A 57,671-nucleotide genomic window follows, 5' to 3' on the forward strand; every position below is an offset into this window, starting at 1 on the left:
AGACCACCATCCGCTTCAAGCCGCGCGATCAGTGGCGGCCGGGCATGACGCCCGACAAGCTGGTCGCCGAACTGGACGAGCGGGTGAAGGTCCCGGGCCTGACCAATGTCTGGGTGCCGCCGATCCGCAACCGCATCGACATGCTGGCCACCGGCATCAAGAGCCCGATCGGGGTCAAGGTCTCCGGCGCGAACCTCGCCGAACTGGACCGCATCGCCCGCGAGGTCGAGGGCGTGGCCAAGGGCGTGCCCGGCGTCAGCTCGGCCCTGGCCGAACGGCTGACCGGCGGGCGCTATGTCGATGTGACCATCGATCGGGCCGCCGCCGCCCGGTTCGGGCTCAACATCGACGACCTCCAGTCGATTGTCTCCGGGGCGATCGGCGGCGAGACCATCGGCCAGACGGTCGAGGGCCTGGCGCGCTATCCGATCAGCGTCCGCTATCCGCGCGAACTTCGCGACAGCCTTGAGGGCCTGCGGGCCCTGCCGGTGCTGACGCCGGGCGGCCAGCAGATCACCCTGGGCACGGTCGCCGACGTGCGCATCGCCGACGGGCCGCCGATGCTCAAGAGCGAGAACGGCCGCCCCACGACCTGGGTCTATGTCGATGTGCGGGGCCGCGATCTGGCCTCGGTCGTCGGCGACCTGCGCCAAGCCGTTGATCAGCGCGTGAAACTCTCGCCCGGCGTCAGCCTCTCCTATTCGGGCCAGTTCGAGTATCTGCAGCGGGCCGCCGACCGGCTGAAGATCGTCGTGCCGGCCACCCTGCTGATCATCTTCGTGCTGCTCTACGTGATCTTCCGCCGCTTCGACGAGGCCGGACTGATCATGGCCACCCTGCCCTTCGCCCTGACCGGCGGCATCTGGACGCTCTACCTGGCGGGCTTCCATCAATCTGTCGCCACCGGGGTCGGGTTCATCGCCCTGGCCGGGGTCTCGGCGGAGTTCGGGGTGGTGATGCTGATCTATCTCAAGCACGCCATGGAGGCCCTGGGGCCAGACCCGACATCCGCCCAGGTCGTGGCGGCGGTGCGCGAAGGCGCCCTGCTGCGCGTGCGGCCCAAAGCCATGACCGTGGCGGTGATCCTGGCGGGCCTGGCCCCCATCCTCTGGGGCCACGGGGCCGGCTCCGAAGTGATGAGCCGCATCGCAGCGCCGATGATCGGCGGCATGCTCACCGCACCCCTGCTGTCGATGTTCGTGATCCCGGCCGGCTACCTGCTGCTGCGCCGCCGACGGACCCGGACGTCCCTTTCTGCTTCCCCCTCAGCCTAAGGAGATTAGCTGATGAAGACCCTGTCCCTAACCCTCGCCGCCCTGCTGGCGACGACAAGCCTGGCCGCCTGCGGCCGCAAGACCGAGGCGCCCGCCGCGCCGGCCGGGCCGGCCCCAGCCGCTGCGCCCGCCCCGGCGGCGGGCGGCGACATGGCCGGCATGGACATGGCGCCCGCCGACAAGATGGCCAAGGGCGTCGGCGTCGTGACGGCGATCGACAAAGCCGCCGGCACGATCACCCTGGACCATGACGCCATTCCCGAGGCTGGCTGGCCGGCCATGACCATGGGCTTCAAGATCGCGCCGGCACTGCTGGACGGCGTGGCGATTGGCGACAAAGTCGCCTTCGACCTGAAGCTTCATGACGGATCGGGCGAGGTGACGGCGATCGCCAAGCAATAGGGCGGCGCGGCGAGACGCGATGGCGTCTCGCCGGTCTCGCAGTAGCCGAGACGCCCTCGCGTCGGCAGCGGCCAACAACTTGACCGAGGTGTCATATCGAACCCCGGACCATGAAGGCTGCGATCCGCGAGGCTTGTTGGGGAGCAGGCGACGCGAACCCGAGAACTCCGTGTCCGACACGTCACTTGCGGACTCTGGGACCGCGCCTGATACAAGACATTCGGACGGTCCCGGTGAAGCTGCGGCCGTCAACGGGCGGCCGCCGAGCGGATCTTCAGGAAAGTCTCGAAAAAGTTCGCGGCGCCGATCCGTTTTGATCCGGCGCGTCGTCTCCTGGACAGCGAGGTCATTTCGACGCTCGCCATGGAGACGTCAAAATGAACGCCACCACCCTTGATCCCAGCGCGACGACCCTGGTCAACGTGTTGACCTGCGATCCCGCCAACCAAGCGGCGCTTCTCGACCTTCTGCGCCAGAGCACCGACGAGGTGATCACGACCTTGGATGGCTGGCGTTCGACCAGTTTCGTAGCGGCCCAGGATGGCGCGCGCGTCACAATCATCTCGCAGTGGCGTGACGCCGCCGCGGTCGGGGCCATGCAGGGAGACGCGCGCATGCAGGCCTATTTCCCCCGCATCGCGGCGCTCGCCAGCTTCGACTCGGTCATGGGCGCCGTCGCCTATGCGCGTCAGGCCTGAGCCGGAGGCGGGCGCATGACCAATCTCGACCATTGCCGCGCGATCGTGACCGGCGGCAGCGCCGGACTGGGCCTGGAGATCGTCAGAGCGTTGGCGGCGCGGGGCGCCGATGTCACCGCGATCGCCCGCGATCCCGAAAGGCTCGGCGCGGCGCGCGACGTCGGCACCCGAGTCGTCGCTGGCGACGCGACGGACACGACGCTGATCCACCGCGTCGTGGCCGACATCGATCCGGACGTGCTGGTGCTCAACGCCGGCGCGCGCCTGCCAATGAAGACGATCGACAAGGAGGACTGGGAAGGCTTTTCAGCGATCTGGAACACTGACGTGAAAGCGACGCTCGCGGGCGTGCAAGCGGCGCTCAATACGCCGATGCGGCCGGGCTCGCGGGTCCTGATCATGTCGAGCGGCGCGGCGATGGTGATGAGCCATCCGGCGATCGAACCCCGCAACCTGCGCCTGTCAGGCGGCTATGTCGGGGCCAAGCGGATGGTCTGGTACATGGCGCACCAGGCGCAGGCCGCCTCGGACGATCACGCGCTGGGGATCCGGTTCCAGGTCCTGGTCCCCACCCAGGCGATCGCCGGGACCGAGCTTGGCCATGCCGTCGCCACTGTCCAGGCGCGTGAAGAGGGTCTCACCGTCGACGACTACATGGCCAAGCGCTATGGCCCGACTCTCCCCCCGGCGCAGATCGGTCGGCAGGTCGCCGAGCTGCTAAGCGACCCAAGCTACGAAACAGGCGTGGCTTACGGGTTTCGCGCGGATACAGATCCTTTTGTGCTCGACCTCTAGGAACCTCGCCCATGACCGATCAACCGCGCGATTTCGAAGCGATGCTGTCGGCGATGCGTCCGACGCTACATCGCTACTGCGCGCGCATGACCGGCTCGGTGGTCGACGGCGAGGACGTTGTCCAGGACGCCCTCCTCAAGGCGTTGATGGCGCGCGAAACGGTGGGGCCGCTTGACAATCCGGAAGGCTGGCTCTTCCGCATCGCCCACAACACCGCGCTCGACTTCCTGCGCCGCCGCCAGCGGACCGCCCCGATGGGAACGGAGGAGGACTTGGCCATGGTCGCCGCCCCGGACAAGCCCGATCCCGATATCGCCGCCACCAGCCTGCGCACCTTCCTTCGACTGCCCGCGCTCCAACGCAGCACGGTGATCCTGAAGGACGTCCTCGGCCACTCCCTGGAGGAACTATCGGCGATCACGGGCGCGACGCAAGCCGCCGCGAAATCGGCCCTGCAGCGCGGTCGCGCCCGCCTGCGCGAACTGGCCCGCGAACCCGAAGACGTCGATCTGCCGATGCTATCGGAGGCGATGCGCGCGCGGCTGCTGGCTTATGTGGACGGCTTCAGGATCGGCGATTTCGACGCCGTGCGCGCGATGCTCGCCGACGACGTGAGGCTCGACCTCGTCACCACGCCGTTCCAAAGGCGCGGCAAGGACGAGGTCGGCCAATACTACGGCGCCTACGAGGCGGCTGGCGCGAAATGGGCGTTCGCCCCCGCGACGATCGATGGCCGCGCCGCGATGCTGGTCTACGAACGTGCCGTCTCGCTCGTTACGCCAGCCTATGTCGTCGTGCTCGATTTCGAGGACGGCCAGGTGCGCGGCATCCAGGATTTCCTGTACGCGCGCTACGTCATGGAGGGCGCGACGGTTCACCTCGTTTGACTGATGCCTGAGAGCGCCGGCCTACCGGTGTTTCCGGGCCGAGCCATAAGCTGCCGTTGGGTTGGCTCCAGAAAGGCGACGTTCAGCACACGATCGCCGTGGCGTGCGGCCCCCGTCGCAGCGCCGCCGGGCATAACCGCGAGGGAGGTCCGGCGTCGTTGAGCGCGTGGCGGTTTGCACCTCTAATGCGGGATGACCAGTCAGCCGCTTCTCTTTGACGATGCCGCCCTACTCTGGGCACGCGCGCAGATGCATATCGCCGAATATCGCCGGGAAACCGCCCTCGAGGCATTTCGATGAGGTGCGCGACCTCGGGACCGGTGCCTGGCCCTACGCGACCCCGATCAGTTTCCTAATGCGGTCGAGCAGATGGCGGCTGCCATCGAGAGCCACCGTGTGGCCCACTAGGGCAGACCTATTGTCAGCTTCGCCATCGTGGAGACCGTTGACCTAGTATTTCCGAAACGGCGTGGGTTCCTTGGCTTTCACCGGGTCAAGGCGCCGGGCCTCGGCGCGGTCAAAGTGGTGCTGGCGTGCCTTGGCCGCATTGTCGAGCGAGCGCTCGATGCGCGACGTCAACGTGCCCCAGGACTCGTATGGCGGCGGGAAGCGCGCCTCGAGATCGAACTCGCGAATACAGAACTGGCCCAGTCGCAAGCTCTTCTCGGCCGCGTGCAGGATGACGTTGAAGACATTGACAGCAAGCTGGCCCTCCCGCTCCCACCAGTCGTCCACGAGCTTCTCGATCTCGTGGAGAGAGTCGTAGAAGCGGATCACAGCGATCGCCTTCTCACCCGGTAGGTCGCGCACCTGCGGCGCGTTCGGATAAAGGGTCGGCCGATAGGGCCGGAAGTCGGACTGCTGGTCTTTGGTCTCGACCCCGTTGATCGCGGCCTCGCAGATGAAATTCGCCGACGCGCGGTCGACGATGTACTGCACCCGCTCGATCGTGCGCTGCAGCTCCGGCGCCAACGTGTCGACCGCATCGGCCTGGCGCCTAGCCTTATCCTCCGCATCGGTGCGGCGCTTCTTCAGCTCGGTGATCCAGGAGCCCAGCAAGGCGCCGCCCGCGCCGAACAACGACCCGGCCAACGGCGTGATGTTCAGAGCCAGCGCTCCGCCCCCGCCCAGGAACAGGCCGATCGAGACGGCCATGTGCGGGTTTTCTTTGATGTAGCCGAAGACGCGCTTGGGCCTGAAACCCTTCGACTGCTTCTCTAGGTCAGCCATCCCGCCCTCTCGTTCCAAATGAATCTGGGGGGCCGGAGCGTTGCTGCAAGCGCCCTCACCGGACGTCCCCCTGCGCGGGCGTCACATCGTCACCCGCGGTCCCAACATCCAGGATGCGCCGCCAGGTGCGGTTGGCGACCTGGATCAGGTAGAGGTCGGTGACGTGCTTGGCGGTGCGCAGGTTGGCCAGGCTCGACTCGTCCGGATTGCCGACGGTCGTGAGGGACTTGAACAGGAGCTCGAGGTGCTCGCGCTCGGGCACCATCTCGGCGAAGGCTGCGTGCAGACAGGGATCGACGTCCGCCTGGGTCCCGTCCCACCCGCCGTGTGCGCGGAGCGCTCCGAACAGCGCGAAGGTGAAGGCCATCCGGGCCGTCTGGTCCATGTTGTAATAGACGTCCGACTTGGCGATGAACGCCAGACCGTGGAAGTAGTGGCTGAAGATCGGCTCCGCCTCAGCTCCGGACAGCGGCATGAAGGCCATCATGCAGGTCACCGCCCGGTCGATCATCTCGTCGGTAAGCGCGACCGCTCGGCCGGTCCCCCAGAAGCTCTCGCCGATGTCGATGTTCATCGAGGCCCCGTTCTCCAGGTCCTGGACGCCCTTGAACATCTCCTTCTCGAAGCCCGGCGGCTCGAACCAGAAGTAGCCGATCGTCGCGATGCTGAGGCAGGCCAGGACGATCTTCGACAAGCTGGCGAGGCGCCCGTGCAGGGCCGACACCGGCAGATTGTCCTGGAGGGTAATTTGCAGGGTGCAGCGGTCCTTCTTGCCCGCCCACAGCAACTGGACGGTGTCAAACCGCTCGTTCCAACGCGCCAGGGCCTTCGGCCGCAGGGAATGGGAGGGGGTGTAGATCGTGACATTGGCGCGCCAGCGCGGCTTCTCCTCACCTTTTTCCGCCGCCGGCCGCTTCAGCTCTGCCTCCGCCAGGGCGCGCATTTCCTCTTCGTTGCGCGCGATCCCCTCGCGGATCCATGCCACCCATTCTCGCGGTCGCTCACCGAGCTCCTGGTATTTGGCGATGGAGGCCGGGCTCAGGATCATGCGCGAGAGCTGCGGGTTCGACATGGCGTCGAGGAACCACCTTGTCAGCTCGTCAGCCTCGCCGGTCTCGGCACCGCGCGCCTGCTCGTAGTCGAGGCGAGCGCGAGCGAGCTGAAGCGCCTCGGCGGCGGCCTCGGGCGACACCACGTCGCTGGGCGGCGGCTTGGTGACCTCAGCCTCCGGATCGACATAGAGGGAGGCCAGCCGCATGGCGTGGGCGTGTTCGGCAAACTGGCGCGCCGCTTCGAAGTCGGCGGGATCGATGCGGGTCAGGGGCGACCAGATAGCCCACTGCAGCTTGCGCCGGTGATTATCGAGGGACTTCGCCACCCACGACCCTTCGAACCGGTCCGGATCAACCATCCCGCCGCCGAGCATACTGGCCTTGCCGACCTCCTCGAGGGCCAGCAGGCTCAGGTGGTAGACGATATGGGGGAAGTCCACGCCGCCCCCCAACCGGTCGGCCGCAGCGATGAACTTAGCAGCCTGCTCAAGGCAAAGACCGCGCGCTCTCTGTAGCTTCTCATCCATGGCCAGTGCTTCTTGAATGGGCGGTTCTATTCTAGCGCCACGCCACCATTCCTCACCAGCGCGCCGCGAAGCCTACGGCATGGTGTATTGGAAGTCGTCAACCGTGCCGACGACGTTCGATTTCCAAGGCTTGCCGTCGAAGTGGGTTTGGGCAGCATCGAAGTGCGCTTTGTCGGCAAACGCCATCCTGGATCAGGTCGTCAGCCGAAAGAGGATTCCCCATAGTTGGCGTCCCGAGCCGCAGCCTGGGCACCGCATGTGGTGCCCAGGCGTTGGAAGTCTACTTGATCAGCAGCATGCGCGCACGACGGCGCGCACGGGCCACCCGCTGACGGGCGGCCTCGGTCGACGCCGAATTGCCAAGCCCAACGGCCAACAGGCTGGCCATGTCCGGCGCGGAAAGATGGCGGCCCAGGAAGATTAGGTCCGACCGGGCTTCCATCTGCGTGGTGGCCGAGGGTGCTTCGCTATTCAAAGCAGCGACATTGCGGGCAATGAGGGCGCGGCTGTAGCGCGCCCGGCGCTCAGCACTGGCTTGCACGGTCGCGAACGGGGCAGGGTCCGACGGCATGCTGACAACGAGCCGGTTCAAGGCCGCTTCGAGGCCCCAGGACCGATCGCCAATGGCGGTGCGGGTGGAAAGTTGAGCTTGAGCGGACGCATAGGCGTCCCACGGATGCGGAAGTTCCGTCATGACTAGTCTCCCAGGTCTGTGCGGCGGATGTTCGCCGCGGGTGTGAGCGGCGCCGGCGGCCAGGTCCGGGATCTCCTTCAGGAACGCTGTGTCCTGATGAAGCGATCGGACCCGTAGGCCAGCGCCTTGCGCTCGGGTTGAAGTACGCCAGGAAATCCCTGGGCTGGCAAGGGCCAGACCGGGGCCGATTCCTACGCGGTCAGCTGCACGCGGTAAGTTTCGGACCACTCCCGCCGCAGTGTCTCTAGGATCTTGCGGGCGTCCTCATTCTGAGCCGTGACCTGGGCCTGGGCCCGGCCAAGCGACAGCAGCAGCAGCTCCAGCGCCACCAGCGGTCCGTCCTGGACCTCAGCCGCCGGAGCTTCGCCACCATCATCTTCGTCGCCGGCCTGCCCATTCCCGAGCTTACGCAGCGGTTCGTACAGATGCTCGAAGAACGGATGAGCCGTGTTGATGGTCAGCATGACCCGGCCGTAGCGGTGTTCGACGTGGTAAAAAGGCCAATATTCGTCGTGCTTGAACTCGATCAAGTATTTTGACGCCTTAACCCGCTCGAAGGCCTCGTCGTCCGTCTCGCCGTCCCGCTTCAGCGCGATAGCCAAAGTGCGCAGATTGGCTTCGACCTGGGCCTCTTCCTCCGGCGTCAGCTCCAAGGGCTTGGCCTGGTGCAGGTCAGCATCCGTGGCGCGGGCTTCAGCGGCGCTGGGCTGGGCGCCCTTGCGGGCGCTGGCCTGGGCACCCTGATAACGCTTGATTTCGTCGTTGATGGTCGTGATGTCGTCGCCGATCGCCTTCTTAATCGCCTCCTTCACATAGCCCTTCAGCCGTACGCCCTGCTTGTTAGCCGCGACGCCGAAGGCCTCGTCCAGCTCCCCCGGGAAGTCGATCTGGACACGGTACCAATGGGTGACGGTGTGGCGCGTGGTCAGGTCGGTCATCTGGCCGGCGAAGACCTCGCGGTCGTTACGCAGCATGGTGACGGTCAGGCTGTTGAACACCTGCAGGTCGTTGCGAAGGGTCTTGCGGCTCAGCGTCGACCATTGCTCGATCGGTAGGCGATAGAGGCGGATAACGATGTCATTGGTCTCCGTGCCATGTTCGCGTAGCGGGATCGCAATCTTTTTGGCGAACATCAGCCGGCTGGTCTTTTCCGGGATGTCGAGGAAGCGGGCGTGGCGAGCGCCGGCCATGGCGTAGGTCGGATCGAAGGCCTCGACCAAGCGGTTGTTGACGTAGAGCTTGAGGCCTTCGTTGATGGCGCGCCGATAGACCCGCGCCATCTCCTTCATCGCGTGCTCCACCAAGGTCCGCGCCGTGGCGTAGGTGAGGCGGTCACAGGCGGGCATGTAGATGATGGTGCCGTGCGTACCCAAGCGGTCATCAAGGTCTTCACCCCGTTCGACCATCAAGGATTGGTCGTTGGCGCTGGCCGGGAAGCTGAGCGGCTTGCTGAACAGGTCGGTGAGCTCGCTAGGCAACTCGGTCATGAGGGTTGGGTCCGGCAGCTCGACGGTGTTCGTCCGCTCTCGACCGATCGCGTCTACATCAAGGGTCATGCTGTAGTAGGTGCGGGGTTCCTGCCATGAATAGAGATCCATGATCGGGCTCATGCTCAGAGCGGCGGTCTTCATGCCCATGCCGAACCGGCCGATGCCGGCGCGATTGTTGAAGTTCATCGAACCGCCGAAAGAGGTCGCGACCTTCAGCACGTTGGGTGCCATTCCCTGACCGTTGTCGTAGACGGCGGCGTCGATCACCGTGTCGCCCTTCTTGCCGGTCTGGCGGAAGAAGATGCGAACCTCGGTCGCCTTGGCCTGGATGGCGTTGTCGACGTGCTCGCAGATCGCCGAAGTGGTGTTGTTGTATCCCACGTCGCGCAGCGACGAGATCAGAGTCTGAGCGAAGAACAACGGCACACTGGCACCGTCCTTCAGCACGCGGTTCATCACAGCCTTGCCGCCTTTCGGCGCGTCTGCGGACCAGGTCAGCGCAGGTTCGGGCGCAAGGGTGGCGTTTTCGGGGGTGGACATAGCTTAGGTCTCCTTGGGTCTGTGGCAGTCGTGCTCTGACGCCGCCGGGGGAGAAGGCTTGGCCTTCACTCTTAAGGAGACGGAAATTGCGTTTTGTGACTGGCAGCGTCTCCTGGTCGAGCGTGTTGATCAGGTAGCTTGGGGAAGTCGACGAGATCGGCGAGATCGGTTTCCACCCGTGCAGACTGCAACGAAGCTCGACCTTGAACAATCACGGACTTATTCGCCGGCATAGCCCCCGCGCCTTCTATTGGGCTTGGGGTCCCAGCAAGGCCATACGGCGCAGGAGGTCGATCCCCTGCTGGGCGATCTCGGTCTCCTCCTCGATCCTGGGCTCGTCGAGGTGATCCTTGACGATGGAAAGCCGGCGTTCCATCAGGCCCGCGGCGATCAACCGACCTTGGACGTACATTTCCACGACATTGTCCATCTGGTCGCCGACCGAGACATGCTGGCCATCGCGCTCTTCCCAGCGCCAGTCGAAACCATTGCGTTTGCGCCATTCACCGTCGTCACCATAGGTCTTGGTCAGGAGCATCAGGTAGCGGAGATCAGCCTCGGTCATGTCGTTCAGCATGCGGACGACCGCACGCTGATCTTCAGCGTCCCGACTCGAGCCCACCAAGCCCGCCGCGACCATCGTCGCCAATTGCTCGATACGCTCATCGCTGGTGGCGCGCGCCGCGCCACTGGCGCCGTCCTCGAGCAAAGCGACCTTCTCGACGTCGAGGCGCGACCTCAAGGCCTCCAACTCCGCGTTGGTGGCGCTGAGCTTCTCGCCGAGGCGAGCGAGGTAGCGCACCACTCGCTCCTCGCGCAGGTTGGGAATGATCATCCCGACCAGTTCGGTGACCAAGGCGCCGCCCACCGGAATATTGCCCAACGTGGCGCGCAGCCAGGTCGCGGCATGGTCGCTGATGTTGCTTTCCAGCGCTGCCGGCAGTTTGTCGCCATCGGCGGGTCCGCGCTTCACGGCGCGCCATCATCGGCGGCGGGCACGACGGTGGCCAACTCGCCCTGCACGTCGAGATCGTAGTAGGCCGCCAGGCGCGCCACCTCCTGGCCGAAGGAGGCGCGAAAGGCGCCGAGCGCGACGAAAGCGCCGGGCGACATACCGCCCCGACGTTCGTCCAGCGGATTGAACCCGGCATGTGGAAATTCGAGCGTGGTTTCGTCAAGATATCGACGACAGGCGGCGCGGACGTTGCGGATCGGTACGGTCGCGAAGTCCCGTTCCGAAAAAGTTTTCAGCGCTTCTGTACAGACGGCGCGGATCTTGTCGACCGAAGTGTCGACCTGGGAGCGGACCTCCAGCCATTGCGGATTGTAGAGCACCCGCTTGTCCTCCAGTTCGATGAAGAAGTGGCGGACGCGCTCGCGATCGGAGGTCCCTGGATCGGCCCATTGCAAGCCGAACGCCGGCGGCGAAAAGCCCGTGATCCGTCGGGCCATCTCGCCGCTCAGGTGCTTGGCCGCCTTGATTGGATTGCTCATCACCCCTCCTTCTCGAGCTTTCGCCCGATCCCATCGACCAGAGGCTGCAACCATCGAAGCTTCGCCTATATTGTGCAAGCCATGCCGCAATCCTCCGACACCCCACTCACCGCCGCCGCGTTGGGCCTAACCACTTTTCGGCTGTACTTCACCGGCTTCGCCATCGACGCGACGCCGGCCGAGCCCCTGGAAGATCGGGTCAAGCGCTTCTTCGAAGCCGAACCAAACAATGAGTCTCTCGACGGCGCGGCCTTCGACCAGATCAACGGCTCGGCGACCAAGGCCGACTATCTGATCGGTCAACGGCGCCTGATCGCCGAGCTGAAGACGATCAAAGGCGATCCGAAGGATCGGGTGGAGCAGCGGCTGCGAGAACGCTTTCGCCAGCCTGACGCCCCCTATGTCGTGGGCCGCTACGGGCTGGCGCCGATCCTGGAAAGCATGCCCGACCATGAGCCGCTGACCAAGATGATCAACGACCTGGAAAGCCGGGCCGTGCGCCGACACCTGCAGAAAGCCAACGAGCAGATCGGCGCGACAAAGACGCGCCTGGGCTTGCCGGAGGCGGCCGGACTGGTGGTTCTGATGAACGACAGCGAGCCGATGATCGACGCGGCCAATATGGGTTACGCGGTTAAATCCGCCTTCGAGACAGTGGAAGGCGGCTATCCGCACATCAACTATGTCTGGATCAGCGTCGAACGCCACAAGGTGGCGCTTTCCGAAAGACCGGGCTTTCCGCAGTTGCTGATCACGCGCACGGCGGAGCCGCCGCCGCATTTCCAACTGCTGGTGAACATGCTGGAGGCCTGGGCTGCGTTCAACGGTGCGCGATTCCTGGAGGCGACCGCCTTCCAGGGCGAGTGGGACCTTCTCAGCCCGATCTACGACGATGGCGTTCCCGAGCTGGAGATCTACTAAACGCGACCAAGGAGACGCCTGCCCTTGTTCGCCGCGCCGTCGCCCAAAGCGGCGGCACGGCGAAGCGCCAACTTGGGCCCGGGGCCCAAGCGTCGCGGACGTGACTCCATACCACATGAGAATCTCAGTCGCGGATTTTGGAGTCAGAATCTGGAACCGTTCGAGTCAGTCGCAGGGTTTGGAGTCAGCCTCCCCCGCGCCCCCTAAGGCTTTCGGGTTCTCAAGGTTTGGAGTCTCTGACACCGGTTGCTCCAACGTTCCGCTCTTTCGTGCTTTCTGGCTCCAAACCCTGCGAACGCCTGACTCCATTCGTTGCGACCACCCAGACACCGAAAATCGAGCCTGTAACGCCCAGCCGTTTGTGAGATGCTCCTGCCATGGCCAACCGCTCCCACAGGCTTAGCCCGTTTGAAAAATCGCCGGCGCACATCACGCGGCTGCGGATCCCGATGTTCGCTCAGGCAATCCGAACCGTCGGCGTCGTCATGTTTGGGCTCTGCGGCGGCTCGATGTTGATGACCCTGACCTACAGCTCGAAGCTGACGGCCTGCGCCGCAGTCGGTCTGGGACTGTTTCTGTTGGGCTACTGGCTAATCCCATTCTACGCCGAGCCAGAAAACGACCTCTGAGTTAGTAGACGTAGTCTCCAATTAGGAATATATTCCTCTGTGCGATCAGGCAGTGATTGCGGTCAGCGACACCCGTCGCGCGGTAGCCTGTACGGCATAACGACGTAGCCTTCATCGGGAAGTCGCACGTACAGCCGCGACAAATCTCGGGGTCGTACTTGGCCAGGACCTTGCGGACGCCGGCGATGTATGTGGGCTTCTCCAAGGCGCCCTCCCCTGCGCCTGGTCCTCTTGCAGGCCGGTGAGGCAAACAGCCCAGCAGTAGGGTGGTTTTGGGCCCGCTCTCATCGGGTGCGGGGCCCGGTCGGCCGGCGCTAGCGCCGCCAATTCCGCTGCATCGACACGTGTCATCGCCGCCAGGCGCGGAAGCAGCGTGGCGTGGCTCCGATCCAGCCCATGGCGCAAGGCGCTACATCGTCCGTCTATCTCTCCAGAGCGCCCTTGCCCGCGATGATCCTGCCGCGGAACTTCCCGATCCGCGTAAGCCGGGTCGCCGGTTGCTTGGCTTGGTTCAGAGCGAAAACGTAGCTTTTCTGGCGTCCCGGCGTCAGCGCGTGGAAGGCCTCGGCCAATTCCGGGTCTGCATCCAGCGCCTCGACCAGCTCGTCCGGCATGGCGATCTCGCGGTCGATCTTCGCAGGCTTGGTCCCCGCTTCGGCGTGGCCCATCAGCTGCTGCAAATAGGCCCGGATCACCGCCTGCCTCTCGCCGACCTGGTTGGTGGCGGTGAAGCGGATCATCCCCGGCGTCTGGCTGTTGGGACCTTGCGGCTCCAACACGCCTTCGCTGTCGACCAGCAGGCCTGGGTTCATGAAGCTGAGCCGGAAGTCGTCTCGAAACGCCCCGAAGAGCGCGATATTGCGCCCGGCGTGCATGTAGCACGGATGGGCCCATTTCACCGTTTCTTCCAATCCTGCGTCCAAACAGATCCGGCGCAGGTCATTCAACCCGTCGATCCACCGCCGGGTGGAGCAGTCGGCCGTCGCGAACCTGGCGCATCGACCGCAGCCCTTGGTGAAGAAGTCATCGGGGTTGGTGATCATCGCCATGGGTCGCCGTCGCCAGAGAGGATGATCGATCCTCTTATCGATCCCTACGGAGTCGGGGCAGCTTACCGTGCGACGGGGGACACACAAACGGGCCAAGATCGCCCTTTTTTGACTTTGACTCTTTGCGCTTCACCCGCTGATACCTGTGGCCGGCCAGGTTCAAACCGGCGGAGGAACGCAAAGGCGCGTCACGCCCGCCCGTAGTACGCCTCGACCAGCCGCCGATGCGGCGGCAGATGTTTCAGCGCTTCCCGCGCCGCCTCGGCCACCTTGGCGAAGCTCTGGCGGGCGAGCGCGTCCTCGCCGTAGCGCCCCTCGACCGGCGCGAAGTCGGCAGCCGCGTTCATGCCGTAGAGGATGTATTGATAGCTGGACGGCAGGAAGGTCTCCAGGTCGACCAGGAAGTCGAACCGCGACACTGGCCGATGCTTCCACTGGGCCAGCAGGTCGCTCAGAGCCTGCGGCCAGGTCGCCGGGTCGGCGTTGTCGCGCCAGTAGGGCTCGTCGCGCTTGGTCAGGCAGTAATGCAGCTTGAGGAACGAGACGATCCGTTCGAAGCGGCCGGCCATGGCGGCGTTGAAGGTGCGGGCGGCGGCGTCGCGGGCGGCTCGGTCGCGCAGCGGGAAGACCTCGGCGATCATCGTCGCGGCCACCTCGATCAGCATGATCCCGGTCGATTCCAGCGGCTCGAAGAACCCCGCCGACAGCCCCACGGCCACGCAGTTGCCGATCCACTGGCGCTCGCGATAGCCGGTCTGGAACTTCAGCAGCCGCGGCGCCAGGCCCTCGCCCGCCTTGCCGACATAGGCGCGCAGCACCTGTTCGGCCCGGTCCTCATCGGTATGGCGGCTGGAGAACACGTAGCCGACGCCCCGGCGGCTATCGAGGCCGATGTCCCAGGTCCAGCCAGCCTCGTGGGCGGTGGCCAGGGTGTAGGGATTGATCGGCGCGTCGGGCGTCTCGTAGGGGACCTGGACCGCCAGGGCGCGGTCGTTGAACAGCACGTCGTCGATCCGCTTGAACGGCGCCCCCAGGGCCTCGCCGATCAGCAGGGCGCGAAAGCCCGAGCAGTCGACGAACAGGTCGCCCTCGATCGTCCCCAGGTCGCCCGCCTGGATCGAGGCGATGTCGCCGCGCATGTCGCGGGTTACGCCGTCGACCCGGCCTTTCAGGTGCGTGACCCCCGCCTCGACCGCCACGTCGCGCAGGAAGTCGGCGAAGCGCGCGGCGTCGAAATGGTAGGCGTAGTTCATCGGCCCCTGGAAATCGGGGTCCTCCAGCCGCTTGGGCGCCAGGCCGTCGGCGATGATCGCCCCCTGCGTCGTCACCGCGTCGGCGAACGGCAGGGCGCCGCCAGCCTGGCGGTCCAGCAGCCAATAGGGCGACAGGTCGCGGCCGTTGGGGCGGAGCGGGAGGTTGAACGGGTGGAAGTATTCGCAAGACTTGCCGTTTGCCGAACGCCGTTCCCAGTCCACGAAGCGGACGCCCTGTTTGAAGGTCGCCGCGCTCTCGCGCAGGAACCGCGCTTCGCTGACCCCCAGCTCGGCCAGGGTCGAGCGGATGGTGGGGAACGTGCCCTCGCCGACGCCGATCGTGGCGATATCCGGCGCTTCAATCAGGGTGATGCGGGCGCCGTCAGGCCGGTCGGCGCCCAGGCGCTTGGCCAGGTAGGCGGCGGTCAGCCAGCCGGCCGTGCCGCCGCCGACGATGACGATCCGGTTTCCGGTCATGGCGCGGCTCCCATGGGACGATCCTGGCGGCTCGGCGCGGAAAAGAAAATCCCGGGTGACGACTGGGGGCGTCGTCACCCGGGAGAGCGCAATCTTGGGGGCAATACGCTCATGGAAGGGGTGGAGCGACGCGTCGGAGGGGACGCATCGCTCCTGAGGCGCGGTCCGGGCGAAGACCGCGCCTAGAGACGGGCCTAGAACTTGGTCTTCAGGCGAACGCCCCAGGTGCGGGGCGGTTGGTAGACCGCGGTCCAGACCGGATCGTAGTTCGGCACGCCGGCTGCGCCGGCTCCGGTCTTGATGTTCTTGTCCTCCAGATTCTGGACGAAGGCCTCGACCGACCAGGGGGCTTCCGCCGGCTCGTAGCGCAGGGTCACGTCCGTGCGGGTGTAGCTCTTCTGCTGGTCCGGGGCGCCCTGGTTGAAATAGGACAGCCAGCTCTTGCTCTCGAAGTGCGTGGCGATCCGCGGGATGACCCGGCCGTTGGCCAGTTCGAAGGTATGCTCATAGGCCGCCGTGCCCGAGAAGTGCGGCGCGTGCGGCAGTTCGTTGCCCTTCAGCTGCACCGCATGGGCCGCGTCGTTCGGGCCGATGCGGCCGTCGGCGGCCATCAGCTCTTCCATCTTGGTGTCCTGGGCGGTGGCCGAGATCTGCAGGCGGTCGTTGGCCGTCAGATTGGCGGTCAGCTCGGCCTCGATCCCGTAGGCCTGGGCGCCCTTGGCGTTGGTGGTCACCACCTGCGACTTGTCGACCGTGCCGTCCGGCTTGAAGATCGTGACGACCTGGTTGACCTGGTAACCCTTGAAGTCCTCGTAATAGGCCGCGAGGTTCAAGGTGGCCCGGCCGTCCAGGAAGCGGATCTTGGAGCCGACTTCGTAATTGGTCAGGGTTTCCGGATTGGCCAGCAGGCCGCCGTCCTCGATGTTGCCCGACTTGAAGCCGGTGCTGACGCTGCCATAGACCAGCACATCGTCAGTCAGGTCGGCGTCGGCGCGGCCCAGCCAGGTGAACTTGTCCCAGCTGCCCTTCACGTCGTTGTTGCTCATGCTGTAGCCCGGGCCCAGCAAGGCCAGCAGCTGCGCGGCGCTGGCGCTGCGATCGCGGCCGAAGATGCCGATATCGCAGCGCTCGGGATGGCCGCCGCCCACGCCCGCCTCGGCCGTCAGGCAGTCCGCATAGCCTTTGAACGTGACGTTCCGGCCGCCCTGGTCCTGCTTGGTGTCGTCGGTGTAGCGCACGCCGGCCGTCAGGCGGACGCGGTCGTTCATGTGCCACACGGCCTGGCCGAACGCGGCCTTGGACTCGACGGTGCGCTTGGCCTGGATGAAGCTGCCCGACCAGCTCATCGGGCCGTCGCGATAGCCGTCGCGCTGGTCGATGTCGAAGCGGATCGAGTTGTCTTCGTGGCTGTAGTAGCCGCCGACGATCCAGTCGATGACCTGCTCGCCCTGCGACTTCAGCTGGACTTCATGGCTCCAGGCGTCGTTGCGCGACCAGACCGTGTGGTTCTCGCCGAAGCCGCCCTTGGTCAGCGAGCCGTCGGGACGGGTCACGCCCAGGATGCCGCCGTCGGCGTCGCTGTCGGCGCTGCCGCCCACCCGCTGCCAGCCGGTGACGTAGGTCAGGCCGACCTTGTCGCTGATGGAATAGTCCATCGTGCTGCGCACGCCGTACGAGAAGCGGTCGCTCTGCGGGGCGGTGTCGATCAGGGCCGACCACTTCTTCTGGCCGGCGCGCGGGGTCTGGGCCAGGGCGATGATCGGGGCGCCAGTGTCCTGGTAGCCCTCGACATTGACGTTCCAGGTGAAGGCGTCGGTGGGCTTCCACAGGGCGCTGAGGCGGGCCGAGCGCTGGTCCTGAGCGTAGTACTTCTTGCCCTGGGTGACGAAGGCCGACGGGTTGATCCCCGGCGCTTCAGGCGGGCGCTGGAAGTCGGCGTAGCCGTCGTGGCGCTCGGTGATCGCCGCCAGCCGCAAAGCGAAGGTGTCCGAGATCGGCATGTTGACGGCGACGCGGGCGCCGAGGCGATTGTACGAGCCGGCCACGACCTCGGCGTTGCCGTAATAGTCGCCCAGCGTCGGCTTGGCGGTGCGGATGCTGACGGCGCCGACCGTGGCGTTGCGCCCGAACAGCGTGCCCTGCGGACCGCGCGCCACTTCGACGGCGTCCACATCGTACATCAGCACGGCCGCGCCCTGGGCGCGCGGCGAATAGATGCCGTCGACATAGATGGCGACCTCGGGGTCGGCCACTTCGGTGAAGGCGGTGTCGTTGCCGATGCCGCGCATGGTGATCAGGATCGCGCCCTGGTCGCCCTGCTGGTTGATCGCCATCGACGGCACGAACTTGGCCAGGTCGGTGACGTCCTTGACCTGCTGGCGGTCCAGCGCGGACTGACCAAAGGCGCTGATGGCGATCGGCGTGTCCTGCAGGTTGGTCTCGCGTTTGGTGGCGGTGACCGTGATCTCTTCAAGCTGGGTGGCGTCGGCCGCGGCCGGTGCGGTCTGGGCCTGCACGGCGGTGGCGGCGATCAGGGCCGTCACGACCGAGGAACCGGCCAATAGCGTTCTACGGAGCTTCATCTTTGTCCCTCTCCCTGCTCGCGATCTTTTTGGTCGCGACTTGCGTGTTGTGAATAGCTACAGTAGGACAACGTTGTCAATCAACGATCTATTTGCGACTTAGTTATACAATCCATATGAGTTTTCATGAATAGCTGAAAACAGTCACCGATTCACGAGATCTGACAAAGAACGTTGCGCGTATAGCCAAAGACATAAGCGGGAGGAGGAACAATGAAGCGACAGCAAATGCGGGGTCTGGTGACGGCCCTGATGCTGACGACGGCGCTCGCGGCGGCGGCCGCTCACGCCCAGGCCGCCGCCGTGAGCGCCGCGAAACCTTGGATGAACCCCCGGCTGAGCGCGGCGGGGGGGGGGGGGGGGCCCCCCCCCCCCCCGCCCCCCCCCCCCCCCCGCCGCGAAACCTTGGATGAACCCCCGGCTGAGCGCCGATCAACGCGCCGACCTGATCGTTGCGCAAATGACGCAGGACGAGAAATTGACCCTGGTGTTCGGCTATTTCGGCTCGAACCAGGAGAAGCCGAAGTTCACGCCGCACGCCGAGGCCCGCATGGGGTCGGCCGGCTACATCCCCGGCATCCCGCGCCTGGGCGTGCCGCCGCAATGGGAAACCGACGCCGGCGTCGGCGTGGCCACCCAGCGCGAGTCGAGCGATCCCTATCTGGAGCGGACCGCCCTGCCCTCCGGCATCGCCACGGCCGCGACCTGGAATCCGGAATTGGCCTTCCAGGGCGGGGCGATGATCGGCTCCGAAGCGCGTTCCTCGGGCTTCAACGTCCAGCTGGCCGGGGGCGTCAACCTGGCGCGAGACCCGCGCAACGGCCGCAATTTCGAATATGGCGGCGAGGATCCGCTGCTGGCCGGGACCATGGTCGGGGCCCAGATCCGCGGCATCCAGTCCAACCACATCATCTCGACCATCAAGCACTGGGCGCTGAACGGCCAGGAGACCGGCCGCATGACGGTCAGTTCCAACATCGCCGACGCCGCCGCCCGCCAGTCCGACTTCCTGGCCTTCGAGTTCGCCATCGAGCAGTCGGACCCAGGCTCGGTGATGTGCGCCTACAACCGCGTCAACAGCGTCTATGCGTGCGAGAGCGACGACCTGATGAACCAAGTCCTGAAGAAGGACTGGGCCTACAAAGGCTATGTGATGTCGGACTGGGGCGCGACCCACTCCACCGCCAAGGCCGCCAATGCGGGCCTGGACCAGGAGTCCGCCTACACCTTCGACAAGCAGCCGTTCTTCGGCGCGCCGCTGAAGGCCGCCCTGGCCGACGGCTCGGTGTCGCAGGCGCGGCTGGACGAGATGGCCCGGCGCATCACCCGCTCGATGTTCGCCCACGGCCTGTTCGACCATCCGGTGGTCAAGGGCCCGATCGACTTCGCCGCACACGCCAAGGTCACCCAGGCCGACGCGGAAGAGGCCATCGTCCTGCTGAAGAACGACGGCGGCCTGCTCCCCATCGCCAAGGCGGCGAAGAAGATCGTCGTCATCGGCTCGCACGCCGATGTCGGCGTGCTGTCGGGCGGCGGCTCCTCGCAGGTCTTCCCGATCGGCGGCATGGCGGTGAAGGGGCTGGGCCCCAAGGGCTTCCCCGGCCCGATCGTCTACCACCCCTCCTCGCCGCTGAAGGCGCTGCGGGCCCGCAATCCCGGCGCGACCTTCGCCTATGACGACGGAACCGATCCGGCCGCCGCCGCCAGGGCCGTCGCCGGGGCCGACCTGGTCATCGTCTTCGCCCACCAGTGGGCCGCGGAATCCCAGGACTATTCCCTGACCCTGGCCGACGACCAGGACGCCCTGATCGACGCCGTCGCCGCCGCCAATCCCAGAACCGCCGTGGTGCTGGAGACCGGCGGTCCTGTGCTGATGCCGTGGCTGTCCAAGGTCGGGGCCGTGGTCGAGGCCTGGTACGCGGGGACCAGCGGCGGCGCGGCGATCGCCCGGGTGCTGACCGGCGCGGTCAATCCGTCGGGGCGCCTGCCGATCACCTTCCCCGCCAGCGTCGACCAGCTGCCGCGCCCGACGATCGACTGCGATCCGGCCAAGCCGGAGGCCTTCTGCGACGTCGACTACGACATCGAGGGCGCGGCGGTCGGCTACAAGTGGTTCGACCAGAAGGGCCGCCAGCCGCTGTTCGCCTTCGGCCACGGCCTATCCTATTCGACCTTCCGCTATGGCGACCTGAAGACCCGCCTGGTCGGCGACAGGCTGACCGTCAGCTTCACCGTCAGCAACACCGGCAAGGTCGCCGGCAAGGCCGTACCCCAGGTCTATGTCGGACCGAAGAGCGGTTCCGGCTGGGAGGCGCCGCGTCGCCTGGCCGGCTTCAGCAAGGTCGACCTGGCCCCGGGCGCCAGCGCCAAGATCAGCGTCACCGTCGACCCGCGCCTGCTGGCGACCTTCGATTCCAAGGCCAAGGCCTGGACCATCGCCGCCGGCGCCTACGAGGTCTCCCTGGGCGCCTCGTCCCGCGACCTGGGAACCAAGGCCGACGTGACCCTGCCTGCCAGGACGCTGCCGGTGTCGTACGACGGGAGGTAAGCCGCCACGAGCGGTTCACGAAAGTCGCTCCGCCCGCCACACCCGGAAAGCGCACGCTTGAAGCCTACTTCGGCGCCGGCCCCGTCGAGGCCCGCACCATCAGCTCGAACGGCGCCAGGGTGCTGCCGGCCGCCAGTTTTTCGCCCGTCGCGCTGGCGGTGATCAGCATGTCGGCGGCGATCTCGGCCATCTTGGCCACCGGCTGGCGCACCGCGGTCAGGGACGGCACGCTGAGCCGCACCCCGATCGTGTCGTCGTAGCTGAGGATCGACAGGTCGCCCGGCACGGAGAGACCGCGCGCCTGGGCCACGCTGACCACGCCCAGCGCCATCTGGTCGTTGGACGCCATGATCGCGGTCGGCGGCTCGGCCAGGTCCAACAGGGCGTTCGCGCCCGCGATCCCGGCCTCGAAGGTGAAGTCGCCGTTGTAGATCCGCGCGTCCGGCACGGGATGGCCGGCCGCCGCCATGGTGGCCTGGAAGGTCTCGACCCGCAGGATCGACGACGAGAACCGGTAGTCGCCGGCGATCATGCCGATGCGCCTATGGCCCAGGCCCAGCAGGTGCTTGGTCGCCTGGCGGGCCGCGGCGCGGTCATCCATGTAGACTCGCGCCCCCTGCCCCCGCACCGGCGTGTTCAGGCGCACGAACGGGATATTGCGCTTCTTCAGTGCGCCCAGGACCACCGGGTTCTCGCAGTTGGGCGGGGTCAGGATCACGCCGTCGGGCTGCAGCGACGACAGCACCGCGGTGATCTGTTTCTCCAGCTGATCCGACTCGCGGTCGACCAGTTCGAACATCAGGTGGTAGCCCGACTGCTCGCAGCGCAGCATGGCGCCGTACAGCATCTGGTCGATCCACTCGTTGCCGCGTTCGCTGCGCCAGTTGTCCAGCGTCAGGCGACGGTCGTTGAAGGCCACCAGCAGGTAGGAGCGCGAGCCGGCCATGGTCCGCGCCGCCTTGCTGGGGCTGTAGCCAAGCTTCTCGACGGCCGCGAGCACGCGCGCCTTCAGGTCCGGCGTGACATTGGGCTCGTCGTTGAGCACCCGCGACACCGTCTTGACCGACACGCGCGCCTTTTCGGCGACATGGATGATCGTAGCCGGCCGCTTCGCCATTCAGAATCCGTTTCTCCCAAGGTTCGAACGACCGTAACCGGGACGAAACACCCTGTCTTGCGGCTGTTGAGCAGACAACGACCTCTTGTGCGTTCCGACCGGCCCGCTATGGTCAGACCTCTCTGTCATATTGTCCAGGTGACTCTCGGTTGATGCAAGCACCAGGCCTGGAGGAAGCGTGAGCCCCCACAAATTCCTGACCGCCGTGGCGGGCGGCTTGGCCTTGGTTTTGGCGGCCGCGCCGGGCGCGTTCGCCTGCGACACGCCCGTCAGCGTCTGCGCGACAGGCAAGGCGTCGAGCCTGGCGCTGATCCGCAAGGGTGCGCCCGCGGCGGTCTATGTCGATGCAGCCGCCGATCCGGCGGTGCGCCACGCGGCCGAGAGCCTGCGTGGCGACCTGGGACGCGTCAGCGGCAGTGAAGCGGCCAGGCTCTCGGATCTCGCTAAGGCCGATGGCCCGACGGTGATCATCGGCGTGCTGGGCGCCAGTCCGGTGATCGAGGGTCTGATCCGCGACGGCAAGCTGAAGGTCGAGGACCTGGCGGGCCAGTGGGAAGGCTTCCGGCAGGTCGTGGTCGAACGGCCCCTGCCCAACATTCCTCGCGCCCTGGTCATCGTCGGCGCCGACCGGCGCGGCGCGGTCTACGGGGCCTACGATCTTTCCGAGCGCATCGGCGTGTCGCCCTGGGCCTGGTGGGCCGACGTGCCGGTCGCACGCAAGACCGATCTTTTCCTGACCGCCGGCGCGAGGGCCGACCATCCCCGCGTCAAGTATCGCGGCTTCTTCATCAACGACGAGGATCCCGCCTTCAGCGGCTGGGCCAAGAAGAAGTTCGGCGGGATCAACGCGGATCTCTACGGCCACGTCTTCGAGCTGACACTGCGCTTGAAGGGCAATTATCTGTGGCCGGCCATGTGGGCGCCCAAGGCCTTCAATGACGACGATCCGCGCAACAAGGTCCTGGCCGACGAGATGGGCGTGGTCATGGGCAGCTCGCACCACGAGCCGATGACCCGGGCCCAGGACGAATGGCATCGCAACACCGACAAGGGCGTGACCGGTGGCCGTTGGGACTACGTAACCAACGGCGACAACCTGCGCGCCTTCTGGCGGGGCGGGATCGAGCGGATGATGTCGAAGGGTGATGGCACGCCCTACGAGAGCCTGGTGACGGTCGGCATGCGCGGCGACGGCGACGAGCCGATGGCCGAGGGCGCGGCCACCCAGTTGCTGGAAAAGGTAGTCGCCGACCAGCGCCAGATCATCGCCGAAGTCACCGGCAAGCCGCCCGAGAAGACCCCGCAGGTCTGGGCCCTCTACAAGGAGGTGCTGGACTATTACGACCACGGCATGCGCGTGCCCGACGACGTGACCCTGCTGTTCGCCGACGACAACTGGGGCCAGATCCGCCGCCTGCCCGTGGCGGGCAAGGACCCGCTCGACCGGGCCGGCGGCTACGGCGTCTACTACCACTTCGACTATGTCGGGGCGCCGCGGAACTACAAGTGGATCAACACCAACCAGATCGCCAAGACCTGGCAGCAGATGAACCTGGCCTACGAGCGCGGCGCGCGCAGCCTGTGGATCGTCAATGTCGGGGACATCAAGCCGCTGGAATATCCGCTCGACTTTTTCCTGCGCATGGCCTGGAACCCCGAGGCGATGACGCCCGAGGCGCTGGAGGCCTTCCCCCGACAATGGGCCGGCGAGACCTTCGGCTCCGAGCTGGGCCCGGAGATCGGCGCGGTCATGGCCGCCTACGGAACCCAGGCCTCGCGGCGCAAGCCCGAACTGATCGACCAGGACAGTTTCCCCATCGGCGCGGATACCGGCCCGGTGCTGGACGGCGGCCAGTTCGGCGACATCGTCGAGGATTGGCGGCGCTTGGTCGGCAAGGTCGAGGCGATCAAGACCCGCCTGCGCCCAGACCAGCGGGACGCCTATTTCCAGTTGGTCGAATATCCCGTCCTGGCGCTCTCCAACCTCTACGAGATGTACTACGCCACGGCCTGGAACCGACGGCTGGCCTCACGCAACGACGCCCGCGCCAACGCCTTCGCCGACCAGGTGGAGACGGCCTTCAAGCGGGACGCCGACCTGACCGCGCGATATCACGCCCTGAACGGCGGCAAGTGGGACGGCATGATGAACCAGGTCCACATGAGCTATGTGATCTGGAACGACCCCACCCAGCAGTCGATGCCCAGCATCACCCGCGTGGCGGCCGACACCCCGCCCGACAAGCTGTCGGCCAAGGTCAGGTTCGCGCGCATGACGGCCAGCGATCCGCGCTTGATCACCATCGAAGCCGCAAAGTTCGACCGCGCGGTCGGCGGCAAGGGCCTGGCCTGGACGGTGCTGTCGGATCTCGGCCAGGGCGACGCCGTGGTGGCCCTGCCGCAGGGGCGCCCCTCGACGGACGTCCGCGACGGCGTTCGGCTGGACTATGCCGTGTCGGTTCCACGCTCGGGTCCGATCAAGGTCCGGCTGCGCCTGGCTCCAACCTTGGATACCACCGGCGGCAAGGGCCTCCGCATCGGCGTCTCGCTCGACGACGGCCCGGTCCAGGTAGTGAGGGCCAATCTGGTCCCGACCGCGGGCTCGGCCTCGACGCCGGAACAGGCCGCCTGGGTGGCGGCCGTCAAGGACCATGCCCACATCGTCGAGGCCCTCTTCCCGGACGTCGCGGCGGGCGCGCACATGGTCAGGATCTGGCGCCTGGACGACAATGTCGTGCTGGAGAAACTGATCGTCGACATGCGCTGAACGCGCTCGCTCACACCCTGCCCTACCGATCGTGACGCCGGTGCAGATGGCAGCGTCGACGTCCGTTAAGCCGGGCCGGCTGGCGGGCAAAGATCGATCGGAGTCCGCTTCGGCTTGGTCACCCGCACGCAATCGGGGGCCAGCCCCTGCCACGTCGCCGCACTGAAATTGGCGATCAGGATGCGGCCGTCGGCATAGCGCGCCTCTTGCACCAGGCGATCGAGTGTAAGCCAGCGGAAACCCGTCAGGGCGATGGGCGCTTCTGCGCCGTGCGCCTGCCGGAAATCGTCTTGCGCCGCCTTCAGCCACGGCCCGACGCGCGCCAATTCGCGCCGGTCGAGGTTCCAGATCGTGGGCGTTCCATAGAGCAGCGAGCGCGCAAACCGTCGCCGCGCTTCGCTGGGAACCTTCATCAGGCCGAACTCCCAGCGATCGAGGGCGACGACCGAGTCATGGAACACCGCTTCGAACAGCGGCAGGCGGTCGGCGGCGCCGAAGAGGGCCCGCGCCTCGTCCGGCGTCGGCTGGAACGGCGCGAAATAGATGCCCTGCCGTTCAGGCGGCCAATAGCCGCCGAACCGCTTCTGGTCGGCGTGGATCGGCCAGATCGCCGAAGCGTGGGCCTGGGCCGTGCCGTGCGAATAATGGGCTACGCCGCTGCTCCAGGCCGTGACGTTCTCAGAGCCCAGGACAAGCTTGAACCTGTCGATGGCCAGCCCCAGGCGCGCCAGCCGGTTGGCGCGGTCGCGGGCGAAGGACATCGGGTGGTCGGGGCTGAAATCCTCCAGGAAGTCCCCGAACGCGTCGACGTCCACGAACACCTGGCTGGCGCCGTCGGCGATATGGCCGGCATAGCGCTCGGCCGGCACGAAGGATCCACGTCGGCGGACGATCGCCTCGCTCGACAACTCGCAGCCGCGATTGGCGAAGCCGACCACGACCTTGCCGGCCGCATCCTGGAAGCAGCCGGCCGGATAGAGATCGTCGCTCCAGATGGCCGACGGCATGTCGGCGGTGGCGGCGGGCTGGGCGTTGTCGAAGGCCTCATAGGGGCCGGCGAGGTAGCCGAGCGCCTTGGCCTTGGCGAGGTAGGCGGGCCCGACGAGGTGCTTCTGGGTTCGGGGGTCCTGGTCGTAGCTGAGCACCATACGATCGACGCCCAGAGCCTTCAGGTCGTCGAGAAAACCGAGGTCGCGGCCGTCGCCCCAGACATAGGCGTGCGGCGCGGCGAACAGCCGGGGCAGGTCCGGGGTCGCCTTGTCCGCGAAACTCTTGAACTGGCCCCGCGCCTTCAGGACCTGGCGATAGAACAGCGCCGGGGCCAAGGGTTCGGGCGGCCGCAGCGCCAGCAACAGGTCCAGCGTTTGGGCGCCGTCGTCGAAGTCGTGCTTCAACCGGACCTGCAGACCGTTCTCGTCACGCAGGCACAGCTGCGACAGCAGGCCGTCGCCCAGGGCGTAGGTGACCGCCCAGCTTCGATCCAGATGGCTCCAGGCCGGGAAGGACAGCAGGCTGGTGCCGCCCAGGCATCCCTCCTTGCGGTAGGCCGTGCGCCAGAACGCATCGTCGGCCTGGTAAGCCATGCCCTCTCCGTCGGGGACCAGCCAGGTCCCGCCGGTCGCCGCGGGCATGGACCAGGCCAGGCTGGAGCCCTTCGGGCCGGAAATCCGCAGACGCAGGGCCTCGCCTTCGACGGACACCGCGAACGCGCGGCCCTCGGCGTCGGTCCAGCGCCAGCCGCCCCCCTCCAGCGCGACCGTCACGGCCTCGGGCGGGTGCAGCGGCGGCGTCAGGGGCACGGTCGCCGCGCCGTCCGGCCGCGCCCTGATCTCCAGCGTGGCGGGATCGACAACATAGGCGACCGCCCCGGCGTGCAAGCTGATCGGCTCGGCCATCGCGGCCGAAGCCATCAGTCCAAAGAGCGCGGCCAATAGAGGCGATGTTCGGATCATGGGTGCTCCTTGGATGAATCGACGAACCGGATTCCCGGACGGACGGGCTAAGGCTGCCAATCCCGCACTCATCTCGCGGCCCTGAACCGTCTGCATGGCCGTCGTGGTGCTTTCCAGCGCACCCTCGGATTCTGGCGCGCCGGAGCGGCAGGCTCGGATTGGCCGTTCGGCGCCTGGGCCCTTGCGCGCCAGGGCGGAGCGCCACCGATTGCGCCCATCACCCACACGCACCGAAGACCCGACGGAGCCAGACGCCCCTGAAGCTCAATGAAGTCGCTCCTGCCGCCATTAGAAAAACGAGGCCCTGGCCGCCGCCGCGACCTGCGCCGAATCCGAAACCAACGTCGGCAACTTTGGCGAAACGCCCCGAGCCAACGAGCAGCTCTGGAAATCTATTCGCAGATCACAATCCCATAAATTGCATCAATTTTTGGGGCTGACCCAAAACCTACTAATATCGGAGCATCCGCGACGAGGCCTCGCTCCGCGGGGCCGCTGATCGAGTACGCGCAGGCCATCCGAGGCGCCGTCGGTGGTGCATCGATGCACGCCATTGCCGTTCACGCGCCGACACGCGACAATGGCGCACAGCGTCCGAGCGCTGAGGAGAACCTGTGATTGCACGTCCGGACAGTCGGCTGGGTCGGTGCGTGGCGGCGATGGCCGTCATGCTCATGGCGATGCTCGTCGTTCAGACGCCCATCGCCACGGTTGATCGGCTCCTGCACGACGCCGGCCGCGCTCACGCCGCCAACGCCTTCTTAGGCGCCGTCGTGGATTCTCCCGAGCATGAGCAAGACGGCGACCATGATCACACGTACATCGCGGCCGATCACGGCGAGTACGACGATACCCCGGCCGCACAGACCGTCGCCGATGAACCGTCGTCCGACCCGGCCGCCCCAGGCCTGAACCACCACCACCACCACGATGGGCCATCCGTCTTCGGTTTGACGGAAAGCTTAAGCTTGGCCGTCGCTTGGTCTTCGTCATCCCTGCCCTTCGGGTCGAACGATGATCTCCGCAAGGGGATCGACGCGTTCCAGCAAGACCGCCCGCCCAAAGCCCACCTCGCCCACGTCGCCTGATCCGCGCGGCCGAGCGCCGCGCTCCCGCACGTTCGAGGATTTTCCATGCCTGCCCTTTCCCAAGGCCGCGCCCTGCGGCCATGGCTGCTCGCCACGGCGCTCGCCCTGGCGACGCCCATCCTGGCGTCGTCCGTCCTGGCGTACGCCGACCCGCTGACCTTGCCCGAGGCGCTGAGCCGCGCGGCCGCGTCCGATCCCGCTCGCCCCGCCCTGGCCTCGCGCTTGACCGCCGCCGAGGCCGGCGCGCGCCAGGCCGCCGTACGCCCCAACCCCGTGGTCGGCGTCGAGGTCGAGGACCTCGCCGGCACGGGCTCCTACTCCCTGGTCGATCGCGCCCAGGCCACGCTCTACTACGAGCAAAGCCAGGAGCGCGGCGGCAAGCGCGCCGCCCGCACGGCCCTGGCCCGCAGCGACATTTCCCTCACGCGCCTGCGCGACGACGTGCGGATGCTGGATCTTTTCCACGAGGTGGAACTGGCCTGGATCGACGCCGTGGCCGCCGAGGCCGAGGCGCAGCTGGCCGCCGACCGCCTGGCGATCGCCGAGCGCGCGCAAGGCGAGGTCAATCGCCGGGTGAAGGCCGCCCGCGACCCGCTGTTCGCCGGGGCCCGCGCCGACGCCCAGGTCGCCGAGGCCAGGATCGCCCTGGCCGAGGCTCGGGCCAAGGCCGCCGACGCCCGCCGGGCGGTCGCCGCCTTCTGGGGCGGCGGCGAGGTCGAGATCGATCCGGCCGTGCTGGAGGACCTTTCGGCCGCCGACCAGGTCGCCGGGTCCGCTTCCGAGACCGACCTGGCCCTGCTCGACGCCCAGCGCGGCGTGGCAGCCGCCAAGGTCCGGGTCGAGGAGAGCAAGGCCGTGCAGGACCCGACCTGGCGGGCCGGCCTGCGCTACCTGAACGAGGGCGGCGACGTCGCCGCCATCATCGGCGGGTCCATACCCCTGGGCCGCTACGACACCAACAAGGGCGCCATCGAGCAGGCCCGCGCGGCCCGAACCGCCGCCGACCTCGACCTGATGGGGGCCAAGGCGGTGTTCGAGCGCAAGATCGCCGTCCTGCAAGCCATGCTTGCCCAGAAGGCCAGTGAGGCGCGCCGGATCCAGGCCGAGGTCGTGCCGGCCAACGCCCGGACAGTCGACCTCGTCCGTGAGGGCTTCAATCGCGGCGGCTTCTCCTACCTCGACGTCATTGAGGCCCAGAAGGCCCTGACCGACGCCCGCGCCCGACGCCTCGTCCTCCTTAAATCCTTCCAGATCGACCGCGCCCAGCTCGACCGCCTGACCGGCGTCCATGCGCGCCTGATCCCCGCTTCGGAGACCGCCCGATGACCCGCCTGCAAACACGCTTCGGCGCTCCCTTGGCCTTGGCGTTGGTCGGCGCGCTGACTCTGTCGGCCTGCGGCGAGCGGTCCAAGCCCGCCGAGACCGAAGGCCATGCCGCCCCATCCGCCGGAAAAGAGGCCGGCGACTACGAGCGCGGGCCCCATCGCGGCCGCATGCTCCGCGACGGTGACTTCGCCTTGGAAGTCACGATCTTCGAGGACGGCGTCGAACCGGAATTCCACGTCTACGCCTATCGCAAGGACAAGCCGATCCCGCCCAAGGACCTCCAGCTGTCGATCGAGCTCTCGCGCTTGGACGGCGAGGTGAACCGTTTCGCCTTCGCGCCGGTGGAGGACTATCTGCGCGGCGGCGGCGTGGTGCATGAGCCGCACTCGTTCGACGTCAAGGTCTCCGCGACCCATCAGGACCAGGTCCACCGCTGGGCCTACGCCACCTATGAGGGCCGCACCGGCTTCTCGGCGGCGGCGGCCCAGGCCGGCGGCGTCAGGACCGAGATCGCCGGCGCCGCGCCGATCGCCGAACGGGTCGACATGGCCGGCCGGGTCGAGATCACCCCGGAGGGCAAGGGCGAGGTCCGCGCCTGGTATCCCGGCCGGATCACGAGCCTGCGCGGCGAGCTCGGGAACGCGGTGCGCAAGGGTCAGGTCCTGGCCCGCGTCGAGTCCAGCGAGAGCCTGCAGACCTATTCGATTCCCGCCCCGATCAGCGGCGTTATCGTCGAGAAGAACCTCAATGTCGGCGACGTGGCTGGCGAGCGGGCGATCTTTGTCATCGCCGATCCGACCAAGCTGCACGCCGAGTTCCTGGTCTACCCGCGCGACGCCGAGAAGGTCCGCGTTGGCCAGCCCGTCGAAGTGCGCAGCCTGTCGGGAGCCGCCGAACTGATGGCCAAGGTCGAGGCGGTGCTGCCCACGGCCGACCTGGTCAGCCAGACCCTGGTGGCCCACGTCCACCTGCCCGAGGGCGCGGCCAGCGCCTTCCGGCCCGGCATGGGCGTCGAAGGCGCGTTCCAGGTCGGCGTCCGGACCGCGCCGCTGGCGGTGCGGACCAAGGCCATCCAGCGCTTCCGCGACTTCCAGGTCGTGTTCGTCAAGGTCCGCGACACCTACGAGTTCCGAATGCTGGAACTGGGCCGACAGACCCCCGAATGGACCGAGGTGCTTTCGGGCCTGAAGCCTGGCTCCGAATACGTCACCGACGGCGCCTTTCTCATTCGCGCGGACATCGAGAAGTCCGGCGCGAGCCACGACCACTAAGGGGGCGACCATGCTCGAACGCATCATCGCCGCCTCGATCCGGCTTCGCTGGATCGTGCTGGCCCTCGTCGCCGTCTGCATCGTCGTGGGGGCCTGGAGCTTCCAGCGCCTGCCGATCGACGCCACGCCCGACATCACCAATGTCCAGGTGCAGATCAACACCGAGGCCCCGGGCTTTTCGCCGCTGGAGGCCGAGCAGCGGATCACATTCCCGGTCGAGACGGCGATCGCCGGCCTGCCGGGCCTGCAATATACCCGCTCCGTCTCGCGCTATGGCCTCAGCCAGGTCACGGTGGTGTTCAAGGACGAGACCGACATCTACTTCGCCCGCCAGCTGGTCGGCGAGCGGCTGCAGACGGTGCGCGGACAGCTTCCGCCCGACCTGACGCCGGAGATGGGACCGATCTCGACCGGGTTGGGCGAGATCTTCATGTACACGGTCGAGGCCAAGCCCGGCGCGCGGCGGCCCGACGGCAAGGCCTGGACGCCGGAGGACCTGCGCACCCTGCAAGACTGGGTGATCCGTCCGCAGCTGCGCAACACGCCGGGCGTCACCGAGGTCAACACCATCGGCGGCTTCGAGCGGCAGTATCACGTGACGCCGCTGCCGGAGCGGCTGTCGGCCTACGGCCTGACCATGGCCGATGTCGCCGGCGCGCTGGGGCGCAACAACGCCAATGTCGGGGCCGGCTACGTCGAACGCTATGGCGAGCAGTACCTGATCCGCGTGCCCGGCCAAGCAACGGGCATCCAGGATCTACAGGCTGTCGTCGTCGCCAGCCGTAATGGCGCGCCGATCCGGGTGGCCGACGTCGCCGATGTCGGCCTGGGCCAGGAACTTCGGACTGGCGCGGCGACCGAGAACGGCCAGGAAGTGGTGCTGGGCACCGTCTTCATGCTGGTCGGCGAGAACAGCCGCACGGTCTCGCGCGCCGCCGCCGAGCGCTTGACGCTGGCCGCCGAGGCCCTGCCGGCCGGGGTGACGGCCGAGCCGATCTATGACCGGACCCACCTCGTCGACCGGGCCATCGCCACGGTCGAGAAGAACCTGGTCGAGGGCGCGATCCTGGTGATCGTCGTCCTCTTCCTGCTGCTGGGCAACATCCGCGCGGCCCTGATCACGGCGGCGGTCATCCCTCTGTCGATGCTGTTGACCATCACCGGCATGGTCCAGACCAAGGTCTCGGGCAATCTGATGAGCCTGGGGGCGCTGGACTTCGGCCTGATCGTCGACGGGGCGGTGATCATCGTCGAGAACTGCCTGCGCCGGCTGGGCGAGGCCCAGCACCGCGAAGGCCGGCTCTTGTCCCGCGACGAACGGTTCGACCTGGTCGCCGGCGCCGCCGGCGAGGTCATCCGGCCTTCGCTGTTCGGGGTGCTGATCATCACCCTGGTCTATGTGCCGATCTTCGCCCTCACCGGGGTGGAGGGAAAGATGTTCCACCCGATGGCGATCACCGTGGTGATCGCCCTGACCGCGGCGCTGGTGCTGTCGCTGACCTTCGTCCCCGCCGCCATGGCCCTGTTCGTCACCGGCAACGTCGAGGAGAAGGAAAGCCCGATCATGCGGCGCGCGCGCCGTCTCTATGAGCCGGCGCTGGAGATCGCGCTGCGCCTGCGCGTGGTCTTCGTGGCTGGCGCGGTCGTCCTGGTGGCGATCGCCGCCTTCGCCGCCTCGCGGATGGGCTCCGAGTTCGCGCCGAGCCTGGACGAAGGCGACATCGCCATGCACGCCCTGCGCATCCCTGGGACAAGTCTCTCCCAGGCCATCGCCATGCAGACGGCGCTCGAGGCCAGGATCAAGACCCTGCCTGAAGTCGACCGGGTGATGGCCAAGATCGGCACCGCCGAGGTCGCCACCGACCCGATGCCGCCATCGGTGGCCGACACCTTCATCATGCTGAAAGACCGCAAGGACTGGCCAGATCCCCGAAAGCCGCGCGGCCAGTTGGTGAGCGAGCTGCAGGCCGTCGTCGCCAAGGTTCCGGGCAACAACTACGAGTTCACCCAGCCGATCCAGATGCGATTCAACGAGCTGCTCTCGGGCGTGCGGGCAGATGTTGCGGTCAAGGTGTTCGGCGACGATCTCGACCAGCTCTTGGAGATCGGCAAGCAGATCGGGACCGTGGTCGAGGGGATCGACGGCGCCCAGGACGTCGGGGTCGAGCAGGTCACCGGCCTGCCTGTTCTGCAGATCACCCCCGATCGTGCGGCGCTCGCCCGCCTGGGCCTGAATGTCGACGACGTCCAGTCGGTCGTCGCCACCGCCATCGGCGGCACGGTGACCGGCCAGGTGTTCGAAGGCGACCGGCGCTTCGACGTCGTCGTGCGCCTGCCTGAAGCGGTCCGCGGCAAGGTCGACGACATCGGCCGGCTGCGCATTCCGCTGCCGGGGACAATCGATCAACCGCGCGGGTTCGTGCCCCTGCAAGATGTCGCAAAGATCGAAAAGGTGATCGGCCCCAACCAGATCAGCCGCGAGGACGGCAAGCGGCGCGTCGTCGTCACCGCCAACGTTCGCGACCGCGACCTGGGCTCGTTCATCACCGAGGTGCAACAGAAGGTCGGAGCCGAGATCGAACTGCCGAGCGGCTACTGGATCACCTATGGCGGCACGTTCGAGCAGTTGATCTCTGCGGCCAAGCGCCTGCAGCTGGTGGTTCCGGCGGCTTTGCTGCTGATCTTTGGCCTGCTCTACGCGCTGTTCCGATCGGTCAAGGACGCGGCGATCGTCTTCTCTGGGGTGCCTTTGGCCCTGACCGGCGGAGTGGCGGCGTTGCTCCTGCGCGGCCTGCCGCTGTCGATTTCGGCCGGCGTCGGCTTCATCGCGCTCTCGGGCGTGGCGGTGCTGAACGGGGTGGTGATGGTCAGCTTCATCCGCTCGCTCCGGCAGGAGGGCGCGGACCTCGACGATGCGATCCGCGAAGGCGCCCTGACTCGTCTGCGGCCGGTGCTGATGACGGCTTTGGTGGCGAGCCTCGGCTTCGTGCCCATGGCCTTCAACGTCGGGGCGGGCGCGGAGGTGCAGCGTCCGCTCGCCACGGTGGTGATCGGCGGGATCATCTCCTCGACCCTGCTGACCCTGCTGGTCCTGCCAGCCCTCTACAAACTTGCAAGCCAGTCACAACGGCTTGGACAGGCGGGATCAGTTCGCGAGGGGCATGGCGCACGAGCAAGGCGATGACGGCCAAGAGGACCACGACGCGCCAGGGCGCCCCCGTTTCGAGGTCATGCGTTAGGGAGCGCCCTCGACCGCGCTCGCCTGCCCGTCGTCATGCCCCATCTCCAGATTTCACCTTCTGGTACACACCAGGTGAAAGTGAAGTTGGGCGAAACTTTTGTGAACGCTTGAAACCCGTCACCGCCTTGGTTGCCCGCGGTCTGATCCAGTCGCTTGACCGCGCCCCCGCGCCTTCCCATCCTTCGTCCGACGGGATTCGACCGTCGCCTAGGTGGCTCCATGCAGCAGCCCTGCGCGCTTACGCGCAAGGAGGCCGAGGCTCTGCGGGTGAAGTCGGGCCTGTCCGGCCTAACGTGGTGCGCACCAGCGACGACGCCCAGGGCAAGGTGGTCGAGTTCGGTCGGGAGTACTGGCGTCACGACGCTTTGAAGATCAGACATCCGCGTCCGCTGACGCGCCCTGCCCGCTCCCGCGCGCCGGTCGCGCCACCGAACCGCTACACAGTTGGTCAAGACCAAATCTTCATTAAGGGGTGCATTCCATGACGTCAGGTCCGCGGCGCTGGCTGGAGCGGTCCAATCCGCTGGTCTTCACCACCTTCGCAGGCCTGGCCGGCTTCTGCGCCTACTTCTCGATGTATGCTTTCCGAAAGCCCTTCGCCGCGGCCACGTTCGGCGCGGTCGATGGGTGGGCGTTCGCGGTTGACTACAAGATCGCCCTGGTGCTGGCCCAGGTGGCCGGTTACGCGGTGTCCAAGCTGATCGGCGTCAAGCTCATCTCCGAGATCGCACCGGCCCGGCGGGGGATGGCGATCCTGGCGCTGATCGGCCTGTCCTGGCTGGCCCTGGTGCTGTTCGCGATCATCCCCGCGCCCTGGAACGTCCTGGCCCTGTTCCTCAACGGCCTGCCCCTGGGCCTGATCTGGGGCCTGGTCTTCGGCTACATGGAAGGCCGGCGCACGTCCGAGGTTCTGGGCGCCATCCTCTGCGCCAGCTTCATCCTGTCCTCGGGGGTGGTGAAGTCGGTGGGCAAGTGGCTGATGATCGCCGAACACGTCAGCCCATTCTGGATGCCGGCTGCGACCGGCGCCCTGTTCATGCCCCTGCTCGCCGTCTCGGTCTGGGCCTTGACCCAGCTGCCGCCGCCCAGCGCCGCCGACGAGGCCGAGCGCGTGCGCCGCCGGCCGATGGACAAGGCGCAGCGCATGGCGTTCCTGGCCGTCTATGCGCCGGGCGTCGTCCTTTTGATCCTGGCCTATGTGCTGCTGACCGCCTTCCGCGACTTCCGCGACAATTTCGCCGCCGAGATCTGGAACGCCCTGGGCTTCGGCGAGGCCTCGGGCGTCTTCACCGCCAGCGAACTGCCCGTCGCCGTCCTGTCGCTGGGCGTCATGGCCGCGGTCATCCTCGTGCGCGACAATCTCAAGGCCCTGCTGGTCATGCATGGGGTCATCGTCGCCGGCTTCGTCCTGCTGGGCGTCTCCACCCTGGCGTTCCAGGCCCACCTGCTGTCGCCGCTGACCTGGATGATCCTGACCGGCGCGGGGCTCTACATGGCCTACACGCCCTTCAACGCCATGTTGTTCGATCGGATGATCGCCTTCAGCGGCCAAATCGGGACGGCCGGCTTCCTGATCTATCTGGCTGACGCCTCGGGCTATCTCGGCAGCGTCGCCCTGCTGGTCTGGCGCAACTTCGCCATGGTCGACCTGAATTGGCTGCGGTTCTTCATCGCCAGCGCCTACGCCACCAGCCTGGTCGGCGCTGTCTGCACCCTGCTGGCGGGCCTCTACTTCCTGCAAGGCGGCCAACGCACGGTTCAGCCCGCCCCTGCGACGGAAATTATCTAGATCTGGCAGACGTCGTTGGACGTCTTTCAGCCGCGACTGGAGTCGGCGACAGGCGCTATAGCGCCTCGACTTTGATCCTGGGACCATCGATCCAGATCTTCAGCTCGGTGCGGCAGGTCAGGCATCGGCCCCTTCCCGGCATCGATCTTGATGTCCGGCGTTGAAGGCGCGGGTTATCACCCCTCCTGCAATCACCTTGGCCTTGAGGTGGAGCTAAGCCGACGGGTCCTGAGCTAGGGCGGCGCTTATTGTCCTACCAGTAGAGTCTTTGGGTCTCGCTGGATTTCGGCAGCGTTTTCCATGGCCTCGACATCGGAAACGGAGCGTCCAGGCCCCAATAGCCAAGCTTATTCAAACAGATGAATGAATTCAATGTGCGACTGCATTTGACCATTTTTCAGCTTCTGATATGCCACCGGTGTTCGAAATCATTATGTCACATCGAGCAGGAATTTTCCTTTTGTCTGAGGATTCATCTTGCCAATTTCGGACAATCGGGTAGGTCCATGGAAATATGACAACGCTGCCATCTGGCGGCGGGTTGCAGCGGGTTCAGTCGACGCCTCCAGAGCGTCCGGGCCCAGGGCGAGCAAACCGGGAGGGACAAATGCTTCGCAGGCAGAGCATTCTTCGGGCCATGTTGTTTCAAGGCGCGTCGGCGGTCGCCGTGTGCGCGGTGGCGGCGAGCGGTCAGGCCTGGGCGCAAGAAGCGCCGCCCAAAAAAGATGATTCCGGCGCTGTGGCGGAGGTTGTCGTCACCGCCCGCCGGGCGGCAATCGAGTCGGCTCAGATGCGCAAGAAGAAGGCCGAAGTCATCGTCGACTCCGTTGTCGCCGACGACGCCGGCAAGCTGCCCGACAACAGCATCACCGAGGTCCTGCAGCGCGTCTCCGGGGTGGCGATCGTGCGGTTTGCGGCTCTCGGCAACCCGGACAGCTTCTCCGCCGAGGGCTCGGGCATCCAGGTCAGAGGGCTTTCAGGCGTGGCGGGGCGGCTCAATGGCCGTGAAATCTTCAGCGCCAACGGCGGCCGCGGCCTGTCCTGGGGCGACGTCACGCCGGAACTGATGGCGGCGGTGGACGTCTACAAGAGCTCGTCGGCCGATCAGATCGAAGGCGGCACGGGCGGATCGATCGATCTGCGCACCAAGATGCCGTTCGATTATCACAAGCCGGCCTTGCAGGCGACCGCGACGGCCAGCTATGGCGACCTCGTCAAGGACACCACCTACGGCGGATCGGTGCTGGCGACCAGCCAGTGGGACACTGCGATCGGCAAGATCGGGGTGCTGGTGGATCTGGCGCGAAACAAGTATTCGTCCAACGCTGACTTCTTCCGCATGGAGCCGTACTACCGCACGCGTATAGGCACGCAGGATCGCTATATCCCCGGGGGCTACGACTACGGCGACCAGAGCTTTAACCGCACCCGGACCGGCGGCTATCTGGGCGTGCAATGGCAACCGACCGACAGCCTTCGCCTGTTCCAGACGGTTTTCGTCTCCGAGTACAAGGAAGACAGCACCGCCAGCGGTCTTTTCGTGGTCTCGAAGGACCTAGCGGTCGACCCGGCCGGCGATAGCCAGTTCGACGCCAGCGGCGGTCTGGTCCGCACGAGCGCTCTTTTCCTCCGCAATAATGCGACCTTCGGCCCATCGAGCGACGTCATCAATGCCGGCGGCAACACCGGCTTCGGCAGCGGAACCAGCAAGACGCGCGACTTCACGACGGGTTTCGAGTGGAAGCCGGAGGGACCGCTGTCGCTGCAGGGCGCGTTCCAGATCGTCGATTCGTCCGCTACGCGCTTCAGCTACGACGTGTTTCCCAATGTGCCGTTCCCGGGCACGTTCGGCTTGGACCTTACCGGCGACCTGCCGCAGGTGACGGTCCCGGCCTCGGCCGCCGCCGTATTCGCCGATCCCGCATCCTACAAGTGGAGCGCGACCATGGATCACAACGAGCGTAATCACGGCCATCTCTACGCAGGCAATCTCGATGCCGAGTACAAATTCTCGGACGATGCGTTTTTCCGTTCACTCAAGGTGGGCGTGCGTTATGCCGATCGCACCGAGCGCGACCTTAATTCGGGCTATAACTGGACGGCGCTGGGCGGCGATCCGCAACTGACCTTCGCCAATGCGCGCCCCGGCGACGTCGAGACGCGCACCTTCGATAACTTCTTCCGCGGCAAGGCCAATCTGCCGGGCAACACCCTGATGCCGAGCCGGGCGATGGCCGCCCGGTACGATGTCGTGGGCGACCACGCGCCTCCGCCGGCCGGCTTCAATCCGGCCCTCGGGCAGCCCACACCGACGGGCTATGGAAATCCCGTACAGCCCATAGCCTACAGCCCCTTCGATTTTTCCAGAAACCAGACCGTCACGACCGCCGCCTATGCGATGGTGCGGTTCGCGAGCGACTCCAGCATTCTCAAATGGCCGGTCAGCGGCAACGCCGGTCTGCGCGTGGTGCGCGTCAAGAACGAGAGTTCCGGGTTCTTTCAGCAGAACGGCTCGACCTTCGTTCGCGACGGCGTGGTCACCGAGATCGCCCAACTCGGCGCGGAACGCGCCGATGGACTGTCCGTCACGCGGGTGCTGCCGGCGATCAATCTGGAATTTTCGCCCACCGACGATTACCGACTTCGCCTGGCCTACAATGTAACGATGGACAATCCGGGTTTCACCGCCCTGCGCGCCAGCGGCAACACCAGCGTGCGCCTGATCGGCAACAGCTTCGACGGATTCACCACCGACGCCGGCAATCCGAAATTGAAGCCGGCGCTGTCGAACAATCTGGACGCATCTCTGGAATGGTATCCCAGTCGCGCCAATTCCGTGCATCTGGCCGCCTTCCACAAGACGATCGAGAATCTGCTGGTCTACGGAAACGCCAGCCAGCCGGTGCCGGTGACCTATGTGCGACCGACCGCGCGCACGGTCATCGAGAGCGCCCAGAACAACAACGTCTTCAACTCGGAGGGCGACGCCAAGATCGACGGCCTCGAAATCGGCGGCCGGATGTTCTTCGACTTCCTGCCCGCGCCCTTCGACGGATTGGGCGCAGAAGCCAACTATACCTACATCCACAGCAAGAACCCAGGCGATCAGTACTTCGACATCAACGGCGTGAAGCATACGAACGTGCCGATCACCGGACTGTCGAAGGACAACCTCAACCTTATCGGCATGTACGAGAAGGGCCGGATCTCGGCGCGCGTCGCCTATTCCTGGCGAAGCCAATATCTGATGTCGACCAACTCCAACGGCACCAACGGCGACTACACCTACTATTCGGCGCCGGGCGTGGGGACTTTCACCGACATCGCCCTGCCGATCTACGCCGACGCCTACGGATCGCTCGACGCCGGAGTGACCTTCAAGATCAACGAGCATACGTCGTTCTCGCTCGAAGGCAGCAACCTCTCCAACAAGACCGTCAGGACCTTGATGGGCGGCTATCCCGACGATCGCAAATACGTCCGTAGCTGGTTCGTCGCCGACCGTCGTGTCAACGCCAGCCTGCGACTGTCGTTCTAGCCTTCTCCTCTCACGCCCTTCGGCCTTTCCCCTGGCCGAAGGGCGACTTTTCTTTTCGGAGGAGGCTCTTGGGCAAGCGGATATTGATCGTCGGCGGCGGAACGGCCGGTTGGCTCACGGCGGGCTACCTGGCTCGAACCCTGGGCGCGCGCTCTCCCGGCGGCATTGAGATCACCTTGGTGGAGTCCGCCGAGATCGGTATCCTTGGCGTCGGAGAAGGCACCTTTCCGACCATTCGAAAGACCCTACGCCGCATCGGCGTCGATGAGGCCATCCTGGTTCGGGAGGCCAGCGCGACCTTCAAGCAAGGCGCGCGGTTCGCCCACTGGCGTTTCGAGCCTGGCCGCGGCCAGCCCGATCACTACCTGCATTCGTTCCAGATGACGCAAGAGCCGTCAGGCCTGGATCTCCTGCCCTACTGGCTGCTGGGCGCGGCGGGCGACAGCGAATGGAGCCAGGTCAACACCCCGCAGAAGATCGCTGCCGACGCCGGTCGGGCGCCGAAACTGATCAGCCACCCCGACTATGTGGCGCCGCTCAACTACGCCTATCATTTCGACGCCGCTAAGCTGGCCGGCGTGCTGCGCGACGCCGCCACGGGCCTTGGCGTAAGGCATGTCGTCGATACGATCGACGAGGTGCTCTTGGCCGAGGATGGCGCCATCGCCGGCGTGCGCGGCCGCGCTTTCGGGCTGATGAAGGCGGATCTCTATGTCGACGGCACGGGTTTCCGGGCCCAGTTGATCGGCCAGGCGCTGAAGTCGCCCTACAAGTCCTGCCGCCCGGCCCTGTTCTGCGACAGCGCCTTGGCGATGCAAGTCCCTTATGAGCGACCAGACGCGCCGATCGCCAGCTATACGATCTCGACCGCCCAGGAAGCGGGCTGGACCTGGGATATCGGCCTGGACAGCCGCCGCGGCGTCGGTCACGTGTTCTCGTCCGATCACACCGACCTCGATGCGGCCGAGCGGGTCCTGCGCGACTATGTCGGCAAGGCCGGAGACGGGCTGGACGTCCGCCACATCAAGTTCGAGGCCGGCTACCGCGAGATCAACTGGGTCAAGAACTGCGTCGCCATCGGTCTTTCCAGCGGCTTCTTCGAGCCGCTCGAGGCCACAGGCATCGTCTTCGCAGAGGTGGCGGCGGTCATGCTGGCGACGCTGTTTCCCTGGGGCGGCGAGATGGAGACCGCGGCCCGGCAGTACAACGACCTGATGCGCCGCCGCTATGAACGCGCCCTGGACTTCATCAAGCTGCACTATTGCATCTCGGAACGTCGCGACACCGCCTTCTGGCGCGACAATGTCGCAGCCTCGACCATTCCCGACAGCCTGCATGACCTGTTGGACCGCTGGCGCTTTCGGCCGCCGGACCCGATCGACATCGACCCGAACGTCGACATCTTCACCGAGGCCAGCTGGCAGTACGTCCTCTACGGCATGGGCTATCGGACCGATCTGAGCCCCAAGGCCGGAGCCTATCGCTACTACGACGAAGCGCGCGCGGCGTTTGCCGACATACGCAGACAGGCCGACTACGCGTGCCGGAACCTTCCGACCCACCGCGAACTGGTCGAACTGGCGCGGCGGCGCGGCTTCGGCGATGGCTGAGGAGGGCCCGACGAGATCCGGGACGATCGGCGGACCATACCCTCGATCCTCGATCGCCGCCCTCCTCCTTGCGACAGGCTCAGGATGAGGGCAACGTCTGGGGGTGAGCGCAGACCGACATCGACAAGCTAGGCAAGCAAGATTATCTCTCATGGCGATGCGACGCCTGCTCGCCTTCCTGGCCGTCCTGGCCCTGCTGATCAGCCCGGTGACCGCCGCGGCTGCGCAGGTCGAGTGCGCCAAGGCCGGACCCGAGGCGATGGCCATGCCGACGGCTCAGTCCGCTGACGGCGCCAAGGCCAGCCACGATCCTTGCTGCGACGAGAACCAGAAGTCGCCGCACGACGGCAAGGCCTGCGCCCAGATCTGCGCCGCCCTGTGCGCGACGATCGCGGCGCTTCCCAGTTCGGATGTCCTGCTTCCGGCCATCCAGCCCATGCGCCTGACGGCCGCGCCCGCCGATCCGCTGCGTCCGCACGCGCCGGCGCGCGACGAGCGACCACCCAAACTGATCGCCTGATCCTGGCCCGCGTCTAGCGCGGGCCCCTCCCGGGCGTGTCGCCAGGGTCGCGCAACCGCGCGCCCGTCTGTCGTCACGCCCGAATGAGCGCCGCCCCGCCAGGCCAAGACGGCTAACGCGCTCCAGCCGCTCAGTTCCACATCCCCTCGTGATCGGATCTCCGATGCGCATCGCCATCATCCTGGCCGCGGCGTTGTTCGCCGGCGCCGCCCAGGCCGCGCCCCTGACCTATGGCCAGGCGCTCGACACCGCCGCCGCCAACGCCCCGGCGCTGCGCGCCGCCGCCCTGCAGGTCGAAGCCGCCAAGGCCGCGGCCAAGGCGGCCGGCGCCCTGCCGGACCCCAAGCTCGCCCTTGGCCTGGACAACTTCCCCGTCTCCGGCCCCGCGGCCGGCCGGTTCGGGACCGACGAGATGACCATGGGCCGGGTCGGCTACAGCCAGGATATGCCCAGCGCCGCCAAGCGCCAGGCGCGGATCGGCCGGGCCCAGGCCGACATCGTCGCCGCCGGCGCCGACGGCGCCGTCGAGGCCCGCCAGGTCCGCCTCGCCGCCGCCCTGGCCTGGATCGAGCTGCTCTACGCCCAGCGTAAGCTCGCCGCCCTCGATCGCGTGATCGCCCAGCTTGAGCCGCTGTGGACGGCCGCGCCGTCCGGCGTCGCCTCCGGACGCTTGCGGCCCGCCCAGGCGCTCGAAGCCGCCCAGATGCGCGCCGCCCTGGAGGATCGCCGCAGCGAGGCGGTTTCGGAACTCGGACGGGCCCGCGCTGCGGTCACCCGCTGGACCGGCGACCCGCAGCCCGAGGCCGTCGGCCAGGCGCCCGACCTCGATCTGGATCCCGCGACCTTGAGGGCCGCGATCGACCGCAATCCCACCCTGCTGGCCCGCGACGCCGCCGCCCGCCAGGCCCAGGCCGACGTCGCCTTGGCCAAGGCTGACAAGCGCCCCGATTGGAGCTGGGAGGTGGCTTATCAGCGCCGCGATCCGATGTTCGGCGACATGGTCTCGGCCGGGGTCAGCGTCAGCCTGCCGCTGTGGGGCAAGAGCCGCCAGGACCCGATGATCGCCGCGCGCGCCGCCAGCGCCAGCCGGGCCGACGCCCAGCGCGAGGACGCCCGCCGCGCCCTGGCCGCCCAGCTCGAAGCCGATCTGGCCGATCACGTCATGCACCACGAACAATGGCTGCGGGCCCGCGACACCCTGCTGCCGCTGGCCAAGCAGCGCGCCGACCTGGAGACCGCCGGCTATGGAGCCGGCACGGCCGCCCTGGCCGACGTGCTGGCCGCCTTCGCCGGCCTGTCCGACGCCCAGATCACCGCCCTCGACCGCGAGGCCGCCGTCGCCATCGACGCCGCCCGCCTCTCCCTGACCTATGGAAGCGACGACCAATGAGCGCCTCTCCCCCGATGAAGCTTCTCCTCGCCGGCGCCGCGATGCTGGTCGTCGTCGCCGCGGGCGGCGGCTATGGCCTAGCCCGGCTGACCGCCAGGCCGGCGGTGTCCGCCGCGCCCGCCGACGACCGCAAGGTCCTCTACTGGTACGACCCGATGGTCCCGGCCCAGCGCTTCGACAAGCCGGGCAAGTCGCCGTTCATGGACATGCAGCTGGTCCCCAAATACGCCGGGGAAACAGACGCGGTCAGCGCTTCGGCCGGGGTGCGCATCGATCCGGCCGTCGCCCAGAACCTCGGGATGCGGACCGTGGAGGCCCGCCAGGGCGTCCTGGCCGGCGGCCTGACCGGCGGCCTGACCGCCGCCGGCGTCGTCGAGTTCAACCAGCGCGACGTGGCCGTGGTCCAGGCGCGTTCCGGCGGCTTCGTGCAGAAGGTCTATGGCCGCGCGCCGGGCGACATCATCGGGGCCGGCGCCCCCCTGGTCGACCTGCTGGTCCCCGAATGGGGCGGCGCCCAGGCCGAATATCTGGCGGTCAAAAGAACAGGCGATGCCCCCCTGGTCGCCGCCGCCCGCCAGCGCCTGCGGCTGCTGGGCATGCCCGAAGACGTTATCGCCGCCGTCGACCGCGACGGCCGGGTCCGCACCACCATCACAGTCGGCGCGCCCCTGGGCGGGGTGATCACCAAGCTCGACGTCCGGGGCGGCATGACCGTAGGCATGGGCCAGGGCCTGGCCGAGATCAACGGCCTGTCGCGCGTCTGGATCACGGCGGCCGTGCCCGAGGCCCAGGCCGGGCAGCTCCGACAGGGCCAGCCGGTCGGCGTCGCCCTGGCCGCCTATCCCGGCCAGACGCTACGCGGCGCGGTGCAGGCGATCCTGCCCCAGGCCCAGGGCGACAGCCGCACCCTGCAGGCCCGCATCGAACTGGCCAATCCCGGCGGCAAGCTGCGCCCGGGCATGTTCGCCACCGTCAGTTTCGACAGCGACGCGCGGCCGGCCCTGCTGCTGCCCTCCGAAGCGGTGATCCGCACCGGGCCCCGCGTGATCGTCATGCTGGCGGGCGATGGCGGCCGCTACCAGGCCGTCGAGGTCAAGGTCGGCCGCGAGGCCGGCGGCCAGAGCGAGATCCTGGCGGGCCTGGACGCCGGCCAGAAGGTCGTCGCCTCCGGCCAGTTCCTGATCGACTCCGAAGCCAGCCTCGCGGGCCTGAACGTTCGTCCGCTGGCCGCGCCGGCGCGGCGGATCGCCAAGACCGGAGCGGGCCGATGATCGCCGCCCTGATCCGCGGGGCGGTCGCCAATCGCTTCTTCGTGCTGCTCGGGGCCCTGGCCCTGGTCGTCGCCGGCGGCCTGGCCGTGCGCAACACGTCGATCGACGCCCTCCCCGACCTATCCGACACCCAGGTGATCATCCGCACCAGCTATCCGGGCCAGGCCCCGCAACTGGTCGAGAACCAGGTCACCTATCCGCTGGCCACCACCATGCTGTCGGTGCCCGGGGCCAAGACCGTGCGCGGCTACTCGTTCTTCGGCGACAGCTTCGTCTATGTGATCTTCGACGATAAGACCGACCTCTACTGGGCCCGCTCGCGGGTGCTGGAATATCTCAACCAGGTGCAGGCCCGTTTGCCCGAGAGCGCCAGGCCCGCGCTCGGCCCGGACGCCACCGGGGTCGGCTGGGTCTATGAGTACGCCCTGGTCGACAGGACCGGCGGCCATGACCTCAGCCAGCTGCGATCCCTGCAGGACTGGTTCCTGCGCTACGAGCTCAAGACCTTGCCCGGCGTAGCCGAGGTCTCGGCGATCGGCGGCATGGTGCGCCAGTACCAGGTCGTGCTCGATCCGGTGAAGCTGGCCAGCTACGGCGTCACCCACCAGCAGGTCGTCACGGCGCTGAAGGGCGCCAACGCCGAGACCGGCGGCTCGGTGCTCGAACTGGGCGAGGCCGAATACATGGTCCGCGCCACCGGCTATCTGAAGACGCTTGCGGACTTCCAGGCCGTGCCGCTGAAGACGGCCACGGGCGGAATTCCAGTGCGGCTGGGCGACGTGGCGACGATTCAGATCGGCCCGGAGATGCGGCGCGGCATCGCCGAGCTGAACGGCCAGGGCGAGGTGGCCGGCGGGGTGGTGATCCTGCGCTCGGGCGAGAACGCCCGCACCACCATCGCCGCAGTGAAGACCAAGCTGGCCGAACTCCAAAAGAGCCTGCCGCCCGGGGTCGAGGTGGTGACCACCTATGACCGCTCAGCCCTGATCGACCGCGCCGTCCATAACCTGACCGGCAAGCTCATAGAGGAGTTCCTGGTCGTCGCCCTGGTCTGCGCCCTGTTCCTGGGCCACCTGCGCTCGGCCCTGGTGGCGATCATCTCGCTGCCGCTGGGGGTTCTGGCCGCCTTCCTGGTGATGCAGAGCCAGGGCGTCGACGCCAACATCATGTCGCTGGGCGGCATCGCCATCGCCGTCGGGGCGATGGTCGACGCGGCCGTGGTGATGATCGAGAACGCCCACAAGAAACTCGAGCGCTGGGCCCACGATCACCCGGACGAAACCCTGGACGGCGAGACACGCTGGCGGGTGATCACCGAGGCCGCCGCCGAGGTCGGGCCGGCGCTGTTCTTCAGCCTGCTGATCATCGCCCTGTCGTTCATCCCGGTCTTCACGCTTCAGGCCCAGGAGGGACGTCTGTTCCGGCCGCTGGCCTTCACCAAGACCTACGCCATGGCGGCGGCCGCCCTCCTGTCGGTGACGCTGATCCCGGTGCTGATGGGTTACCTGATCCGCGGGCGTATCCCCAACGAGGCTTCCAATCCGATCAATCGCGTCCTGACCGCCGCTTACCGGCCAGGCCTGGACTGGGTGATGCGCAAGCCCAGGACCACCCTGGCCGTCGCGGCCCTGGCCTTCGCCACCACGGCCTGGCCGCTCGCCCACCTGGGCGGGGAGTTCATGCCCAACATGGACGAGGGCGATCTGCTCTACATGCCCTCGGCCCTGCCGGGACTGTCGGCGGCCAAGGCCGGGCAGCTGCTCCAGCAGACCGACCGGATGATCAAGACCGTGCCGGAGGTCGACAGCGTGTTCGGCAAGGCCGGCCGCGCCGAGAGCGCCACCGATCCGGCGCCACTGGAGATGTTCGAGACCACCATCCGTTTCAAGCCGCGCGACCAGTGGCGGCCCGGCATGACGCCCGACAAGCTGGTCGCCGAGCTGGACGCGCGGGTGAAGGTTCCGGGCCTGACCAATGTCTGGGTCCCGCCGATCCGCAACCGCATCGACATGCTGGCCACGGGCATCAAGAGCCCGATCGGGGTGAAGGTCTCCGGCGCCAAGCTGGCCGAACTGGACCGCATCGCCCGCGAGGTCGAGGGCGTGGCCAAGGGCGTGCCCGGTGTCAGCTCGGCCCTGGCCGAACGGCTGACCGGCGGGCGCTATGTCGATGTGGCCATCGACCGGGCCGCCGCCGCGCGGTTCGGCCTCAACATCGACGACGTCCAGTCGATCGTCTCCGGCGCGATCGGCGGCGAGACCATCGGCCAGACCGTCGAGGGCCTGGCCCGTTATCCGATCAGCGTCCGCTATCCGCGCGAGCTGCGCGACAGCCTGGAAGGCCTGCGGGCCCTGCCGGTGCTGACGCCGGGCGGCCAGCAGATCACCCTAGGCACGGTCGCCGACGTCCGCATCGCCGACGGCCCGCCGATGCTCAAGAGCGAAAACGGCCGCCCCACGACCTGGGTCTATGTCGATGTCCGGGGCCGCGACCTGGCCTCCGTCGTCGGCGACCTGCGCCACGCGGTGGATCGGAAGGTCCGGCTCTCGCCCGGCGTCAGCCTCTCCTATTCGGGGCAGTTCGAATATCTGCAACGCGCCGCCGACCGCCTGAAGATCGTCGTGCCGGCCACCCTGCTGATCATCTTCGTCCTGCTGTACGTGATCTTCCGCCGTTTCGACGAGGCCGGGCTGATCATGGCCACCCTGCCCTTCGCCCTGACCGGCGGCGTCTGGACCCTCTATCTGGCGGGCTTCCATCAGTCGGTGGCCACCGGGGTGGGCTTCATCGCCCTGGCCGGGGTCTCGGCCGAATTCGGGGTGGTGATGCTTATCTATCTCAAGCAGGCCATGGAGACCCTGCCGCCCGATCCCAGCCCTGATCAGGTCCAGGCCGCCGTGCGCGAAGGCGCCCTGCTGCGAGTGCGGCCCAAGGCCATGACCGTGGCGGTGATCCTGGCGGGCCTGGCGCCGATCCTCTGGGGCCATGGCGCCGGCTCGGAGGTGATGAGCCGCATCGCCGCCCCGATGATCGGCGGCATGCTCACCGCCCCCCTGCTGTCGATGTTCGTCGTCCCGGCCGGCTACCTGCTGCTGCGCCGCCGAGGGACCCGAACGTCTCTTCCGACCTCCCCCTCGGCCTAAGCTCATCGCCGGCGACGATGTCGGTGTGCAGATCCATGGCCAGCAGGCCCAGCAGGGTCAGCTGGGCGGTGTTGCGCTGCTGCTCGGCGGCCAGCAGGGCGACCTGCTGGTTGGCGATGTCGGCCTGGGTCTGGACGATCTCGGCGGCGGCCATGCGGCCGGCGTCGATCAGGGCCTGGTCGATCCCCAGCTGGGTCTGCGAGCGCTCCAGCGACTGGCGGGCGATGATCAACTGCGCCTGGGCCTGCGACAGGGCGCGATAGGCCACGATGATGCTGGCCACGGTGTTGGACACGGTCGCCCGCAGCTGCAGGCGGTTAATCTGGTCCTGCAGCACGGCCAGGGTCACCGGCGCCGCGTTGACGGCCAGGTCTGCTGCGCCAAGTGCTGGCGGAGTACTTCGCCTATTTCCTGCCCGACTTTCATCCGTGGCGTCACGACAACCGCGCCCTGGTGCGCGCGGTCGAGCAGAGCCTGGCGGCCGGCCATGGAGAAAGGGTTCCGGCATGATCGCCGCCGCTCTGCTGGTCGGCGCGGCGGGCCTGGCCTCGACGGCGAGCGTCAGCGCGTCCGACCTTGCCGGGCTGTGGCGTACGCCGGTGGATGGCGGCTCGATCGTCCGGCTGACGCCCTGCGACGCGGATGGGATCTGCGGGCGCATCGTCACCTCGCCCCACATCCGCGCCGCGCCGGATCAGAGGGACGTCCGCAACCGCGATCTGGCCCAGCCGGGGCCGGACGCTGCGCGATCTGATGATCCTGAAGGTGCGGGCGATCGGTCCTCGCCGCTGGGGGGACGGCTGGTCTACAATCCCGAGGATGGCGGCGCCTATCGCGGCATGATCGAGCTCAGGCCCGACGGGACGCTGCAGCTGACCGGCTGTGTCGTGCGGCCGCTGTGCAAGACCCAGACCTGGCGGCGCGCCGCGACCGACTAAAGCCGGTCGCGCGATACGAGACTCACGCGATAAGGTGCTGCCGAAAAAAGCCCGTCAGCTTGGCGAACGGGATGAGGTCCACGCGGTCATAGAGATCGACGTGGCCGGCGCCCGCCACCCAGACCAGTTCCTTCGGCTCAGCGGCGCGGCGGTAGGCCTCGGCGCTGAATTCCTTGGAGTGGGCCTGGTCGCCGCTGATAAACAGCATCGGGCGCGGCGAGATCGTCTCGATATCGTTGAACGGATAGAAGTTCATGAACTTGACATTGCTGGTCAGGGTCGGATGGGTCGTGGTTTCGGGCGAGCCGCCGACAGGCGTGAACTCGCCGCGCGGCGTACGGTAGAAGTCGTAGAACTCGCGCTGGATAGAATCGGTGTCCGCCGTCAGCCGGTGGGTCGTGCCGCCGGTGTATTCGGTTTTGCCGCCCTCGAACTCGGCGTACCGCTGCTGGGCCGCCGCGGCGATGATCTGCTTGCGCTGCTCGACCGACAGCGCGTGGTTGAGCGCATCGCGATTGGCCGCGCCCATGTCGTACATGCTGACCGTCGCGATGGCCTTCATGCGGGGGTCGATCTTGGCCGCGCTGACCACAAAGCTGCCGCTGCCGCAAACCCCGATCGCGCCGATGCGTTCGCGGTCGACGAACGGGCGCGTGCCCAGGAAGTCGACGGCGGCGCTGAAGGCTTCGGCGTAGAAGTCCGGCGACACCGCATTGCGAGGCATGCCCTGGCTCTCGCCCCAGAACGGCAGGTCCAGGGACATCGCCACAAATCCCTGCTCGGCCATCTTCGTGGCGTAGAGGTTGGCGCTCTGCTCCTTCACCGCGCCCATCGGATGTCCGACGATGATCGCCGGATGCCGCACGGACCGATCGAGATCCCGGGGCGCAAAAAGGTTGCCGGCGATGATCGTCTGGTACTGGCTCTTGAAGGTCACCTTCTCCGAGATGACTCTGTCGCTCTTGTAAAAATTGTCGGCGCCGTTGGACATGTCTTGAGCCTTTGCAAAAGAGGGGTTGAGGAGGGGCGTCACGCTGAGCGCTGCGGCTGCGCCGCCCGCCCTGAGCAGATTGCGGCGGTCGACGGCGGTTGCCCCGGTCGGGTCTTGAAGGTCGTCTTGAGGACGCATGGGGTCTCCCTAGGATCAGGATTTGGGCGCGGAGGCCGGGGCGCTGACGGCGGCGAAACCGGCGGAGGCGCCGAGCAGGATGGCGCTGACGAGGAAGGTGGCGCGATGGCCGCCCATGTCGAACAGCAGCCCGCCGGCCGCGGCTCCGACGGTGATCGCCGTCTGGATGACGGCCACCATCAGCCCGCCGCCCGCGTCGGCGTCGCCGGGCAAGGCGCGCGCCAACCAGGTCCACCAGGCGACCGGCAGGGCGGTCGCGACGAAGCTCCAGCCGATCAGCAGAAGGGTGGTCGAGGCGGCGTTGGAGCCGGTCAGAACCAGGCCCACGGCCATGGCGGCCATCAGGACAGGGGCGAGGCAGAGCACCCGTCTCAGCCTTCGATCGAGAAGACGTCCGATCAGGGCGGCGCCCGCAAGACCGGCCACGCCCATCAGCAGCAGCACCAGCGAGAGCGGCGAGGCGGCGAGGTTCGTCACCCGCTCCAGGAAGGGGCGCAGATAGGTGAACAGCGCGAACTGGCCGGCGAACAGCAGGGCCAGCGCCATCATCCCGGCCTTCGCGCGCGGCCGCCGCAGAACGCCCAGCACGCCGGAGCTCTTGCCAGGGTCGGCTCGCATGGCCGGGAGGGCCAGCCACTGCCAGGCGAAGGTCGCCAAGGCGAGCGGCACGACCAGGAAGAAGGCGCCCCGCCAGCCGATGAACTGGCCAAGGAAACTGCCCAGCGGGGCCGCGACCATGGTCGCGACGGCGTTGCCGGCATTGAGGACCGCCAGCGCTCGGGGGACCTGATCGTCCGGGACCAGCCGCATGACCGTAGCGGCCGAGAGCGACCAGAAGCCGCCGATGACGATTCCCACTAGGGCGCGCCCCGCCATGAACATCGGGGCGCTGGGCGCGAACGCCACCAGCAGGCCCGACATCGCCATGAGACCGGTCAGGGCGAGCAGGACCAGGCGGCGGTCGATCCTCGAAACGCGGCCGATCGACAGACTCGTCAAGACGGCGAACAGGCCCGAGACGGCGATGGCCTGGCCGGCCATGCCCTCGGTCAGGCGAAGGTCCGCCGCGATCGGCGTCAGCAGGCTGACCGGCATGAATTCCGAGGCGATCAGGGTCGCCACGCAGAGCGTCAAGGCGAAGACGGCGCTCCAGCCGCCGCGGGCGACGGCGGCGGGCGGAACCGCGCGGGCGGCGTCTTCGAAGTCGATGTTGCTGACCATGGGCGTTTTCATGGCCGGCAAGATAGGCGCGGACCCTTGGTGCGATTAGCCGCCGCATCCTAATCGCGACGTTGAGCCCCGCTCATCACAGGCCAGCCGTCAGAGACCGAGCGGACGCATCTCGCGGATCAGGTTGATGAGCAGGCGCAGCCCCGTCGGCAGCTGGCGACGGCTTGGGTAGTAGATGTGGAAGCCTGGGCCCAGGGACGACCAATCGTTCAGCACCAGGCGAAGTTCGCCGCGGGCGACGGCCGGCTGCACGCAGGGCTCCGGCAGATAGGCCAGCGCCGCGCCGCCCATGGCCAGGGTCATGGCGAACGCGGTTTCGTCGATGGTGATCTGGCCGGGCGCGTCGACGGCGATCGCTTCGTCGCCCCGCTCGAACTCCCAGCGATAGAGGCTGTCGTCGCCGAGCCTTATACGCAGGCAGCGGTGCCGGGACAGGTCGTGCGGATGCTCCGGCGCGCCGAAGCGGTCAAGATAGGCCGGCGCCCCGACCACTACCCAGCGAACGTCGGCCGAAAGGCGTTGGGCGATCATGTCTTCGGGCACGGTGCCGCCATAGCGGACACCGGCGTCCGCGCCCGCGGCCACCACGTCGACCAGGTGGTTGGTGATGACGACGTCGATGTCGATGTCGGGATAGCGATCGATGAAGACCGGCAACACCGGCGCGAGCAACAGCGAGCTGGCGTGCTCTAGCACATTGAGCCGAATTCGGCCCGACGGCTCGTCGCGAAACCGGTTCAGGGCCTCGGCGGCCAACCCGATCGCGTCGAAAGGACCAACGATCGCCGTCCACAGCTCCTCCCCGGCCGCAGTGAGCGTGACGCTGCGATTGGTCCTGTTCAGAAGGCGCACGCCAAGGCGGTCTTCCAGGCCTTTCAGCGAATGGCTCAAGGCCGAGGCGCTGACCCCCAGCTCCAACCCCGCCCGCCGAAAATTGCGATGCTTGGCGATGGCCAGAAAATAGCTGAAGTCGGCGAGATCGCCTCGGCGCAGGGTCATCGCGTCAGCCTGCCGCTAGAAGCCTCGGCTTGGCAACATCATTGAAGTGCGCTCATCCTTTCGGACAACTATTCTGCCCCGCGACGACCGCGACGAATAGGTCACGTTTCGGTCTGATCGGCCTGAAGGTCTGCGGCCAGGCTGGCGATGATCCGATCCAGGGCGGCAGGCAGCAGGCCACCATAGGTCAGGGTGACGCCCTCCCCGCCTTTCAACAGGGTCGCGAAGGTCGGGTAGCGGCCCGGCGACTGCAGAACCGCACGCCGGACCGTCTTCGGATCGTGCAAGAGCTTGCGGGCGGTCATCGGCTTTTCTTCCATCAACGTCATGGGATTGACGAAGAAGACCAGCATGGCCAGCGCGTCCCAGATCTTCTGGTCCTTGAAGCCGGCCCGCCGCAGGATGCCCAGCATCGTCTCGGTCCAGATCAGGGCCGCGGGCGACTCCCGATTGGCGAGCAGGATTCTAGCCAGGCCGGGATATTCCAGCAGCCGCGCCTGATAGGCCAGGACATAGGCGCGCAGCTGTTCGGCCCAGGGCTGGTCGGGATTCTCGACCTTGAGGTCCTCAAAGATCGATTCCGCCACCCGCTCGAACAACGCGTCCTTGTCGCTGAAGTGATAGTAAAGCGCGGTCGCGGTCACGTTCAGCTTGAGGGCGATCTGCCGCATCGTGACCTTGGCGAAGCCGGATTCCCGGGCTAGCGCCCGCGTCACCGAGACGATGCTGTCGGCCAGAAAGCCCGGGCCCTCGCGGTCGGCGAGGCCGCGCTGGAGTTTCAAAGTCTTCATTCTAGGCGTCTGACCTCGAAAACGATCTGCGTTCTACGGTAGAGGGGCTTGCGGACGGCGCCCAGACCTTTAGCGCGGGCCGATGCGCTAGCGCCATTTGATGGGCCGGCGACAGGATGCCGGACGCCAGCACCATTCATTTCGCATACGCGATCCCCGAGCTTCAATGATTGACGGCGGGCGTCAAGACGTTCGTCCTTCACTTAACAACGTTAAAAAAACATAGGGAAGAAACCGATGCTCAGGTCAACGGGGCTGCTCTGCGCCGTCAGTTTGGTCGCCCTTGCCCTCGCCGCCGGGCCGGAGGCCTGTTTGGCCCAGGCGGCCTCGAGTCCAGGTGAGACCTCGCCTTCGTCTCCGCCGGCCTCCACGCCCGATACCGAGGTCTCGACCCTGGAAGACGTGGTCGTGACCGCCCGCCGGATCTCCGAACGGCTGCAGGAAGTTCCGGTGGCGGTGACCGCCCTCAGCGCCAAGGCCCTGGCCGAGCGCCCGATCTTCAACGCCGTCGACCTCAACAGCTATGTTCCGGCCCTGAAGATCGAGGGGTTCAATTCGCCGGACAAGCTGGTCGTCGGCATCCGCGGGCAGCGCAACGCCCAGGTGGTTCCCGGCCAGGATCCCTCGGTCGGCATCTATTTCGCCGAAGTGGCCCTGGGTTATCCCGTCGGGGTCAATCAGCAGTTCTATGACCTGGATTCGCTGCAGGTCCTCAAGGGGCCGCAAGGCACGCTGTTTGGCCAGAGCACGACCGGCGGCGCCATCCTGATCGCCCCCAAGCGTCCCACCGACACGTTCGAAGGCTCGGTCACCGCCGGCGCCCGGGCGTTCCGCGGCGGCCAGGGCCTGTACGGCACGGCCATCCTCAACGCGCCGCTCAGCAAGTCGCTGTCGGTGCGCGCCGCCGTGAACTGGATCGACCGCGACGGCTATGTCGACAATGAAGCGCCGCTGCCGGCGACCCAGTACGCCCTGAATACGCCGCCGAACAAGGGCGGTCGCCTCGACGACGACCGCGAGTTCAGCGCGCGGCTTTCGGCCCTGTGGCGCCCGACCGAGACCTTCGAGAACTACCTGCTCTCCAGCTACACCCGCTTCAAATCCAACGGCGCGGCCTTCCACGCCACCGCCTTCAATCCCGTGGGCTTCGGGGCCTTCCTGCTGCCGAGCTCGACAGCCGCCTACGCCCAGCTTCAGGACCAGTACAGCCATAACTTCTGGTCCACCCGCTCGGACGTGCAGTCGCGCGTGGATCTGAAGATGTTCCAGGTCGCCGATACGGCCACCTGGAACCTCAACGACAATCTGCTGCTGAAGAACATCGTCAGCTACCGCGACTTCGATCGCAAATATTTCCAGGACTTCAGCGGCTTCGCCCTGCCCCTGCTGACCGCCTCGGTGCCGGACGACGGTACGGAATTCTCCGAGGAAATGCAGCTCCAGGGCAAGGCCTGGGAGGGCAACCTGCAATGGGTGGCCGGGCTCTACTTCTTCGACCAGAAGATCGAGCACGGCTCGGGCGCCAGCTTCCTCGGCTTTCCGCTGACCGACGTGGTCTCCCATACGCGCAGCCGCAGCTATGCGGCCTTCGTCCAGGGCACGGCGCAACTGCCGGCCATCGACGACCGCCTCTCCCTGACCCTGGGCGCGCGCTACACCCAGGACCGCCGCGACGTATTCATCGACGGCATCGACCACAACAGCGGCGCCTGCACCCTGACGGACAATGGCGTCCCCCTGTCCGTGGCCAACTGCAGCTTCGACGACCACGCCAAGTTCAACGAGCCGACCTACACCGCCAGCCTGAACTTCCAACTCGACACCGACACCCTGCTCTACACCGCGACCCGCCGCGGCTATCGGGCCGGCGGCTACGCGCCCGACATCCAGACCGTGCAGTCCAACCGCCGTTTCGCTCCGGAAATCGTCCAGGACTTCGAGGTCGGCTTCAAGAAGGACTGGCATTTGGGCGGCGTCAGCCTGCGCACCAACGCGGCGGTCTATTACCAGGACTACAGCAAGATCCAGCGCTTCGTGGCGGTGGACAATCCGTCCAACATCGCCGTCGTCAACGCGGCCGGCGCCAAGATCCCCGGCGGCGAGTTCGAGGTGATCCTGGTGCCGGTCTCCGGCCTCAGCCTGTCGGCCTCGCTGTCGGTGATCAAGCCCAAGTACAAGAACTTCGTGACCGCCAGCGGCGACTTCACGTCCAACCGCCTGGCCCAGGTGCCGGAAAAGCAGTTCACGGTCGGCGCCCACTACACCCTGCCGGTCCCCGAGTCGGTCGGCGAGATCCGCGTCGGCGCTGACTATTACCACCAGAGCGAGGTCTATTTCACCGACACGACCCAGGGGCCCGCCTTCGGTCCGGACGCCTCGCAGAAGCAGGCCGGCCATGGCCTGCTCAACATCAAGGCGGACTGGGACCACATCGGCGGGTCCAATATCGGCGCCTCGCTCTATGTGCAGAACGCCCTGGCCGAGAAATACCTCACCTACGGGGTGATCCTGTACCCGTCGCTGGGCTTCAACTCCGCCACTGTCGGCGATCCCCGGGTGTTCGGCTTCGAGCTGCGCTACAGCTGGTAAGCCTAGAGCCGATCGAGCGATGAGAATCGCGCGATCGGCTCCAGCTTTTGTTTTCGCATCGTTTTTGCGGAAAACCGGTGTCCACTTTTCCGCACGATGCTCCAGACGCCCAAACGATAACGCCTCCGACCCTGCGGTCGGAGGCGTTTTTTCGTATCGCCTTCGGGGACCAGTCCGCCTGGACCGGTCCGCTCTTGCGTCAGCTGTCCCAGGCGATGTCGCCGCTCATGATGTCGCTGTAATAAGGCATGTGCATCAGCATGCCGCCGTCGACCTCGATGTCCTGGCCGGTGATGAAGGTGGCGTCGTCGGAACTCAGGAACACCGCCATGGCGGCGATGTCCTCGGGGAGGCCGAGGCGGGGGGTCAGGGTGTTGCGTTCCATGACCCCGACCATGGCGCCGTGCACGTTCTTCTTGCCGCCCTCGGTCCGGATCAGGCCAGGGCAGATGGCGTTGCAGCGGATGCCCTGCTTTCCATAGATCGTCGCGACGTAACGCATCAGGCTCGCCACCGCGGCCTTGGAAGCTCCGTAGGCGATGTTGGAGATGTCGCCGAGCAGGCCGGACCCCGAGGTGGTCATCAGGATCGACCCGCCGCCGGCCTTCAGCATGTGCGGGATCGCGTACTTGCAGCCGGCCAGATAGCCGCGCGCATTGACCGCCATCGTCCGGTCCCAGACGGCGAAGTCGATGCCGACCGGATCGGTGTCCAGCTTGATGACGTCCGGCGACATCAGGGCGGCGTTGTTGAACAGGATGTCCAGCCGGCCGAACCGTTCGACGGCCGCCGCGACCAGAGCCTCGACCGACGCCACGTCGCCGGCATCGAACTGGACCGCCAGGGCGGCGTCGCCGAGTTCCTTGGCCAGCGCCTCGGCGCGACCGGCGTCGATGTCACCGATCACGACCTTGGCGCCTTCCTGGGCGAACCGCCGGCAGGTCGCCTCGCCGATCCCCGACGCACCGCCGGTGACGATCGCCACCTTTCCTCCAAGCCCTCGCATCCGCTTCCTCCTTTTTTGTCGCCATTTCAGGCGCGCTTTCCGCGCTACGAAGCAGTGGTAGGTATTTTTTCAACCGTTGGAAGTCGATAAATGGCCGATATCCCATTCATGATCGACTAAATACGCTACTTGACACCGTTAAGTCCTTTGATGTTACCTTCTCAGAGGTCGCGAATTTGCGGCCACAATACGGCTAAGCTGGCGCTTTGACGCCGGCGGCGATTGGGCGAGGAAACCATGTCAAGAGTTGAACGCCCCGCGGCGGGCAAGACCGAGCTGGATCAGGTCTGGGGTCTGCGGCCCCATTTCTACAAGGAATTCATGGCCGACCACGCCCGGTCGATCGCACGGGTCGACCCCGTGATCCTTGAGCTCTGCCGGCTGCACATGGCCACCGTCTTCACCAGCGCCTTCTCCCTGGCCCTGCGCTACCGGCCGGCCCTCGACGCCGGCCTGACCGAAGAGAAGATTGCGGCCATCCCTCGCGCCTACAATTCGCCGCTGTTTTCGCCGGCGGAGCGGCAATGCCTGCAGTTCGCCGAGCAGTTCGCCATCCAGGCCAGCAGCATCGACGACGGCGACGTCAAGAAGCTGGAAGAGGCGATCGGCGTCGAACCGATGATCTATCTGATCAAGGCGCTGAGCGTCATGGACCAGCTGCAGCGCAGCACGGTCGCCTTCCAGCTGGCGCCGCCGACCGAGGCCCCCGACACCCTGCCCGGTTTCGAAGTCGTCCAACTGGCCGCCTGAGCCCTTCCCTCCCCATCAGCATCGCAGGAGCCAGACCATGGCCACCACCCCGCGCATTCCCGAGCAGTACGCCAAGGGCTTCACCATGCTGGCCGGCGACCAGGACAGTCCCGCCGCCCGCATCGCCATCCCGCAGGAACTGAACCGGCTGGCCGGCATACCGATCGCCAGCGCCCGCTCGCTGCAACTGGATCCCGTGCTGCACGAGTGCGTCCGGCTGTTCAACGCCAACTACCAGGGCTGCGAATACTGCCGGAACGCCCGCCAGGCCGTCGCCGTGCAAGCCGGCCTCGACGAGGACATGGTCAGCAAGCTGACCCGGTTCGAGAGCAGCGACCTGCCCGAGCGCACCAAGGCGGCGCTGCGGATCACCGACGCCCTGGCCTCGGCGCCGCAGATGCTGACGGACGCGATCTGGAACGGCGCTCGCCAGCACTTCTCCGAGCAGGAGGTCGTCGATCTGGTGCTGCTGTCGTGCTACACGACCGGCAGCCGCGTGGCGATCATCCTGGGGGTGGAGCCCGGCAAGGAAGCCTCGTCGCGGCTGTTCTACCCGACCGATCCGGTCTACGGGGACTCGCCCGACCTCAGCGCTGCGATCGAGGCCCTCAAGGAAGGGGGCGTCGCCGTCAAGGAGCGCGGCGAAGGCTACGACCGGATTCCGGTGGCCTAAGGCAGAAACAGCGAGAGCCCGGCGTTGCCCTTTTTGGGGGGTGCGCGTCGGGCTCTCTTTGGGGCCGGACTTCATCTCCATCTCTGGATGACGATCCGAACCTCGATCATTCGGCTTTCGCTGGATGATCACCTCACTAAACCCCCGACGGCGTCGAAGGTTCCCGGCGAATTCGAGATCTGGCGAATCTTCCTGAGATGCCGCTCTAAACGCAGCGTCCCCGGGATCGATCCGATCGACCGGGCTTCTCCGTCCCATGTTAAGAATGGCCAGGCGCCCCGTTGCGCGGCCCCGTTTCGCGACGAAGACGCGGCGGCGAACGGCTGGCGACGATGCGGAACATCGTCGGACCGATCGCCGTTTTCAGGATGGCGGCTGGGGCGGCCCTCTCAAGGACACCTCCCATGACACGAGCACTTTTCTGTGGCTCGGCTCTGGCCCTGATGATCGGCTTCGCCGCCCAGGCGCAGAACGCTCCGCCCCCGACCACCCCGTCCCAAGAACCCAGCACTCCGTCCCAAGAGCCCGGCCAAGGTCAGGAGGTCAACCCGGCGCCGGCCATGCCGCCGGGAACCGACGCCAGCGCGGTGGCCTCGGTCTTCAAGCCCGGAATGATCGTCAAGGATAGCGCCGGCGCGACCGTGGGCACGGTCGAGCAGGTCGGGCAGACCGCCGACGGCTCGACCGCGATCGAAGTGAGCGTCGACGGCAAGGCGATCAACCTCTCGCCGTCCATTCTGGCCGTTTCGGGCGACGGCGAGGAGGCCGTCAGTTCGATGACCAAGGCGCAGATCAAGGCCGCCTCGGACGCGGCGCGCTAAGCCGCTCCGCCGGCCCAGGGAGCGTTCGCCGCGTCTCATGCGTTTCGTGGCGTCGGAGCATCGTCCATGGCTTGGTCCACGCCCAGCGCCGCCTCGCCCCCGCCCCTCGCCGCCGCCTCTTCGATCGCGAGGCGACGATGAGCCTGCCCGTCGTTCAGTTTGCGGCCATCCTGCTGACGG

At 67.0% G+C, this 57,671-nt stretch carries 43 protein-coding genes (1 of these 43 running past the window's edge); 26 read left to right on the plus strand and 17 right to left on the minus strand.

Annotated features, from left to right (window positions below):
• The 5 genes from ACIPQB_RS08305 to ACIPQB_RS08325 all read left to right on the plus strand — a co-directional run.
• Positions 1-1,274: efflux RND transporter permease subunit (locus ACIPQB_RS08305; RefSeq protein ID WP_446484745.1), on the plus strand; the 1,274-nt coding region annotated here is incomplete at its 5' end.
• 12 nt (positions 1,275-1,286) lie between these two features.
• A complete protein-coding gene (locus ACIPQB_RS08310) occupies positions 1,287-1,676 on the plus strand; it encodes a copper-binding protein (protein ID WP_446484746.1) in 390 nt (129 codons plus the stop codon).
• 377 nt (positions 1,677-2,053) lie between these two features.
• Positions 2,054-2,374 carry a putative quinol monooxygenase gene (locus tag ACIPQB_RS08315; protein WP_446484747.1) on the plus strand — a complete coding sequence of 107 codons (321 nt, stop codon included), beginning with the start codon at positions 2,054-2,056 and terminating at the stop codon, positions 2,372-2,374.
• Between the two features lie 15 nt (positions 2,375-2,389).
• On the plus strand, positions 2,390-3,169 hold the full coding sequence (locus tag ACIPQB_RS08320) for an SDR family NAD(P)-dependent oxidoreductase (RefSeq protein WP_446484748.1): 780 nt from the start codon (positions 2,390-2,392) through the stop codon (positions 3,167-3,169).
• Between the two features lie 11 nt (positions 3,170-3,180).
• A complete protein-coding gene (locus ACIPQB_RS08325) occupies positions 3,181-4,056 on the plus strand; it encodes a sigma-70 family RNA polymerase sigma factor (protein ID WP_446484749.1) in 876 nt (291 codons plus the stop codon).
• A gap of 450 nt (positions 4,057-4,506) precedes the next feature.
• Here the strand turns inward: ACIPQB_RS08325 and ACIPQB_RS08330 are convergent, their stop codons facing one another.
• The 6 genes from ACIPQB_RS08330 to ACIPQB_RS08355 form a co-directional block, all read right to left on the minus strand.
• Positions 4,507-5,286 (minus strand): hypothetical protein, encoded by a 780-nt coding sequence (locus ACIPQB_RS08330; RefSeq protein ID WP_446484750.1) that lies wholly within the window; start codon positions 5,284-5,286, stop codon positions 4,507-4,509.
• 55 nt (positions 5,287-5,341) lie between these two features.
• Entirely contained in the window at positions 5,342-6,865 is a 1,524-nt protein-coding gene (locus tag ACIPQB_RS08335; protein WP_446484751.1) for an AbiV family abortive infection protein, read from the minus strand.
• Positions 6,866-7,145: 280 nt separating this feature from the next.
• Positions 7,146-7,559 carry a hypothetical protein gene (locus tag ACIPQB_RS08340; protein WP_446484752.1) on the minus strand — a complete coding sequence of 138 codons (414 nt, stop codon included), beginning with the start codon at positions 7,557-7,559 and terminating at the stop codon, positions 7,146-7,148.
• A gap of 191 nt (positions 7,560-7,750) precedes the next feature.
• Complete coding sequence (locus tag ACIPQB_RS08345; protein WP_446484753.1) at positions 7,751-9,589, minus strand: ATP-binding protein; 1,839 nt, start codon at positions 9,587-9,589, stop codon at positions 7,751-7,753.
• 247 nt (positions 9,590-9,836) lie between these two features.
• Positions 9,837-10,562 (minus strand): hypothetical protein, encoded by a 726-nt coding sequence (locus tag ACIPQB_RS08350; RefSeq protein ID WP_446484754.1) that lies wholly within the window; start codon positions 10,560-10,562, stop codon positions 9,837-9,839.
• Positions 10,559-11,041 carry a DUF6650 family protein gene (locus tag ACIPQB_RS08355; protein WP_446484755.1) on the minus strand — a complete coding sequence of 161 codons (483 nt, stop codon included), beginning with the start codon at positions 11,039-11,041 and terminating at the stop codon, positions 10,559-10,561. Before ACIPQB_RS08355 ends, ACIPQB_RS08350 begins: the two co-directional genes overlap by 4 nt.
• On the opposite strand from ACIPQB_RS08355, the gene ACIPQB_RS08360 reads away from it, so the two are divergent.
• Both ACIPQB_RS08360 and ACIPQB_RS08365 read left to right on the plus strand, forming a co-directional pair.
• Positions 10,994-12,004: a hypothetical protein gene (locus tag ACIPQB_RS08360; protein ID WP_446484756.1), complete on the plus strand. Its 1,011-nt coding sequence runs from the start codon at positions 10,994-10,996 to the stop codon at positions 12,002-12,004. The genes ACIPQB_RS08355 and ACIPQB_RS08360 overlap by 48 nt on opposite strands.
• A gap of 377 nt (positions 12,005-12,381) precedes the next feature.
• The gene (locus ACIPQB_RS08365) at positions 12,382-12,633 is read left to right on the plus strand and encodes a hypothetical protein (RefSeq protein WP_446484757.1); all 252 of its coding nucleotides are present in this window, start codon (positions 12,382-12,384) and stop codon (positions 12,631-12,633) included.
• Positions 12,634-13,055: 422 nt separating this feature from the next.
• On the opposite strand, the gene ACIPQB_RS08370 is transcribed toward ACIPQB_RS08365, so the two are convergent.
• From ACIPQB_RS08370 to ACIPQB_RS08380, 3 genes are all read right to left on the minus strand, one after another.
• The gene (locus ACIPQB_RS08370) at positions 13,056-13,682 is read right to left on the minus strand and encodes a YdeI/OmpD-associated family protein (RefSeq protein ID WP_446484758.1); all 627 of its coding nucleotides are present in this window, start codon (positions 13,680-13,682) and stop codon (positions 13,056-13,058) included.
• Positions 13,683-13,870: 188 nt separating this feature from the next.
• Positions 13,871-15,412 carry a tryptophan halogenase family protein gene (locus ACIPQB_RS08375; protein ID WP_446484759.1) on the minus strand — a complete coding sequence of 514 codons (1,542 nt, stop codon included), beginning with the start codon at positions 15,410-15,412 and terminating at the stop codon, positions 13,871-13,873.
• Positions 15,413-15,606: 194 nt separating this feature from the next.
• On the minus strand, positions 15,607-17,994 hold the full coding sequence (locus ACIPQB_RS08380) for a TonB-dependent receptor (protein WP_446484760.1): 2,388 nt from the start codon (positions 17,992-17,994) through the stop codon (positions 15,607-15,609).
• A 409-nt stretch (positions 17,995-18,403) separates the two neighbouring features.
• Here ACIPQB_RS08380 and ACIPQB_RS08385 point away from each other — a divergent pair, with 409 nt between their 5' ends.
• Positions 18,404-20,542, plus strand: a complete 2,139-nt coding sequence (locus tag ACIPQB_RS08385) for a beta-glucosidase (RefSeq protein ID WP_446484761.1) — start codon at positions 18,404-18,406, stop codon at positions 20,540-20,542.
• Between the two features lie 64 nt (positions 20,543-20,606).
• Here ACIPQB_RS08385 and ACIPQB_RS08390 read toward each other — a convergent pair whose 3' ends face one another.
• Positions 20,607-21,659, minus strand: a complete 1,053-nt coding sequence (locus ACIPQB_RS08390) for a LacI family DNA-binding transcriptional regulator (RefSeq protein WP_446484762.1) — start codon at positions 21,657-21,659, stop codon at positions 20,607-20,609.
• Between the two features lie 178 nt (positions 21,660-21,837).
• Here ACIPQB_RS08390 and ACIPQB_RS08395 point away from each other — a divergent pair, with 178 nt between their 5' ends.
• Positions 21,838-24,426 (plus strand): glycosyl hydrolase 115 family protein, encoded by a 2,589-nt coding sequence (locus ACIPQB_RS08395; protein ID WP_446484763.1) that lies wholly within the window; start codon positions 21,838-21,840, stop codon positions 24,424-24,426.
• Between the two features lie 65 nt (positions 24,427-24,491).
• Here ACIPQB_RS08395 and ACIPQB_RS08400 read toward each other — a convergent pair whose 3' ends face one another.
• Complete coding sequence (locus tag ACIPQB_RS08400) at positions 24,492-26,336, minus strand: glycoside hydrolase (RefSeq protein WP_446484764.1); 1,845 nt, start codon at positions 26,334-26,336, stop codon at positions 24,492-24,494.
• Between the two features lie 701 nt (positions 26,337-27,037).
• On the opposite strand from ACIPQB_RS08400, the gene ACIPQB_RS08405 reads away from it, so the two are divergent.
• From ACIPQB_RS08405 to ACIPQB_RS08455, 11 genes are all read left to right on the plus strand, one after another.
• Positions 27,038-27,466: a hypothetical protein gene (locus ACIPQB_RS08405; RefSeq protein WP_446484765.1), complete on the plus strand. Its 429-nt coding sequence runs from the start codon at positions 27,038-27,040 to the stop codon at positions 27,464-27,466.
• Positions 27,467-27,511: 45 nt separating this feature from the next.
• Positions 27,512-28,792 carry a TolC family protein gene (locus tag ACIPQB_RS08410; protein WP_446484766.1) on the plus strand — a complete coding sequence of 427 codons (1,281 nt, stop codon included), beginning with the start codon at positions 27,512-27,514 and terminating at the stop codon, positions 28,790-28,792.
• Positions 28,789-30,063: an efflux RND transporter periplasmic adaptor subunit gene (locus tag ACIPQB_RS08415; protein WP_446484767.1), complete on the plus strand. Its 1,275-nt coding sequence runs from the start codon at positions 28,789-28,791 to the stop codon at positions 30,061-30,063. The genes ACIPQB_RS08410 and ACIPQB_RS08415 overlap by 4 nt, the downstream gene beginning before the upstream one ends.
• A 10-nt stretch (positions 30,064-30,073) precedes the next feature.
• A complete protein-coding gene (locus tag ACIPQB_RS08420) occupies positions 30,074-33,247 on the plus strand; it encodes an efflux RND transporter permease subunit (RefSeq protein WP_446484768.1) in 3,174 nt (1,057 codons plus the stop codon).
• 538 nt (positions 33,248-33,785) lie between these two features.
• Positions 33,786-35,093, plus strand: a complete 1,308-nt coding sequence (locus ACIPQB_RS08425; protein WP_446484769.1) for a DUF5690 family protein — start codon at positions 33,786-33,788, stop codon at positions 35,091-35,093.
• Positions 35,094-35,700: 607 nt separating this feature from the next.
• Complete coding sequence (locus tag ACIPQB_RS08430) at positions 35,701-38,631, plus strand: TonB-dependent receptor (protein WP_446484770.1); 2,931 nt, start codon at positions 35,701-35,703, stop codon at positions 38,629-38,631.
• A 68-nt stretch (positions 38,632-38,699) separates the two neighbouring features.
• Positions 38,700-40,241 (plus strand): tryptophan halogenase family protein, encoded by a 1,542-nt coding sequence (locus ACIPQB_RS08435; protein ID WP_446484771.1) that lies wholly within the window; start codon positions 38,700-38,702, stop codon positions 40,239-40,241.
• A gap of 151 nt (positions 40,242-40,392) precedes the next feature.
• On the plus strand, positions 40,393-40,761 hold the full coding sequence (locus ACIPQB_RS08440; protein ID WP_446484772.1) for a hypothetical protein: 369 nt from the start codon (positions 40,393-40,395) through the stop codon (positions 40,759-40,761).
• 163 nt (positions 40,762-40,924) lie between these two features.
• The gene (locus ACIPQB_RS08445) at positions 40,925-42,151 is read left to right on the plus strand and encodes a TolC family protein (RefSeq protein WP_446484773.1); all 1,227 of its coding nucleotides are present in this window, start codon (positions 40,925-40,927) and stop codon (positions 42,149-42,151) included.
• A gap of 14 nt (positions 42,152-42,165) precedes the next feature.
• Complete coding sequence (locus ACIPQB_RS08450; protein ID WP_446484774.1) at positions 42,166-43,422, plus strand: efflux RND transporter periplasmic adaptor subunit; 1,257 nt, start codon at positions 42,166-42,168, stop codon at positions 43,420-43,422.
• Positions 43,419-46,565, plus strand: a complete 3,147-nt coding sequence (locus tag ACIPQB_RS08455) for an efflux RND transporter permease subunit (RefSeq protein WP_446484775.1) — start codon at positions 43,419-43,421, stop codon at positions 46,563-46,565. Before ACIPQB_RS08450 ends, ACIPQB_RS08455 begins: the two co-directional genes overlap by 4 nt.
• On the opposite strand, the gene ACIPQB_RS08460 is transcribed toward ACIPQB_RS08455, so the two are convergent.
• A complete protein-coding gene (locus ACIPQB_RS08460; RefSeq protein WP_446484776.1) occupies positions 46,465-46,914 on the minus strand; it encodes a TolC family protein in 450 nt (149 codons plus the stop codon). The genes ACIPQB_RS08455 and ACIPQB_RS08460 overlap by 101 nt on opposite strands.
• Positions 46,915-47,071: 157 nt before the next feature.
• Here ACIPQB_RS08460 and ACIPQB_RS08465 point away from each other — a divergent pair, with 157 nt between their 5' ends.
• Positions 47,072-47,503, plus strand: coding sequence for a DUF2147 domain-containing protein (locus ACIPQB_RS08465; protein WP_446484777.1), 432 nt, complete (start codon positions 47,072-47,074; stop codon positions 47,501-47,503).
• Positions 47,504-47,525: 22 nt separating this feature from the next.
• Here ACIPQB_RS08465 and ACIPQB_RS08470 read toward each other — a convergent pair whose 3' ends face one another.
• The 4 genes from ACIPQB_RS08470 to ACIPQB_RS08485 all read right to left on the minus strand — a co-directional run bounded on the left by ACIPQB_RS08470 (position 47,526) and on the right by ACIPQB_RS08485 (position 51,652).
• On the minus strand, positions 47,526-48,494 hold the full coding sequence (locus ACIPQB_RS08470) for an alpha/beta hydrolase (protein ID WP_446484778.1): 969 nt from the start codon (positions 48,492-48,494) through the stop codon (positions 47,526-47,528).
• A 153-nt stretch (positions 48,495-48,647) separates the two neighbouring features.
• Positions 48,648-49,853 (minus strand): MFS transporter, encoded by a 1,206-nt coding sequence (locus ACIPQB_RS08475; protein ID WP_446484779.1) that lies wholly within the window; start codon positions 49,851-49,853, stop codon positions 48,648-48,650.
• A gap of 99 nt (positions 49,854-49,952) precedes the next feature.
• Entirely contained in the window at positions 49,953-50,861 is a 909-nt protein-coding gene (locus ACIPQB_RS08480) for a LysR family transcriptional regulator (RefSeq protein WP_446484780.1), read from the minus strand.
• Positions 50,862-50,962: 101 nt separating this feature from the next.
• A complete protein-coding gene (locus tag ACIPQB_RS08485) occupies positions 50,963-51,652 on the minus strand; it encodes a TetR/AcrR family transcriptional regulator (protein ID WP_446484781.1) in 690 nt (229 codons plus the stop codon).
• A gap of 237 nt (positions 51,653-51,889) precedes the next feature.
• On the opposite strand from ACIPQB_RS08485, the gene ACIPQB_RS08490 reads away from it, so the two are divergent.
• The gene (locus tag ACIPQB_RS08490; RefSeq protein WP_446484782.1) at positions 51,890-54,241 is read left to right on the plus strand and encodes a TonB-dependent receptor; all 2,352 of its coding nucleotides are present in this window, start codon (positions 51,890-51,892) and stop codon (positions 54,239-54,241) included.
• A gap of 199 nt (positions 54,242-54,440) precedes the next feature.
• Here ACIPQB_RS08490 and ACIPQB_RS08495 read toward each other — a convergent pair whose 3' ends face one another.
• Entirely contained in the window at positions 54,441-55,226 is a 786-nt protein-coding gene (locus ACIPQB_RS08495; RefSeq protein ID WP_446484783.1) for an SDR family NAD(P)-dependent oxidoreductase, read from the minus strand.
• Positions 55,227-55,484: 258 nt separating this feature from the next.
• On the opposite strand from ACIPQB_RS08495, the gene ACIPQB_RS08500 reads away from it, so the two are divergent.
• From ACIPQB_RS08500 to ACIPQB_RS08515, 4 genes are all read left to right on the plus strand, one after another.
• Positions 55,485-55,997, plus strand: a complete 513-nt coding sequence (locus ACIPQB_RS08500) for a hypothetical protein (RefSeq protein ID WP_446484784.1) — start codon at positions 55,485-55,487, stop codon at positions 55,995-55,997.
• Between the two features lie 37 nt (positions 55,998-56,034).
• Positions 56,035-56,670, plus strand: coding sequence for a carboxymuconolactone decarboxylase family protein (locus ACIPQB_RS08505; RefSeq protein WP_446484785.1), 636 nt, complete (start codon positions 56,035-56,037; stop codon positions 56,668-56,670).
• Positions 56,671-57,074: 404 nt separating this feature from the next.
• On the plus strand, positions 57,075-57,491 hold the full coding sequence (locus ACIPQB_RS08510; RefSeq protein ID WP_446484786.1) for a hypothetical protein: 417 nt from the start codon (positions 57,075-57,077) through the stop codon (positions 57,489-57,491).
• Between the two features lie 137 nt (positions 57,492-57,628).
• A protein-coding gene (locus ACIPQB_RS08515; RefSeq protein ID WP_446484787.1) for a hypothetical protein crosses the window boundary here: on the plus strand, positions 57,629-57,671 show its beginning. The gene runs 401 nt beyond the window's last position; 43 of the gene's 444 nt are visible here — the first part of the coding sequence; the start codon lies at positions 57,629-57,631; its stop codon lies beyond the right edge, outside the window.

The organism is Caulobacter sp. LARHSG274, from assembly GCF_052871235.1.

Coding starts and splice junctions, on each gene's coding strand:
- ACIPQB_RS08340 (WP_446484752.1), bottom strand. CDS start 7,559: ATGACGGAACTTCCGCATCCGTGGGACGCCTATGCGTCCGCTCAAGCT.
- ACIPQB_RS08345 (WP_446484753.1), bottom strand. CDS start 9,589: ATGTCCACCCCCGAAAACGCCACCCTTGCGCCCGAACCTGCGCTGACC.
- ACIPQB_RS08390 (WP_446484762.1), bottom strand. CDS start 21,659: ATGGCGAAGCGGCCGGCTACGATCATCCATGTCGCCGAAAAGGCGCGC.
- ACIPQB_RS08485 (WP_446484781.1), bottom strand. CDS start 51,652: ATGAAGACTTTGAAACTCCAGCGCGGCCTCGCCGACCGCGAGGGCCCG.
- ACIPQB_RS08325 (WP_446484749.1), top strand. CDS start 3,181: ATGACCGATCAACCGCGCGATTTCGAAGCGATGCTGTCGGCGATGCGT.
- ACIPQB_RS08410 (WP_446484766.1), top strand. CDS start 27,512: ATGCCTGCCCTTTCCCAAGGCCGCGCCCTGCGGCCATGGCTGCTCGCC.
- ACIPQB_RS08480 (WP_446484780.1), bottom strand. CDS start 50,861: ATGACCCTGCGCCGAGGCGATCTCGCCGACTTCAGCTATTTTCTGGCC.
- ACIPQB_RS08405 (WP_446484765.1), top strand. CDS start 27,038: ATGGCCGTCATGCTCATGGCGATGCTCGTCGTTCAGACGCCCATCGCC.
- ACIPQB_RS08370 (WP_446484758.1), bottom strand. CDS start 13,682: ATGGCGATGATCACCAACCCCGATGACTTCTTCACCAAGGGCTGCGGT.
- ACIPQB_RS08365 (WP_446484757.1), top strand. CDS start 12,382: ATGGCCAACCGCTCCCACAGGCTTAGCCCGTTTGAAAAATCGCCGGCG.
- ACIPQB_RS08320 (WP_446484748.1), top strand. CDS start 2,390: ATGACCAATCTCGACCATTGCCGCGCGATCGTGACCGGCGGCAGCGCC.
- ACIPQB_RS08425 (WP_446484769.1), top strand. CDS start 33,786: ATGACGTCAGGTCCGCGGCGCTGGCTGGAGCGGTCCAATCCGCTGGTC.
- ACIPQB_RS08385 (WP_446484761.1), top strand. CDS start 18,404: ATGAACCCCCGGCTGAGCGCCGATCAACGCGCCGACCTGATCGTTGCG.
- ACIPQB_RS08315 (WP_446484747.1), top strand. CDS start 2,054: ATGAACGCCACCACCCTTGATCCCAGCGCGACGACCCTGGTCAACGTG.
- ACIPQB_RS08440 (WP_446484772.1), top strand. CDS start 40,393: ATGGCGATGCGACGCCTGCTCGCCTTCCTGGCCGTCCTGGCCCTGCTG.
- ACIPQB_RS08500 (WP_446484784.1), top strand. CDS start 55,485: ATGTCAAGAGTTGAACGCCCCGCGGCGGGCAAGACCGAGCTGGATCAG.
- ACIPQB_RS08400 (WP_446484764.1), bottom strand. CDS start 26,336: ATGGCTTCGGCCGCGATGGCCGAGCCGATCAGCTTGCACGCCGGGGCG.
- ACIPQB_RS08355 (WP_446484755.1), bottom strand. CDS start 11,041: ATGGCCCGACGGATCACGGGCTTTTCGCCGCCGGCGTTCGGCTTGCAA.
- ACIPQB_RS08430 (WP_446484770.1), top strand. CDS start 35,701: ATGCTTCGCAGGCAGAGCATTCTTCGGGCCATGTTGTTTCAAGGCGCG.
- ACIPQB_RS08490 (WP_446484782.1), top strand. CDS start 51,890: ATGCTCAGGTCAACGGGGCTGCTCTGCGCCGTCAGTTTGGTCGCCCTT.
- ACIPQB_RS08375 (WP_446484759.1), bottom strand. CDS start 15,412: ATGACCGGAAACCGGATCGTCATCGTCGGCGGCGGCACGGCCGGCTGG.
- ACIPQB_RS08465 (WP_446484777.1), top strand. CDS start 47,072: ATGATCGCCGCCGCTCTGCTGGTCGGCGCGGCGGGCCTGGCCTCGACG.
- ACIPQB_RS08510 (WP_446484786.1), top strand. CDS start 57,075: ATGACACGAGCACTTTTCTGTGGCTCGGCTCTGGCCCTGATGATCGGC.
- ACIPQB_RS08475 (WP_446484779.1), bottom strand. CDS start 49,853: ATGGTCAGCAACATCGACTTCGAAGACGCCGCCCGCGCGGTTCCGCCC.
- ACIPQB_RS08450 (WP_446484774.1), top strand. CDS start 42,166: ATGAAGCTTCTCCTCGCCGGCGCCGCGATGCTGGTCGTCGTCGCCGCG.
- ACIPQB_RS08455 (WP_446484775.1), top strand. CDS start 43,419: ATGATCGCCGCCCTGATCCGCGGGGCGGTCGCCAATCGCTTCTTCGTG.
- ACIPQB_RS08445 (WP_446484773.1), top strand. CDS start 40,925: ATGCGCATCGCCATCATCCTGGCCGCGGCGTTGTTCGCCGGCGCCGCC.
- ACIPQB_RS08470 (WP_446484778.1), bottom strand. CDS start 48,494: ATGTCCAACGGCGCCGACAATTTTTACAAGAGCGACAGAGTCATCTCG.
- ACIPQB_RS08415 (WP_446484767.1), top strand. CDS start 28,789: ATGACCCGCCTGCAAACACGCTTCGGCGCTCCCTTGGCCTTGGCGTTG.
- ACIPQB_RS08380 (WP_446484760.1), bottom strand. CDS start 17,994: ATGAAGCTCCGTAGAACGCTATTGGCCGGTTCCTCGGTCGTGACGGCC.
- ACIPQB_RS08310 (WP_446484746.1), top strand. CDS start 1,287: ATGAAGACCCTGTCCCTAACCCTCGCCGCCCTGCTGGCGACGACAAGC.
- ACIPQB_RS08335 (WP_446484751.1), bottom strand. CDS start 6,865: ATGGATGAGAAGCTACAGAGAGCGCGCGGTCTTTGCCTTGAGCAGGCT.
- ACIPQB_RS08420 (WP_446484768.1), top strand. CDS start 30,074: ATGCTCGAACGCATCATCGCCGCCTCGATCCGGCTTCGCTGGATCGTG.
- ACIPQB_RS08330 (WP_446484750.1), bottom strand. CDS start 5,286: ATGGCTGACCTAGAGAAGCAGTCGAAGGGTTTCAGGCCCAAGCGCGTC.
- ACIPQB_RS08505 (WP_446484785.1), top strand. CDS start 56,035: ATGGCCACCACCCCGCGCATTCCCGAGCAGTACGCCAAGGGCTTCACC.